Annotated in this window: 52 protein-coding genes, 3 tRNA genes and 1 pseudogene (1 of these 56 cut by a window edge); 33 read left to right on the top strand and 23 right to left on the bottom strand. The window is 51.6% G+C overall.

The window, feature by feature from the left end; genetic code table 11:
• The 3 genes from HUN04_26450 to HUN04_26440 form a co-directional block, all read right to left on the bottom strand.
• A protein-coding gene (locus HUN04_26450) for a TRAP transporter permease (GenBank protein ID WDP93065.1) crosses the window boundary here: on the bottom strand, positions 1 to 840 show its 5' end (the start). It extends 1,737 nt beyond the left edge of the window; only the first 840 of its 2,577 coding nucleotides appear in the window; it begins with the start codon at positions 838 to 840; its stop codon lies off the left edge, out of view.
• A gap of 104 nt (positions 841 to 944) precedes the next feature.
• A complete protein-coding gene (locus tag HUN04_26445; GenBank protein ID WDP93064.1) occupies positions 945 to 1,922 on the bottom strand; it encodes a TAXI family TRAP transporter solute-binding subunit in 978 nt (325 codons plus the stop codon).
• Between the two features lie 323 nt (positions 1,923 to 2,245).
• Positions 2,246 to 2,389, bottom strand: a complete 144-nt coding sequence (locus HUN04_26440) for a hypothetical protein (protein WDP93063.1) — start codon at positions 2,387 to 2,389, stop codon at positions 2,246 to 2,248.
• Positions 2,390 to 2,498: 109 nt separating this feature from the next.
• Between HUN04_26440 and HUN04_26435 the strand changes: the two genes are divergently transcribed.
• The 6 genes from HUN04_26435 to HUN04_26410 all read left to right on the top strand — a co-directional run bounded on the left by HUN04_26435 (position 2,499) and on the right by HUN04_26410 (position 10,771).
• Entirely contained in the window at positions 2,499 to 3,893 is a 1,395-nt protein-coding gene (locus HUN04_26435) for an ATP-grasp domain-containing protein (protein WDP93062.1), read from the top strand.
• 1 nt (position 3,894) lies between these two features.
• On the top strand, positions 3,895 to 5,460 hold the full coding sequence (locus HUN04_26430; protein WDP93061.1) for a KamA family radical SAM protein: 1,566 nt from the start codon (positions 3,895 to 3,897) through the stop codon (positions 5,458 to 5,460).
• An 87-nt stretch (positions 5,461 to 5,547) separates the two neighbouring features.
• A complete protein-coding gene (locus HUN04_26425; GenBank protein WDP93060.1) occupies positions 5,548 to 6,693 on the top strand; it encodes a M20 family metallopeptidase in 1,146 nt (381 codons plus the stop codon).
• Positions 6,656 to 7,573: a hypothetical protein gene (locus HUN04_26420; GenBank protein WDP93059.1), complete on the top strand. Its 918-nt coding sequence runs from the start codon at positions 6,656 to 6,658 to the stop codon at positions 7,571 to 7,573. Before HUN04_26425 ends, HUN04_26420 begins: the two co-directional genes overlap by 38 nt.
• Positions 7,570 to 9,420: a HAMP domain-containing protein gene (locus HUN04_26415; GenBank protein ID WDP93058.1), complete on the top strand. Its 1,851-nt coding sequence runs from the start codon at positions 7,570 to 7,572 to the stop codon at positions 9,418 to 9,420. The genes HUN04_26420 and HUN04_26415 overlap by 4 nt, the downstream gene beginning before the upstream one ends.
• Positions 9,395 to 10,771, top strand: coding sequence for a sigma-54-dependent Fis family transcriptional regulator (locus tag HUN04_26410; protein ID WDP93057.1), 1,377 nt, complete (start codon positions 9,395 to 9,397; stop codon positions 10,769 to 10,771). Before HUN04_26415 ends, HUN04_26410 begins: the two co-directional genes overlap by 26 nt.
• 14 nt (positions 10,772 to 10,785) lie before the next feature.
• Here HUN04_26410 and lepA read toward each other — a convergent pair whose 3' ends face one another.
• Positions 10,786 to 12,588, bottom strand: a complete 1,803-nt coding sequence (gene lepA, locus HUN04_26405; protein WDP93056.1) for an elongation factor 4 — start codon at positions 12,586 to 12,588, stop codon at positions 10,786 to 10,788.
• 126 nt (positions 12,589 to 12,714) lie between these two features.
• On the opposite strand from lepA, the gene HUN04_26400 reads away from it, so the two are divergent.
• Positions 12,715 to 13,614, top strand: coding sequence for a diguanylate cyclase (locus HUN04_26400; GenBank protein WDP93055.1), 900 nt, complete (start codon positions 12,715 to 12,717; stop codon positions 13,612 to 13,614).
• A 6-nt stretch (positions 13,615 to 13,620) separates the two neighbouring features.
• On the opposite strand, the gene nadC is transcribed toward HUN04_26400, so the two are convergent.
• The 5 genes from nadC to HUN04_26375 all read right to left on the bottom strand — a co-directional run bounded on the left by nadC (position 13,621) and on the right by HUN04_26375 (position 18,798).
• Positions 13,621 to 14,451, bottom strand: coding sequence for a carboxylating nicotinate-nucleotide diphosphorylase (gene nadC, locus HUN04_26395; protein WDP93054.1), 831 nt, complete (start codon positions 14,449 to 14,451; stop codon positions 13,621 to 13,623).
• 73 nt (positions 14,452 to 14,524) lie between these two features.
• A complete protein-coding gene (locus tag HUN04_26390; GenBank protein ID WDP93053.1) occupies positions 14,525 to 17,182 on the bottom strand; it encodes a valine--tRNA ligase in 2,658 nt (885 codons plus the stop codon).
• A gap of 92 nt (positions 17,183 to 17,274) precedes the next feature.
• A complete protein-coding gene (locus HUN04_26385; GenBank protein ID WDP93052.1) occupies positions 17,275 to 17,745 on the bottom strand; it encodes a hypothetical protein in 471 nt (156 codons plus the stop codon).
• A gap of 162 nt (positions 17,746 to 17,907) precedes the next feature.
• Positions 17,908 to 17,983: transfer RNA gene (locus tag HUN04_26380), tRNA-Phe, on the bottom strand.
• A gap of 68 nt (positions 17,984 to 18,051) precedes the next feature.
• Positions 18,052 to 18,798 carry a 16S rRNA (uracil(1498)-N(3))-methyltransferase gene (locus tag HUN04_26375; protein ID WDP93051.1) on the bottom strand — a complete coding sequence of 249 codons (747 nt, stop codon included), beginning with the start codon at positions 18,796 to 18,798 and terminating at the stop codon, positions 18,052 to 18,054.
• A 249-nt stretch (positions 18,799 to 19,047) separates the two neighbouring features.
• Between HUN04_26375 and maf the strand changes: the two genes are divergently transcribed.
• The 3 genes from maf to HUN04_26360 are packed head-to-tail and all read left to right on the top strand — an operon-like array spanning position 19,048 to position 20,882.
• A complete protein-coding gene (gene maf, locus HUN04_26370) occupies positions 19,048 to 19,641 on the top strand; it encodes a septum formation protein Maf (GenBank protein ID WDP93050.1) in 594 nt (197 codons plus the stop codon).
• 12 nt (positions 19,642 to 19,653) lie between these two features.
• Complete coding sequence (locus HUN04_26365) at positions 19,654 to 20,343, top strand: YggS family pyridoxal phosphate-dependent enzyme (protein ID WDP93049.1); 690 nt, start codon at positions 19,654 to 19,656, stop codon at positions 20,341 to 20,343.
• Complete coding sequence (locus HUN04_26360; protein WDP93048.1) at positions 20,340 to 20,882, top strand: epoxyqueuosine reductase QueH; 543 nt, start codon at positions 20,340 to 20,342, stop codon at positions 20,880 to 20,882. The genes HUN04_26365 and HUN04_26360 overlap by 4 nt, the downstream gene beginning before the upstream one ends.
• A gap of 58 nt (positions 20,883 to 20,940) precedes the next feature.
• Here HUN04_26360 and pilB read toward each other — a convergent pair whose 3' ends face one another.
• From pilB to HUN04_26345, 3 genes are read right to left on the bottom strand one after another with little or no spacing between them, the layout of a single operon-like run.
• On the bottom strand, positions 20,941 to 23,166 hold the full coding sequence (gene pilB, locus HUN04_26355) for a type IV-A pilus assembly ATPase PilB (protein ID WDP93047.1): 2,226 nt from the start codon (positions 23,164 to 23,166) through the stop codon (positions 20,941 to 20,943).
• Between the two features lie 39 nt (positions 23,167 to 23,205).
• Positions 23,206 to 23,433, bottom strand: coding sequence for a hypothetical protein (locus HUN04_26350; protein ID WDP93046.1), 228 nt, complete (start codon positions 23,431 to 23,433; stop codon positions 23,206 to 23,208).
• Between the two features lie 5 nt (positions 23,434 to 23,438).
• A complete protein-coding gene (locus HUN04_26345) occupies positions 23,439 to 25,280 on the bottom strand; it encodes an ABC-F family ATP-binding cassette domain-containing protein (GenBank protein ID WDP93045.1) in 1,842 nt (613 codons plus the stop codon).
• Between the two features lie 184 nt (positions 25,281 to 25,464).
• On the opposite strand from HUN04_26345, the gene HUN04_26340 reads away from it, so the two are divergent.
• Positions 25,465 to 28,176: a pyruvate, phosphate dikinase gene (locus tag HUN04_26340; protein ID WDP93044.1), complete on the top strand. Its 2,712-nt coding sequence runs from the start codon at positions 25,465 to 25,467 to the stop codon at positions 28,174 to 28,176.
• Positions 28,177 to 28,281: 105 nt separating this feature from the next.
• Here the strand turns inward: HUN04_26340 and HUN04_26335 are convergent, their stop codons facing one another.
• The 3 genes from HUN04_26335 to HUN04_26325 all read right to left on the bottom strand — a co-directional run bounded on the left by HUN04_26335 (position 28,282) and on the right by HUN04_26325 (position 29,989).
• Positions 28,282 to 28,671, bottom strand: a complete 390-nt coding sequence (locus HUN04_26335) for a hypothetical protein (protein WDP93416.1) — start codon at positions 28,669 to 28,671, stop codon at positions 28,282 to 28,284.
• Between the two features lie 40 nt (positions 28,672 to 28,711).
• A complete protein-coding gene (locus HUN04_26330) occupies positions 28,712 to 29,521 on the bottom strand; it encodes a response regulator (protein WDP93043.1) in 810 nt (269 codons plus the stop codon).
• Between the two features lie 78 nt (positions 29,522 to 29,599).
• On the bottom strand, positions 29,600 to 29,989 hold the full coding sequence (locus tag HUN04_26325) for a hypothetical protein (protein WDP93415.1): 390 nt from the start codon (positions 29,987 to 29,989) through the stop codon (positions 29,600 to 29,602).
• A gap of 46 nt (positions 29,990 to 30,035) precedes the next feature.
• Here HUN04_26325 and HUN04_26320 point away from each other — a divergent pair, with 46 nt between their 5' ends.
• Positions 30,036 to 30,833, top strand: coding sequence for a protein-glutamate O-methyltransferase CheR (locus tag HUN04_26320; protein WDP93042.1), 798 nt, complete (start codon positions 30,036 to 30,038; stop codon positions 30,831 to 30,833).
• 76 nt (positions 30,834 to 30,909) lie between these two features.
• Here HUN04_26320 and HUN04_26315 read toward each other — a convergent pair whose 3' ends face one another.
• Complete coding sequence (locus HUN04_26315) at positions 30,910 to 31,761, bottom strand: kinase/pyrophosphorylase (GenBank protein ID WDP93041.1); 852 nt, start codon at positions 31,759 to 31,761, stop codon at positions 30,910 to 30,912.
• An 89-nt stretch (positions 31,762 to 31,850) separates the two neighbouring features.
• Between HUN04_26315 and HUN04_26310 the strand changes: the two genes are divergently transcribed.
• A complete protein-coding gene (locus tag HUN04_26310) occupies positions 31,851 to 32,282 on the top strand; it encodes a hypothetical protein (GenBank protein ID WDP93040.1) in 432 nt (143 codons plus the stop codon).
• Between the two features lie 15 nt (positions 32,283 to 32,297).
• Positions 32,298 to 32,585 carry a DUF503 domain-containing protein gene (locus HUN04_26305; protein WDP93039.1) on the top strand — a complete coding sequence of 96 codons (288 nt, stop codon included), beginning with the start codon at positions 32,298 to 32,300 and terminating at the stop codon, positions 32,583 to 32,585.
• On the opposite strand, the gene HUN04_26300 is transcribed toward HUN04_26305, so the two are convergent.
• Complete coding sequence (locus HUN04_26300) at positions 32,582 to 33,013, bottom strand: peptide chain release factor-like protein (GenBank protein WDP93038.1); 432 nt, start codon at positions 33,011 to 33,013, stop codon at positions 32,582 to 32,584. The two genes, HUN04_26305 and HUN04_26300, sit on opposite strands and share 4 nt — an antisense overlap.
• A gap of 133 nt (positions 33,014 to 33,146) precedes the next feature.
• Between HUN04_26300 and HUN04_26295 the strand changes: the two genes are divergently transcribed.
• The gene (locus tag HUN04_26295) at positions 33,147 to 35,387 is read left to right on the top strand and encodes a vitamin B12-dependent ribonucleotide reductase (protein WDP93037.1); all 2,241 of its coding nucleotides are present in this window, start codon (positions 33,147 to 33,149) and stop codon (positions 35,385 to 35,387) included.
• 71 nt (positions 35,388 to 35,458) lie between these two features.
• Entirely contained in the window at positions 35,459 to 35,782 is a 324-nt protein-coding gene (locus HUN04_26290) for a GIY-YIG nuclease family protein (protein ID WDP93036.1), read from the top strand.
• A gap of 119 nt (positions 35,783 to 35,901) precedes the next feature.
• On the opposite strand, the gene HUN04_26285 is transcribed toward HUN04_26290, so the two are convergent.
• A complete protein-coding gene (locus HUN04_26285) occupies positions 35,902 to 36,132 on the bottom strand; it encodes a KH domain-containing protein (protein ID WDP93035.1) in 231 nt (76 codons plus the stop codon).
• 403 nt (positions 36,133 to 36,535) lie between these two features.
• On the opposite strand from HUN04_26285, the gene HUN04_26280 reads away from it, so the two are divergent.
• Together HUN04_26280 and HUN04_26275 are read left to right on the top strand one after the other, a co-directional pair.
• Positions 36,536 to 36,961, top strand: a complete 426-nt coding sequence (locus tag HUN04_26280) for an iron-sulfur cluster assembly scaffold protein (GenBank protein WDP93034.1) — start codon at positions 36,536 to 36,538, stop codon at positions 36,959 to 36,961.
• A 118-nt stretch (positions 36,962 to 37,079) separates the two neighbouring features.
• Positions 37,080 to 37,646 carry a hypothetical protein gene (locus HUN04_26275; protein WDP93414.1) on the top strand — a complete coding sequence of 189 codons (567 nt, stop codon included), beginning with the start codon at positions 37,080 to 37,082 and terminating at the stop codon, positions 37,644 to 37,646.
• On the opposite strand, the pseudogene HUN04_26270 reads toward HUN04_26275, so the two are convergent.
• The 3 genes and pseudogenes from HUN04_26270 to HUN04_26260 form a co-directional block, all read right to left on the bottom strand.
• A pseudogene (locus HUN04_26270) lies at positions 37,636 to 39,485 on the bottom strand (M48 family metalloprotease). The gene HUN04_26275 and the pseudogene HUN04_26270 sit on opposite strands and share 11 nt — an antisense overlap.
• A 22-nt stretch (positions 39,486 to 39,507) precedes the next feature.
• On the bottom strand, positions 39,508 to 40,062 hold the full coding sequence (locus HUN04_26265) for an NUDIX hydrolase (protein WDP93033.1): 555 nt from the start codon (positions 40,060 to 40,062) through the stop codon (positions 39,508 to 39,510).
• Positions 40,063 to 40,205: 143 nt separating this feature from the next.
• Complete coding sequence (locus HUN04_26260) at positions 40,206 to 40,865, bottom strand: hemolysin III family protein (protein WDP93413.1); 660 nt, start codon at positions 40,863 to 40,865, stop codon at positions 40,206 to 40,208.
• Between the two features lie 212 nt (positions 40,866 to 41,077).
• Between HUN04_26260 and HUN04_26255 the strand changes: the two genes are divergently transcribed.
• From HUN04_26255 to HUN04_26195, 13 genes are all read left to right on the top strand, one after another.
• Entirely contained in the window at positions 41,078 to 42,091 is a 1,014-nt protein-coding gene (locus HUN04_26255) for an amino acid ABC transporter substrate-binding protein (GenBank protein ID WDP93032.1), read from the top strand.
• A gap of 144 nt (positions 42,092 to 42,235) precedes the next feature.
• The gene (locus HUN04_26250; protein WDP93031.1) at positions 42,236 to 43,411 is read left to right on the top strand and encodes an amino acid ABC transporter permease; all 1,176 of its coding nucleotides are present in this window, start codon (positions 42,236 to 42,238) and stop codon (positions 43,409 to 43,411) included.
• Between the two features lies 1 nt (position 43,412).
• A complete protein-coding gene (locus HUN04_26245; protein WDP93030.1) occupies positions 43,413 to 44,513 on the top strand; it encodes an amino acid ABC transporter permease in 1,101 nt (366 codons plus the stop codon).
• A 59-nt stretch (positions 44,514 to 44,572) separates the two neighbouring features.
• Positions 44,573 to 45,319 (top strand): amino acid ABC transporter ATP-binding protein, encoded by a 747-nt coding sequence (locus HUN04_26240; protein WDP93029.1) that lies wholly within the window; start codon positions 44,573 to 44,575, stop codon positions 45,317 to 45,319.
• A 283-nt stretch (positions 45,320 to 45,602) separates the two neighbouring features.
• Positions 45,603 to 46,061: a phosphatase gene (locus tag HUN04_26235; GenBank protein WDP93028.1), complete on the top strand. Its 459-nt coding sequence runs from the start codon at positions 45,603 to 45,605 to the stop codon at positions 46,059 to 46,061.
• A gap of 125 nt (positions 46,062 to 46,186) precedes the next feature.
• Positions 46,187 to 47,113: a M23 family metallopeptidase gene (locus tag HUN04_26230; GenBank protein ID WDP93027.1), complete on the top strand. Its 927-nt coding sequence runs from the start codon at positions 46,187 to 46,189 to the stop codon at positions 47,111 to 47,113.
• Between the two features lie 178 nt (positions 47,114 to 47,291).
• Entirely contained in the window at positions 47,292 to 49,814 is a 2,523-nt protein-coding gene (gene secA, locus HUN04_26225; GenBank protein ID WDP93026.1) for a preprotein translocase subunit SecA, read from the top strand.
• 34 nt (positions 49,815 to 49,848) lie between these two features.
• Positions 49,849 to 50,157, top strand: a complete 309-nt coding sequence (gene clpS, locus HUN04_26220) for an ATP-dependent Clp protease adapter ClpS (GenBank protein WDP93025.1) — start codon at positions 49,849 to 49,851, stop codon at positions 50,155 to 50,157.
• 6 nt (positions 50,158 to 50,163) lie between these two features.
• Positions 50,164 to 52,425: an ATP-dependent Clp protease ATP-binding subunit ClpA gene (clpA, locus tag HUN04_26215; GenBank protein WDP93024.1), complete on the top strand. Its 2,262-nt coding sequence runs from the start codon at positions 50,164 to 50,166 to the stop codon at positions 52,423 to 52,425.
• Positions 52,425 to 53,138 (top strand): leucyl/phenylalanyl-tRNA--protein transferase, encoded by a 714-nt coding sequence (locus HUN04_26210; GenBank protein WDP93023.1) that lies wholly within the window; start codon positions 52,425 to 52,427, stop codon positions 53,136 to 53,138. Before clpA ends, HUN04_26210 begins: the two co-directional genes overlap by 1 nt.
• Positions 53,139 to 53,253: 115 nt before the next feature.
• Positions 53,254 to 53,649, top strand: a complete 396-nt coding sequence (locus tag HUN04_26205; protein WDP93022.1) for an FxsA family protein — start codon at positions 53,254 to 53,256, stop codon at positions 53,647 to 53,649.
• Positions 53,650 to 53,670: 21 nt separating this feature from the next.
• Positions 53,671 to 54,234, top strand: a complete 564-nt coding sequence (locus HUN04_26200) for a nitroreductase family protein (GenBank protein ID WDP93021.1) — start codon at positions 53,671 to 53,673, stop codon at positions 54,232 to 54,234.
• Positions 54,235 to 55,098 carry an HDOD domain-containing protein gene (locus HUN04_26195; protein ID WDP93020.1) on the top strand — a complete coding sequence of 288 codons (864 nt, stop codon included), beginning with the start codon at positions 54,235 to 54,237 and terminating at the stop codon, positions 55,096 to 55,098.
• A gap of 2 nt (positions 55,099 to 55,100) precedes the next feature.
• Here the strand turns inward: HUN04_26195 and HUN04_26190 are convergent, their stop codons facing one another.
• Both HUN04_26190 and HUN04_26185 read right to left on the bottom strand, forming a co-directional pair.
• Positions 55,101 to 56,366 carry a YihY/virulence factor BrkB family protein gene (locus HUN04_26190; GenBank protein ID WDP93019.1) on the bottom strand — a complete coding sequence of 422 codons (1,266 nt, stop codon included), beginning with the start codon at positions 56,364 to 56,366 and terminating at the stop codon, positions 55,101 to 55,103.
• Between the two features lies 1 nt (position 56,367).
• Positions 56,368 to 57,363: an NAD-dependent epimerase/dehydratase family protein gene (locus tag HUN04_26185; GenBank protein ID WDP93018.1), complete on the bottom strand. Its 996-nt coding sequence runs from the start codon at positions 57,361 to 57,363 to the stop codon at positions 56,368 to 56,370.
• Positions 57,364 to 57,466: 103 nt separating this feature from the next.
• On the opposite strand from HUN04_26185, the gene HUN04_26180 reads away from it, so the two are divergent.
• Positions 57,467 to 57,541 (top strand) — tRNA-Gly (locus HUN04_26180).
• A gap of 31 nt (positions 57,542 to 57,572) precedes the next feature.
• Positions 57,573 to 57,647, top strand: a tRNA-Gly gene (locus HUN04_26175).
• Positions 57,648 to 57,671: the final 24 nt, after the last annotated feature.

Raw genomic sequence — 57,671 nt, 5'->3', positions numbered from 1 at the left:
CCCGACTTTTCTCATCAAGGGAATGGTAAAGGTGCCGGTGGTGACCACGTTGGCGATGGAGGAACCGGAGACCAGGCCGGTCAAGCCCGAGGAAACAACCGCGGCCTTGGCGGGACCGCCGCGCATATGGCCCAGCCCGGCAAAGGCCGTCCGGATAAAATAATTCCCCGCCCCTGCAGATTCGAGCAGGGAACCGAACAAAACGAACATAAAGACCATGCCCGTTGACACCCCAAGGGCCACGCCGTAGACCCCCTCGGTGGAAAGCCAGTAGTGGGACATTCCCTTGGACAGGCTGGCCCCTTTATGGGCAATGACATCCGGCATGTAGGGGCCGGCAAAGGTATAAATAAGAAAGACCGTTGCCACCACCATCAAAGGCGGCCCCAGCGCCCGCCGGGTGGCTTCCAGCAGCATAATCATGCCAATGACCGACACCACCAAGTCCATGGTGACCGGAGCGCCGGGCCGTTCCGACAATTCGGCGTAGAATAAAAATAAATACGCCGCACAAAAGGCAGCGATAAACGCCACAATCCAGTCCTGGAGCGGTATATAATCTCTTGGCGAGGATTTGAATGTGGGATAGGCGGTAAAGGCTAAAAACATGGCAAAGGCCAGATGAATTGCCCGGGCCTCCGATGAATTAAATACCAGGATATTAAAAATAAACGGCAGGGGTGACGCGTACCATAACTGGAAAAGGGTCCATGCCAAGGGTATAAAAAATAAAACATTCTTAGGAATCGCGCCAACGGGATTACGGGCACCCGTATCTGTCTCGGCGATCATCTCCTGCAATTCATCCCGGGATGATGCATTTTCATTAACTTCGGTCATTATGACGATTCCTCCATGGGAAAAAGGTATTGCTCAAAGGTAAAACTAAAGTGCACGGTCCGCTTGCGGGACCGTGCACTTTCAATGTTCAACCGTTCCCTGGATTACATCAGGCCGGCTTCTTTGTAGTACTTAACGGCGCCGTCATGGAGGGGAGCCGAGAGACCGGCTTTAACCATTTCTTCCTTTTTGAGATTGGCAAAAGCAGGATGGAGTTTTTTGAACTGGTCAAAATTCTCGAAAACGGATTTTACGACATGATAAATCACATTCGCAGGCACCTTGGCTGAGGAAACAAAGGTTGCGCCCACACCAAAGGTGTTGATGTCGGCATCTGTGCCGCGGTACATGCCGCCGGGGATGGTGGCTTTACGATAGTAGCTGTACTGATTTACCAATTTGTCAACCACGGGACCGTCCACATTGACAAGCACGGAGTCGCAGGAGGTGGTGGCTTCTTTGATGGCGCCGGAGGGATGCCCCACCGTGTAAACATAGGCGTCAATCTTGTTGTCGCACAAGGCTTTGGACATTTCGGCAGGCTTCAGTTCAGAGGCCAGTTTAAAGTCGGCTTTGGTCCATCCCAAAGCACCCATGAGAACTTCCATTGTCCCGCGCTGTCCGGAACCAGGGTTTCCGATGTTCACCCGTTTGCCCTTAAGGTCCATGAAATTTTTAATGCCAGAATCGGCCCTTGCGACAACAGTGAAGGGTTCGGGATGAACGCTGAATATGGCTCTGAGGTCCTTGTTGGGGCCCTTGTCTGCGAATTTGCTGGTGCCGTTGTACGCATGGTACTGCCAGTCTGACTGGGCGACGCCCATGTCCAGTTCGCCGGCTGCGATGGTATTCAAATTGTAAACGGAACCGCCGGTACTTTCAACGGAGCAGCGAATGCCGTGTTCTTTTCTTCCCTTATTGACCAGGCGGGCAATGGCGCCGCCGGTGGGGTAGTATACGCCTGTGACGCCGCCTGTGCCGATGGTGACAAAGGTCTGATCAGCGGCCTGTACAGGGGCGGACCCCAGAAAAAGAACCATACCGAAAAATGCTGCAATACCAAGAACTAATAGTTTTTTCATCCTAACCTCCAAATAATGTTTAAAATTAATGTTTTTTAATAAATGCTAATTAAAAATCTATAGCAAGTTACCCTTTTCCCTCCTTTCTTTGTTTACGTAACGCTATTTTTTATGCTGGCTAAATTACAATAGTAATTTTGTATCTTGTGCATGCCTGTGATTCTTTACAACAGATCAAACCGACGACTACAGCAATCAGCAATTCCCGTGCCAGTCGTTTTTCCAATAATTTTTTAAAGTTTTATGGTTAAGAATTGATGAAATCATCAATCTTTATCAGCGGTCGGGACCGGATTTTCCCCGGGACGGGCATTAGAAACCGATCAAGAAGCAAAATTGAGCATTTCATCAATTTGGTGGTTTTCATCATTTTCCATAGCTGCCGGATGCCCCGCCACCAGGTGAAATCTATCTTTTTGGCCGGGATTTGTAAATGAAAAATTTCCCCTTTCTTTTTGTCTTGACATTCCATTTTTTTTAGCTTATCTGCACCAAACAGAGACCTAAAAAACCTTTAACGGAAAGGCAAACACCTGCCAGGCAACCTAAAACCCATGAATAATCAGGATGTGAAAAATGTCTGTCATACATTTTTCCAATTTCCGGCTGGACGAGGATAAAGATTATTTCCTCTACATCGGGGAATTGAAAAACTACGGGCTGAATCACTTTTTAAACAAAGCCCTGACCCGCTATTTTAACCGTCCCTTCCAATTTATCGCCATTGTTCCCGACGTTCTGGAACAATACAACTATGACAACCTCATCGTCATCAACCCCCTTGTGGAAAAAACCAAAGGAGAGTGCGTCCTGAAAAAAAGCTGCCGGATCAACGCCAGGCAGTTCGTGACGGCCGTATCACAAACCCCCAAGGTGATTTCCCTGATCAAACAGATTCTAAGGCGCCAGTCCGGCCTGTTTATCAACATGTACGAAAGCATTCCGGAGATGACCCTTGATGAGATCCAGGGGGTCACTATTCTGGGGCCGGATAAGGAAATCGCCGCCAGGGCCAATAATAAAACCCTGCAGATGTCCGAACTCGGACAGATGGTGCCGGTGGTTGACTTTGAACTCTGCAGTTCCTACGGCGCCCTCATCTCGGCCACCGACCGGCTCTGGGACCAGTGGACCGACGGCATATTTGTGACCAAGGAATACTCCGCTGCCGGCATCAACTCCACCGTGGCCGCCTGCCGGAAGGACATTGAGGACAAATTCAACGGGGAGGAGACCTCCTACATCATTTCCCGGTTCATGCCCCACACCCTGGACCCAACGGTCCTGGCCGTTGTTGCCGGCGAGGAGGATGTTTTCATCGCCGGAGTGGCGGACCAGCGCATTGAAGACGGCAACCGCTTTACCGGGTCCACCTTTCCCTCCACCGCCACCCCGGACCAGACCCGTGAAATGATGGAGTATACCCGCACCGTGGGACACTGGCTTGCCGGTCAGGGATACCGCGGCATATTTGGCTGCGATTATATCATCACCGGGGAAGGAGAAATCCGGTTCCTGGAAATCAACGCAAGAAAACAGGGCACCACCCTTGAATTTTGCTGCACCCTGGACCAGGCCCTGCCCCCGGATGCCCCCAACCTGCCTGAACTGGAACTATGGGCGGTGATCGAAGGCCACTTTCCGGCCAACGCCGTGGAAATGAATCCACTGGCCCCGCCGGTACACTGGGGCACCTATAACTATAAAATCCACCAGCCCGTGTGTACAGAGACCTACATTCCCCAGCAGACCCGGGAACAGGAAACATTTGAAAACGTGGCCAAGGGCCGGTTGAAAAAAGACTATTTGATCCTTGAGCATATCGGCACCAATTTCGTGCTGGCAGAAGGTGCGTTTCTTGCACGGGTTGTCGCCGTGGGCCAGGATCATGGGAGCGTGGACCAGGGAATTACCCAGGCCCGCAAAATGATTGAGCTGACCTTTACCACACAAATAGAAACGGAGAATTAAAATGTCTGCCACATGCAAGGATAAATCCCTTGACACCTTTACCTTAAATTTCTTTGACCACCTTTTTGACGGGGACACCGGCACCGGTGATCCCGGCCTCAAAGCAGAAATCGACGACCTGGTCCGGGCGGCAGCCTCCCAGGAACTGACCGCCCCCATTGTCGCCCTATTCTCTAAACTGAACCAGCTCAAAAACCAAAACAATATCTCACCGGCAGCCTTCGGGCTGACCCGGGAAGACCTGGCCCCCATCGCCAGAAAGCATGAAGCCATTGACGAACATTCCGTTTCAGTGGGCGGCCGGGTATATAGGGCCCTGCCCATCGTTGAAGAGGCCATTGCACGGGTGGACCAGTATCTGAACGCAAAAACCGAGGAAGCCCCCTCTGGCTTTGAACTCTGGGACAAGATCCAGGAAAACCAGGCCCGGATCAAAAAATACCTGAAGATGAGCGATGCGGACTGGAACTCCTATTCCGGCCAGATTAAAAACTGCATTGATACGGTAGAGGACCTGTCCAAAATCATTGACCTGCCCGAGAAGGTGATCCAGGAAGTCACCCGGGTGACAAAAGACTACCGCATGCGGCTGACCCCCTATTACGCAAGCCTGATCCAGACGGTGACCGCCAACGATCCGGTGCTGCTCCAGTCCGTTCCCACCGGTGAAATGGTGGACAATGTGGGTGTGGAAATCCCCCCGGTTGCCGCTGACCACTCCCCTGCCCGCCTCATTGACCAGTTTTACCCCAGGGTGGTGACCATCAAGGCCACCAATATGTGCGCCATGTACTGCACCCACTGCCTGCGCCTGGCCCATATCGGCAAAAAAGACCGGATCTATACGGACCAGGCCTATGAAGAGGCCCTGGACTACATCCGGAAGAACGAACGGATCAGGGACGTTCTGGTCACCGGCGGGGATTCCTTTGTCCTGCCCAACAAAATCCTGAACAAAATCCTTACGGCCCTGGACGAGATTGACCACGTCAAGCTAAAGCGCCTGGGCACCCGGATCCCCGTCACCGCCCCCCAGCGGGTGGACAGCGAACTGCTGGATATCCTGGCCGCCTCCAACGAGAGAAAACCCGTCCGGGTGGTCACCCAGATCAACACGGCCCAGGAAATGACCCCGGCCTCGGGCCTGGCCTTTAAAAACATTTCAAAAAATGTTTTTGCCGTACTTAACCAGGCCGTACTCCTGCGGGGCATCAACGATACCCGCACCAAAATGTGGAAGCTGTGCGAAACCATCCAGGAAAACTATGTAAGGCCCTACTACATCTTCAACTGCTCCTACAGAAACCCCCAGTTCATTCATTTCAGGGTACCGGTGGAAAGGGGAAGGGAGATTGTGGAAAGCATGTACGGCAATATCTCCGGCGATGCCGTGCCCAGATACATTGCCACGGCCGGGGGCAAAATCCCCCTGCACAAAAGCAATGTTCAGGGCCATGAGGCCGGAGACGTGATCATGAAAAAGCCCTGGAACGGTGAAGTGGTCAAGTATCCCGATGCAGATCCGGCCATTTACAACAACGAAAATTTTGCATTCAGCAAAAATTAAGTTCACCCCATCATTGCCCCCGGCGGTTGGATCAACCACCGGGGGCCCTTTATTTCAGAAGGCTTTATTAAATTTGTAGGCAGATAAATGATTTCAGATATTTCAAGCTACATCGACAGGCACAGGCCCGAACTCTTTAAACTCATGGAAGAGCTGGTTCTTATCCAGAGCTACTCCAGAAACAAGGCCGGGGTGGACCGGGTGGGCCGCCACATTTCCAGGGTGATGACGGATATGGGATTTTCCTGTGAATTCTGCGAGCAGGCAGAGCTTGGCAACCACCTCATTGCACGGTCGCCGGCCGCCGCCCGGACCCCCAAAGGCCAGATCCTCATCACCGGGCACATGGATACAGTTTTTCCTGAGGACTCCCCATTTAACTGGTACAGGGAAGATGAGACCAAGTGCTACGGCCCTGGGGTGGCCGACATGAAAGGCGGGCTTGTGGTGGGAATATTTGCATTGCGGGCACTGGTGGCTACGGGCCTGCTCAAAACCCTGCCCGTTACCTTTGTCTTTAACAGCGATGAAGAGATCGGTTCCCCCACCTCAAGGGGGCTTATTGCGGACGAAGCCCGCCACTCCCGCCTGGCCTATGTGCTGGAAGCAGGCGGGATGAACAATGAGATTGTCACCGGCCGCAAGGGAAACCTCTCCGCAGAACTGACCCTTACCGGCAAGGCCGGCCATGCCGCCTTTGCCGGCGCCGACAAGGCATCGGCCATCCTTGAATTCGCCCATAAAGCAATTGCCATCGAGGCCATGAACCGGCCGGAAAAAGGCATCTCCGCCAATGTGGGAACAATAAGCGGCGGCATCGGCCCCAACACCGTACCCGACCATGCCACAGCCAGGCTGGATTTCAGATTCCTGACCCCTGAAGATGCAGACAGCGTCAGACAGAGGCTTGATGAAATTGTGGCCACCTGCACCATCCCGGGCACCGCCGCAACAATGGCGGTAAGATCCGGCCGCCCCCCCATGCCCCAGACCCAGGGCAATCAGGAATTATTTGACAAAATCCAAAATCTGGCCCAAGAATTGGGAACCCCTGTGCAGCCGGAACTCCGGCAAGGGGTATCCGATGCCAATATTATTGCCGAACAGGGCATTCCCGTCATTGACGGTTTAGGGCCTGCAGGGGAAAAAGACCATAGCGAAGACGAATACATACAAAAGGCAAGCCTCTGGGAACGTGCCATCCTTTTCGGGAACATCCTGGCTGAAATCTGATTTCCCGGCAGGAAAAGGCTTCTTTCCGCCGGCAGTTTTATGCCTGCTTGCCCTGCTCCTGTCTTTAGGGCTCCAGGGCTGTACCCAGGAGAAGAGGCACTCTTCCGCCGGAAATGAAATCCCCGAAATCATTCAGGACGGCATTAAAATTCCCAGATTCTCAACGGCAGCCGGACAGCTGAATTACGCCGCATCGGTATTTGAGGATAAAAAAAGAAAAAGCGCCGCCTTAAGGGCCGTGGCCGCACTCTTTCCTGAAAACCGGTTGGAATGCGGCCATGCCGCCCTGGGGTTGGCTTATCTCCACCTGGAACCCGACTACCGCTTTGCAAAACCCATTGATATCCTCAAGGCGGCAAATGACTTCAAAGCAGTGCTCAAGGCCTATCCGGATATGGATGATGTCGTTGCCAAAACCCATTGGTACCTGGGCTGGATCCATACCACCCTCTGCCATCCTGCTCTGGACGGGCAGACCGGAAGTACTGAAACCGGACGCCGCCATTTCAGGGCCATTGTCCGGGATTTTTCCTCCGTGCCCATGAACCTTTCCCCTCCGGAACCCTGGGTGAACCTGGCCAGGCCCGAGGAATTTCCCACAATCAAACAATCTGCCCCCGTAAAATACTGGGCCCAGGTCGCCCTGCTGGAACTGGTGCGCCATCCGGGATCGGAAGAGGAGGCCCTTAAGGCCGTTGATATGCTCTATGACCGATTCTTTTCCAGCATGGAAACCGGATTTGCCCTGAAACATATGTTGACACGGCCCGGCCCTGGGGTCTCCCTAGTTGAAAAGGCATCTGCCTGGGCGGCCCGGAACACTGCCAACCCTTACCTCTCCAGGGAGATATCAGCCCTGGCCCTGGAAGCCGTTCAATGAACCTGCTGCCGTACAGGCTGATGCATTCCTTCCGCCTCAGGATTTTTTCAGCCCTGATTCTGATCATCATCCTGGTCATCCCGGGCACCGGGTATTTTTGTTTTATCCAGGCGACCCGGATCATTGAGCACCAGATGCAGGCGTTCGCCATCGGATCTGCAGACCAGATATCCAAACGGGTGGAAGCCTTTCTATCCCACCATACCTATAATGTTCAGCTGATCAAATCCCTGTTTGAACAGGGACTCATTGACATGACCGATGACAATGAGATTTTAAGGTATTTTCAATTGTTCCGGCGGGAACATCCAGAATTTTTCAATATCAATTTCGGGGATGAGACCGGAAGGTTTCTCATGTCTCCCGCCCAGATACCCGAGGTCCACGCCACCTTTGATCCCAGAATCCGGCCCTGGTACCAGGGGGCACTGACCAGCCTGGGGGTCCACTGGACAAAGGTCTACCTGTTTGCCTCCACCCAAAAACCCGGAATCACCGTGTCCGTGCCCATTTACGATGCAGACCGGAAACTGCAGGCCGTCTGCGGGATTGACATTGATATTTCATCTTTTTCAAAATTCCTGGGAACCATAAAAATCGGCAGCCGGGGGGTGGCCTATATGTTTGACCGGGAGACCGGGCGGGTCATTGCTCATCCCGCCCTGGTACGCTCCCCCCGCAACCCCTTCCGGGCCGATCTGCTCCGGCAGGTCTACCAGGACATGGCCCCGCCCCAGGCCCTGTCAGATGAGTCCCCTGGAAAAAAATTCGCCATGACAAGCTACCAGGACCGCCAGTATTTCACGGCTTACGCAGATTATCCGGACAGCCGCTGGGTGGTCGGCGTCACCCTGCCCGTTTCCGACCTTTTCGAAAATGTATCCGAAGTGCGGCGGAACATGATCGGCCTTGTCTTCGGCGGTATCTTTCTGGCGTCCCTGCTTTCCTATCTCATTGCCCTGAATATTGTCCGCCCCATGGCCCGGCTCAAACAGGGGATCGAACGGATTTCCAGCGGAGACCTGGATCATAAAGTCGATATCCGGGACCCCGATATTGCTGCGGCCCTGGCCTCGGCCTTCAACCGTATGGCCGCCTCACTGAAAACCAGTTCAACGGAACTTGAACGGACCTATAAGGAGCTTGCCCGCAGCGAAAAGCTTGCTGCGGTCGGGCAGATGACCGCCGGCATCGCCCATGAAATTAAAAATCCTTTGGGCATCATCCAGGGGGCGGCCCAGGTGGTGGCCAACCCGGACCGCCCACTGGAAATGCGGGAAAAAGCGGCCTTGTTCATCATGGATGAGGTGGAACGGCTGAACAACACCCTTACCGCTTTTCTTGATTTTGCCAAACCCCCGTCCCCAAGGTTCCGGCCCATGGACCTTACCCTGCTGATGGGTGAGATCCTTGACGGCTTCAAGGTCCAATACGGCCCCAAAGGGTATACATTCAACACAGATATGGAACAGGCAGAAATCAGCGGGGACGCCGATCAGCTTCGACAAGTCTTTTACAACTTGCTGCTCAACGCGGTTCAGGCCATGCCCAAAGGCGGTTCCGTATCCGTTAACTTGACCCGGGGCGCTGAAGATACTACCATTGTCGCGGTTGAGGACCGCGGCTGCGGCATCGGCCAGACAGAAATTGAAAAAATATTCGACCCCTTTGTCAGTTTCAGGGACAAGGGGATCGGCCTGGGGCTTTCTGTGGTGAACCAGATCACGGAAAGCCATTCGGCAGAGATATCATGTACCAGCACACCGGGAAAAGGGACCTGTTTCACCCTGGTTTTCCCGAGCTTGAAAGAGGACAGCCCCAATGGCGGCACAGATATTATTGATTGAAGACGAACCCCGGATGCGGCAGGTCATTGCCATGCAGCTTTCGGACCTGGACCTGACCATCCACGAAGCGGATAACGGGGAAGATGCCCTGGATATATTTGACAGCCAGACCATCCATCTGGTGATCACGGACTTGAAACTGCCCCGGGGCGGCGGGATGGCGGTACTCTCCCATGTAAAAGACAAGGACCCGGAGATTCCGGTCATTGTCATCACCGCCTACGGATCCATCGAAAATGCCGTAAAAGCCATTCGGAAAGGGGCCTTTGACTATGTGACCAAACCCTTTAAGGAAGAGACCCTGAGGGAGTCGGTGAAAAAGGCCTTAAAAATCAGCCGGCTTACCCGGGAGGTGCGGCTCCTGAGACAGGAAATCGAAGACCAGTATACCTTTAAAAACATTGTGGGCACCTCCAAAAAAATCTGCGACGTACTGGAACTTGCCGGCTCCGTATCCCATACGGACACCTCGGTGCTCATCACCGGAGAAAGCGGCACGGGCAAGGAACTGCTAAGCCGGGCCACCCATATGAATTCCCCCCGCTCATCCGGACCTTTTTCCACGGTCAATTGTGCCGCCATTCCCTCCAACCTGCTTGAAGCCGAATTATTCGGTTACGAAAAAGGGGCGTTCACCGGGGCGCACAAACAGCAGAAGGGGAAATTCGAACTGGCCTCCGGAGGGACCCTGTTTCTGGATGAAATCGGAGATATGGCCCTGGAGATCCAGGCCAAGTTCCTGCGCATCCTGGAAACCCAGGAATTCGAACGGCTGGGGGGCAACAAGACCATCACCGCCGATGTTCGGATCATTGCCGCCACCAATAAGGATCTGTGGAGAATGGTGGGGAAAAAGAAATTCAGACAGGACCTGTATTACCGGATCAATGTATTTCCCATCCATATTCCGCCTTTGAGGGAACGCAAGGAAGATATTCCTGACCTCTGCGCCCATTTTATCCGTGAATTCTCAAAGGCCTTCGGCAAAAGACCCCCCTCCCTTTCGGAGAGGGGAGTGGAAAAACTGCTGGCCTATGGCTGGCAGGGCAATATCCGTGAACTGAAAAATGTTCTGGAGCGGGCCATGATCCTGTGCAACGGTGAACAAATACTGGAACAGCATCTCATTCTCAACCGCTCCCAGGCGCTGCCCATGGAAGACATCACCCTGGAGCGGATCATTCCTTTGATGATTTCGGAACACGGGATGACCCTTGAATCCGTTGAGAATCGCTGCATCCGGTATGCCATGGAACAGACGGGGGACAATGTTTCCAAGGCGGCCCGGCTCCTTGGATTGTCCCGGGCCACCTTAAGATACCGCCTTGAAAAAATAGAAAAAGCCGATTAAAGGCGTCCTCAAAACTAATCGGTCTTAAGAACGGAAAGAAAGGCGGACTGTGGAATTTCAACCGATCCCACCATTTTCATCCGTTTTTTTCCTTTTTTCTGCTTTTCCAGGAGCTTGCGCTTTCTTGAAATATCTCCGCCGTAACACTTGGCGGTCACATCTTTTCTAAAGGCCGAAATGGTCTCCCTGGAAATAATCTTTCCGCCGATGGCCCCCTGGATGGGAATTTTAAACTGCTGGCGGGGAATCTCCTCCCTCAGTTTTTTACAGGCCGCCCGGGCCTTGGCTTCGGCCTTGTCCCGGTGGATGAGCATGGACAGGGCATCCACCCGCTCTGCGTTGATGAGGAAGTCCAGCTTGACCAGGTCGGTCTCCTGGTATCCGGCAATCTCATAATCAAAGGACCCGTACCCCTGGGTAACGCTTTTAAGCCGGTCATAGAACTCATAGACCACCTCGGCCAGGGGAAGGGTGAATTTCATCTCCATGCGGTTGGAGGTAAGATATTGGTAGTTGGTGCTCACCCCCCTGAATTCATGGCAGACCTGCATCACATTGCCCATGTATTTGTCCGGCACGATGATGGAGGCGTTGATAAAGGGTTCCCTTACACGGGTGATCTCCATGGGATCCGGGTATTCGGTGGGGTTGTCAATGATTTTGACATCGCCGTTGGTATAGGTGATTTCATACTGCACCGAGGGGGAAGTAAGGATCAGGGAGATATTATACTCCCGTTCCAGCCGCTCCTGCACCACTTCCAGGTGCAGCAGCCCAAGAAACCCGCATCGGTAGCCGAATCCCAGGGCAACGGAGGCGTCTTTTTCATAGATCAGGGAGGCATCGTTAAGTTTGAGTTTTTCCAGAGCTTCGGAGAGTTCCTCATAATCGTCCGATGCCACGGGGTACATGGATGAAAAAACCACGGGGGTGGGCTCCCGGAATCCGCCCAGGGGGGTTTCACACTTTTTATCGGGCATGGTCACGGTGTCACCGATTTTCACATCGGATATGGTTTTGATCCCGGCAATGAAATAGCCCACCTGGCCGGCCGTCAACCGGTCCTGGGGATTGCGTTTGATCTGGAACAGCCCCACCTCTTCGATCTTATACTCGGCATTGTTGGACATGAACTGGATCTTGTCACCCTTTTTAATATCCCCTTCGAAAATCCGAAAATGGACGATGGTGCCCCTGAAAGCATCGTAATGGGAATCAAAAATCAAAGCCTTGAACTTTCCGGTATCCTGTACATCGGGTGCGGGTATCCCCTCAACGATGGCCTGGAATACTTTGTCAACTCCCAGTCCAGTCTTCGCTGAAACCAGCAGGGCCGTATCCGAGTCCAATCCCAGGTCTTCTTCGATCTGATCCTTGACCCAGTCGATTTCAGCCGACGGCAAATCAATCTTATTTATCACGGGCAGGATTTCAAGGTCGTGCTCCATGGCCAGGTAGAGGTTGGCCAGGGTCTGGGCTTCAACCCCCTGGCTGGCGTCGGCCAGGATAAGCGCCCCTTCGCAAGAGGCGAGGGCCCTGGAGACTTCGTAGGAGAAATCCACATGCCCCGGGGTGTCAATGAGGTTGAGCAGGTACTCGGTTCCGTCCTCGGCCGTATAGGGCAGGGAAACGGTCTGGGATTTGATGGTAATGCCCCGCTCCCGCTCAATATCCATGGAGTCCAGGATCTGGTCTTTCATATCCCGGTCTTCGATAATCCCGGACAATTGGATAAGCCTGTCGGACAGGGTGGATTTTCCATGGTCAATATGGGCAATGATGGAAAAATTTCTAATATTGTTATGGTTGACTTTCAATTGGGCTCCAAACTAAGAGTTGACAAATATCTTGTATCTGGCTAATTTTGAATCTGTATAAATATCAATTGTACCCGGGAGTGTCAAGATCGGGTGCATCCATCAACCCGTTATCCGGAGAATAATATGGCCCACGCCATTCTGATCGTCGATGATGACCTCGCCATTAAAGAATCAGTGGAAGAATACCTAAAACTGCTTTCCTATAATGTCAGGAGTGCAGAAAATGCACAGGAGGCCATTGAAATCCTCAAGACCTTCGAGGCCGACGTGGTGCTCACCGACATCATGATGCAGGGCATGGACGGGCTGGAACTGACCCGGGTGATTAAAACCGATTACGATATCGATGTCATGGTCATGACCGGGTATTCCGCAGATTATTCTTATGAAGAAGCCATCAAAGCAGGGGCCAGTGATTTTATTTTCAAGCCTTTCAGATTTGAAGAACTGGATCTGAGGATCAAACGGGTGCTCCGGGAGACGGCTTTCAAACGGGAACGGGCCAAACTGCTGGCAGAGATGGAACAGCTGGCCATCACCGACGCCCTCACCGGCCTGTACAATTCCCGGCAGTTCTTCCACCAGATTAAACAGGAAATCAAACGGTATGACCGGTATTCCAGGGCCCTTTCCCTGCTGATTCTGGATATTGATTTTTTTAAAAATTACAATGACACCTGGGGCCATCTTGAAGGGGACAAGGTGCTCATGGGGATTGGAAGAATCATATCCTCCTGCCTGCGGTCCATGGATACGGCCTATCGGTACGGCGGGGAGGAGTTTGCCGTGATCCTTCCTGAAACCGGCCTGAAAAAGGCCTGCGTGGTGGGTGCCAGGATAAAAGACAACATTGCCAAAGAGGTATTTACGCCGGATAATGGCCAGACCCGTTCGGTCACCGTGAGTATCGGCGCCGCAGAACTCAAAGAAGGGGAAGACTTTACCGATTTCATCAAACGGACGGATAAAGCCCTGTATAAATCCAAGCAGACAGGGCGTAACAAACTCACCTACTCTGATTAATTCGTTTTACTCCGTATTGATGCGCATGCTCAGGTCGACGGATCTGGCCTGATGGGTGAGCGCACCGCACGAAATAACATCAACCCCTGTGGCTGCGATGGATTTAAGGGTAGCCAGTGACACATTGCCCGAGGCTTCAACAACGGCGCGGCCCTTTATCCTTTCAACGGCGGCTGTCATGGACTCAAGGTCCATATTGTCCAGCATGATCACATCCACATCTGCGGCCAGAGCCTGGTCCACCTCTTCCATATTTGAGACCTCCACCTCGATTTTCATGAGATGGGAGGTTCTGGCCCGCACAAGAGCCACCGCCACCTCTATGGAACCGGCCACGGCAATGTGGTTATCCTTAATCAGAATCCCGTCGTAAAGGGCAAACCGGTGGTTGAAGCCCCCTCCGGCCCGGACCGCATCCTTTTCAAGGGCCCGCCAGCCCGGGGTGGTTTTGCGGGTGTCAACGAGGCGTACATTTGGATTATCCAGGGTATCCACAAACCTGCGGGTATGGGTGGCAATACCGGAGAGGCGCTGTAGGAAATTAAGCGCAGTCCGTTCCCCTTTCAGCTGGGACGCCAGATCTCCCCGGACCTCAAGGACCACCTCTCCGCTGGCGACAGATTGTCCGTCCTTGTACCTCGGGATGCATTCAAGGCCCGCATCCACTTCCCTGAAGGTTCGGCAGGCCACATCGACACCGGCCAGAATAAAATCCTCTTTGGCCACAATAATCCCGCGGCCCTTACGGGATTCGGGCAGAATGCTTTCTGTGGTGATGTCGCCAAGGCCTGTATCTTCAAACAGGGCAAGCCGGACAATCTGGTCGACCATGTCCATGATATTTTCCTTATGCTAGTGTCCTGCCGGAAATTGCTTCCGGCAGGACAAGTCAATTGGATCGGAAATCGTGTTAGCTCATCTCCCTGATCCGGTCCAGGTTGGCGGAAATTTTATCCTGTTTTTCCTGGAGTTCAGCGTGCTGGGCCTTGACCTTGTCGATGACGGCTTCGGGCGCTTTCTCCAGAAAAGAATCATTGTTCAGCCGCTTCTGGATCCCCATCAGTTCTTTGGTATTCTTTTCCAGCTCTTTTTCCAGGCGTTTGATTTCTTTCTCAAAATCAATCACCCCTTCCAGGGAAACAAAACAGGTGGTATTCCCTGTGACCGAGGTGGCCGCACTGGAGGGCAGGTTGTCTGCGTCGCAGAAGTACAGGCTTTCAAGGGTGGCCAGGTTGGCAATCACAGATTTGTTTTCGGCAATGAGCAATTTTTCCTGTTCATCCTCTGTATTGGCCAGCACTTTGATTTTCATGGAGGGCTGGATATTCATCTCGCTTCTGATATTCCGGATACCGGAGATCAGGCCGAAAATGAACTCCATCTGTTTTTCAGCATCCGCATCCCGGTCAGTCTTGTATCTTTCCTCGCTGTATGGGTAGGAGGCTTTCATAACCGAACCTTGGGTGGCCGGAAGAATATTGTAGATTTCCTCGGTCACAAAGGGCATGAAAGGATGGAGAATGACCAGAATGTCTTCAAGCACACCGGCAAGAACCGCCCGGGTGGATTCCCTGCGTACCGTGCCTTCTTTCTCGTAAAGGGCAGGTTTGGCTGTTTCCAGGAACCAGTCGCAGAATTCATGCCATACAAACTGGTATGCGGCCGAGGCGGCTTCATTGAATTTGTAGTTTTCAATGCCTTCTTTCACCGCCTTTGCAGTGGCCGCAGACCTGGACAGGATCCAGCGTTCCGACAGGGAGAGTTTTTCCCGGTCAATAACGGTATCCGCTTCAGTGATGTGCATGAGGGCGAACCGGGCAGCGTTCCAGAGTTTGTTCACAAAATGGCGGTAGCCTTCCACCCTTGACTCGGACATTTTCACATCCCTGCCCTGGGCGGCAAAGGCAGCCAGGGTGAACCGGAATGCATCTGCCCCGTATTCGTCGATGACCTTCAGGGGGTCGATGACATTGCCCTTGGACTTGGACATTTTCTTGCCGTGTTCATCACGGACCAGGGCATGGATATAAACGTCGTCAAAGGGGACCTCATCCATGAAATGGATACCCATCATCATCATCCGGGCCACCCAGAAAAAGAGGATGTCAAACCCGGTAACCAGCACATTGGTGGGGTAAAAGGTTTTGAGCAAATCTGTATTTTCTGGCCAGCCCATGGTGGAAAAGGGCCAGAGCGCCGAGGAGAACCAGGTGTCCAGCACGTCGGTTTCCTGGACGATATCTTTGCTGCCGCAGGTGGGGCAGGCAGTGGGGTCGGTTTCTTCTACGATCACCGCCTTGCACTCGGGGCATTTCCATACCGGAATCCGGTGTCCCCACCAGATCTGCCGGGAAATGCACCAGTCACGGATATTGTCCATCCATTCGAAATAGGTTTTTGTCCAGTTATCGGGAACGATCTTGGTCCTGCCGGACCGCACCGCTTCAGAGGCTTTCTCAGCCAGGGGACCGACTTTGACAAACCATTGTTTGGAAATGGAAGGCTCCACGTCGGTGTGGCAGCGGTAGCAATTGCCCACGCTGTGCTTTAAGGGTTCTTTCTTCTCCAGCAGCCCCTGTTCGGCCAATGCCTCAACGGCTTTTTTCCGGCATTCGAACCGGTCCATCCCCTGGAATTGTCCGGCCGCGTCCATCATGATGCCGCCGTCGTCAATGACCTTAAGCTTTTTCAGCCCGTGTTTTTCCCCCAGGTGGAAATCGTTGGGGTCATGGGCCGGGGTTACCTTAAGGGCGCCGGTGCCGAATTCCGTATCCACATAATCGTCTCTGATGATGGGAATGGTCCGGTCGGTGAGGGGGAGAACCACCTCGGTTTCCACCATATCCTTGAACCGCTCGTCATTGGGATTGACAGCCACAGCCGTATCCCCGAACATGGTTTCGGGCCGGGTGGTGGCCACGGTGAGCCCTTTCTTCTGCCCCTTGAAAGGATAGCGGATATAGTAAAGGTAGGCGTCTTTTTCCTGGTATTCCACCTCAAGGTCGGCCAGGGCTGTACGGCACCTGGGGCACCAGTTGATAATATACTGGTCTTCGTAGATCAGTCCTTCCTTATACAGGCGGACGAAGACTTTCCGGACGGCCTCGGACAACCCTTCATCCATGGTGAACCGTTCTCTGTCCCAGTCGCAGGAGGCGCCCAGCCGCTTGAGCTGGTTAATGATGGCTCCGCCGGATTTTTCCCGCCACCTCCAGACCTCTTCGATAAATTCTTCGCGGCCCAGCTGGTCCCGGGTCTTTCCTTCGGCGGCCAGTTTGCGCTCCACCACATTCTGGGTGGCGATGCCGGCATGGTCGGTTCCCGGCATCCAGAGTACATTCTGCCCCAGCAGTCTGCGGTACCGGCACATGATATCCTGGATGACGTTATTCAGGGCATGGCCCATGTGAAGCACACCCGTGACATTGGGCGGGGGTATTACAATGGAAAAAGCCTCCTTATCGCTTTTGTCTTCAGCTTTAAAGTAGCCGTTTTCCATCCAGTATGAATACCATTTTTCTTCTATCCCTTTTGGCTCATATCCTTTATCCAGAGAATCCGAACCCATAATCCAACTCCTATACCGTATTAATGAAAAAGGGGATTGCATCAATCCCCATAATTTAAATCTGCTTAAATTATTCCTTATAATGGCCTGACTTATGACCTGCCGATGTCGTCAAGATCCTTTTGCAGTCCAGCCTTGATATCGACAATTTCCTTTTGAATCACCTTTTCCATGACCTCAAAGAGAATGGTCTCAATGGTCTGGGAAAATTTCTTTTCTATCACCCGCTCCAGGGCAGCCTCAATATCTTCCCGTTTCAGGGCAGACAGATCCTCACCGGAAATCTGCTCATCAGGTGCCGGGGCGGGAACCGGGGTCTCCGATGTCTCATCGGTGCCGGCGTCTCCGTCCAGGCTTAATTCTTCCTCCGGGCCGATTTCCACGTCTTCCCCTCCGCCCTCAATCTCCAAAGCCTCGAAATCAGGTTGGTCCGCCTCGCCTTGCTCGGTTTCATCCAAGGGGGCCATGTCCGTGAGTTCAATTATTTCCTGGTCTTCCTCCGGCGATGACGCGTCTGTAACCAAATCGGTCAGTTCGATAATATCATCATTGTTTTGAACCATAATTCCCTCACTTTACTCTTCAATAGCTGTAAACGCTGTTTTTATGAGATTCGAAAATCTATCAAAGCCGGATAAAAGTGTCAACAGAATATAGGGGTTGGACCGGGGCACCCCTAAAATAAAAAAAGCTTCCGGCAATGGACCGGAAGCTTGATTTATCGATGGTGCCCAGGAACAGAATTGAACTGCTGACACGGGGATTTTCAGTCCCCTGCTCTACCGACTGAGCTACCTGGGCTTTTTAAAAACAACGCAAAATTTATATGCCTTTTAAAGAACGAAGTCAAGCAAAAAATTAGCAAATTATTACCCTCTTTCAGCCCCTCCCATATCCCCCAAAAGATATTGGACAATCCCGGCTGCGCAGACGGCCGCAGTTTCAGCCCGGAGGATTCTCGGCCCCAGAGAATAAGCGGCAAAGCCGTTGCCGTTGGCCACTTCAATCTCCTGTACATCAAATCCGCCTTCAGGGCCGATGAGCACGGCAGCACTGTGCGATTCAGCGTAATGGATCCGGCTCAGCGGCAGCCCCCCTTCCTCCCAAAATGCGATTTTATGGGAATGGCCTTTGACGAGATCCAGCATTTCGTCAAAGGGCACAGGGGCCAGAATTTCCACCAGGCGGCTTCTGCGGCATTGTTTCAAGGATTCCACTGCAATTGACTGCCACCGTTCCATCTGCCTTTTTTCCTTTTTGGGATTAGCGCGGGGGACCGAGCGGGCTGAATAAAAAGGAATCCACCGGGTGATACCAAGCTGGGTGGCCTGTTTAATAATTTCATCCATTTTTTTATGCTTCAGCATGGCCGTACACAGGGTCAGTTCCAAGGCAGATTCGGATTGCGAGGGCCCTTCTTCCTCCACTTCGACCTCGATACGGTCCGGACTGACAGAGTCAATTTTGCCGGTAAAATCCCGGCCCCGGCCATCGGTCATTGACAGGGGATCACCGATTTTTAACCGGAGCACCCTGCAGATATGGCGGGCATCCTGTCCGGAAATACGAACCTGCTGCCCGGATTCAGTGGCGTCGGAGACAATAAATTTTTGCATACTCATCTTCCTTCCATGATCAAAAAGATTCGACACTATAATATATCACCCCGCAACCCACAAGGTCAGTTCCGTTTCAAACCAGTGCGCCCCCTTCCATGGCAGATAACGTCCAGCCGGTATAAGCGGCCATAAATCCCCCACCGGGCACCCCGGAAAGGCAGATCGTCCATATATCCTAGGATTTTATCAGCTTCCTGGTATTGCTGCATCTGTTCTTAGCAGTTAAATTATGGTAAATAGGGGGCCATGGAAATTATCAATACAGAAAAAATCATATTGGCATCCGGCTCCCCCAGGAGAAAAGAACTGATGCAGACTGCAGGCCTGGTATTCGATATCATTCCTGCGGATATTGACGAATCATCAATCCCCTTTAACGGGGATCCCGGTGCCTATGTGCAGAACCTGTCCGCCAGAAAGGCGGAAGCAATCGCAATGAACCACCCCAATGCCTGGACCGTTGGTGCGGACACCATTGTGGTGGCAGACAACACCATTCTGGGCAAACCCCGTGACAAAAACGACGCGGTGGCCATGCTGACGGCACTTTCCGGCAGAAACCATTCGGTTTTCACCGGGTTCAGCGTTATCCGCCCCGCCGGAGACATCTCCTTCACCCAGTCCGTAGAAACCATTGTGACATTCAAACCCCTGTCCCGGGAAGAAATCCTCTGGTACGCCGGCACACAAGAGCCCTATGACAAGGCCGGCGGCTACGGCATCCAAGGCATCGGGTCCTTTATGGTACAGGAGATCGCAGGTTCCTATTCCAATGTTGTGGGCCTGCCCGTTTGCGAACTGATTCAGACCCTGGCCCAGCTCAGGGTAATTCAATTTTAAGGACCGGTATCCATGCAGATTCAGAACAATATCAAAGCCATTGAGGCGAAAATCCGGCAGCACGCCCAAGACTGCGGCAGAAACCCGGATGCAATAACCCTTATCGGGGTCAGCAAACGAAAGCCTGCCGCATTGATCCGCAAGGCAATAGAGGCCGGCCATGGGAACTTCGGTGAAAATTATATTCAGGAAGCCATGGAAAAAATAGATGAAATCGGCCGGAATGCGGCCACCTGGCATTTTATTGGCCACCTTCAGTCCAACAAAGCCAAATTCGCTGTTAAATACTTTGACCTCATCCACACCGTGGACAAGGTGAAACGGGCCAGGGAAATCAATAAACAGGCGGCCAAGATCGGCAAGGTTCAGGAGATCCTGATCCAGATCAATATTGCCGAGGAAGAAACCAAGTCCGGGGCCGGTGCCGAAGAGGCACTTGAACTGGCCCGGCAAATCAGCAGTTTTGATAATCTATCCGTCAAAGGACTGATGTGCATGCCTCCTTTTTTTACAGACCCGGAAGAGGCAAGGCCCTATTTCAGAGCCGTAAAGCAGATCAGCCTGGATATAAAAAATGAAAACCTGTCCAATGTGACCATGGATCACCTCTCCATGGGGATGAGCAACGATTTTGGCGTAGCCATTGAAGAAGGGGCCACCCTGGTACGGGTGGGCACCGCAATTTTCGGGAGCCGGGATTGAAAGTATTATTGCACACCTGCTGCGGCCCATGCACCATTTATCCGCTCCAGGTGCTAAGGGAGAAGGGTATGGATGTCATGGGATATTTCTACCGCCACAACATTCATCCATTTACGGAATGCCTGCGCCGGGAAGAAACCCTGAGGGAATATGCCGAAGATGTTGGGCTGAAAATGGTATGGCAAAAGGGGTATGAGCTGGAGGAGTTCTTGCGTTCCGTGGCTTTCAGGGAAAAGAACCGGTGCAGGTACTGCTACCATGCCCGCCTCAAAGCGGCAGCCCTGGTGGCCAAAAAAGGAAAATTCAAAGGATTCACCACCACCCTGCTCTATTCAAAATTCCAGAATCACCGGGCCATTATTGAAACCGGGGAAGCCCTGGGCAGGCAATACGGTCTGGAATTCATATACCACGATTTCAGGGAAGGCTGGAAACAGGGAATTGAGACATCCAAAGCCAGGGGCATGTACCGCCAACAATACTGCGGATGTATTTACAGCGAAAAAGACCGGTACTACAACGAAAAACAGAACCATTAGGCCGTCGAATGACAATTGCCTGATGGTTCTGTTCTTTTGACTGTTCTATTCCACCGGCCTAGTTGGCGGCTTTGCGTTTACGGATCTGGTTGTAAATGGTGACAATCTTTTTATCTGCGGCGTGGAGACGGTCTGCCAGCACAGAGAATAGATGTTGTGCCACTTCCGGATATTTTTCAATGATCTCTCCCAGCTTGTCCCCGGGGAACCGTTTTACCTTGGCCCGCCCCTTGGAGATAATGGAGGCCGACCTGGGATCGCCGGTGATGGCTGACATTTCCCCGAAATAATCCCCGGGTTGTGAAATTTCGGCGATCATCTTCCCGCCCTTTACGACATATACCGATCCCTGGACCAATTTGAAAAAATCAATATCCGTGTTGCCTTCCCGGATGATGACATCCTTGTCCTCGTACTGTTCGACATCGGGGTTCACCAGGTAGGCCGGCAGTGCTTCTTTGGTGATGGTGGTTTTCTTGAGCACCTCGTCCAGGGAGGTTTCAGAGGATTTGATTTTCACCAGCCCCGCATCCCTCAGGGTGATCATGCCTTCGGAAACGGCGACCTTTCGAAGCTGGTCTTCGGGGACCTCCGCCGAAATGGCCTTGCCGACCTCATCTGTCACCTCCATCAACTCGTAAAGCCCCACCCTGCCCTTGTAGCCGGTACCATTGCAATGGGCACAGCCCTTGGGGCCGTAAATGGTGAGATCATCAATCTCATCCTTGTTGAATCCGTACATCTCCAGGTCCTGCGGATTGTGGCCGGTGACCACCTGTTTGCACTCAGGACAAAGGCGGCGGGCCAGGCGCTGGGAGAGGACCATGGTAACCGAAGATGCCAGCATGTAGGAAGGGATACCAATGTCAGCCAGACGGCCGATGGTCGAGGGGCAGTCGTTGGTATGAAGGGTGGCAAAGACCAGATGGCCGGTCATAGCCGCTTTGATGGCGATTTCTGCGGTATCAATATCCCGGATCTCGCCCACCATGATGATATCCGGATCCTGGCGGAGAAAGGCTTTGAGGGCGGCGGCAAAGGTCATGCCCACCTCCTCTTTCACAGGCACCTGGTTGATCCCTTTAAAGTTGAACTCCACCGGATCTTCGGCGGTAAGAATCTTTATATCATCCTTGTTGAGCCGGTTCAAAATGGAGTACAGGGTTGTTGTTTTACCCGAACCTGTGGGCCCTGTAACCAGAAGCAGTCCGTAGGGCCTGTTGATACAGCGTTTGAGCATCTCAAAGGTGCCGTGCTCAAACCCCAGCCGGGTCAGATCAATGCTCAGGGCGCTCTGGTCAAGAATACGCATAACAATACTCTCGCCGAAGAGCGTGGGCAGGGTGGACACCCGGAAATCCACAGATTTTTTCTTACCGAATTTGAGCTTTATCCGCCCGTCCTGGGGGACTCTTCGTTCAGCAATATCCAGGGAAGCCAGGATTTTAATCCTGGAGATGACTGCGTTTTTAATGGACAGGGGCAGGTTCATGGCCTTGTACATCCCGCCGTCCAAACGATATCGTACCTGGAAGGACTTTTCAAAGGGTTCGATGTGGATATCCGACACCCCGTCGTTAATGGCCTTGGTCAGAATGCCGTTAACCAGCTTGATGATGGGCGCATCCGAGGCCATGAACTCGTCCTTGCCGTCATCCATGTCCGCAGCACTGACCTCGACTTCCTCAGCCGCCTCAGACACGAGTGATCCAAAGTCGTCCACCGAGGTAACAGGCTCTTCATCTTCCACATCATCTTCAAAATGCAGAAAACTCTTATATTCATCGTCGGATATCTTATAGAAATCCCTGTAGGACTGTATGATGTCGTTTTCAGTGGCAACCTTAACCTGGATATTCTTTCCGGTTGCCTTACCCAGGGCTTCCACCGCTTCGGTATCCGTTGGTTCGGCCATGGCGACCACAAGGTCATCGCCGGATACTTTTAAGGGAAATACCAGATCTGTTTTGGCGGTCTCGTAGGGCAGAGCCTCCATTGCCGCCTTATCGCCCTTGATTTGGGAGAACCTTACAACACTGTAATTGTAGAGCCGGCCCAGCACATTGACAATGGTATCCGGATCAATATATCCTTTGCTCAGCAGGATACTGGAGAGGCGTTCCTGGGTCTTTTTATGGGTCGCCAGGGCTTCATTAAGCTGGATACTGGTAATCTGCCCCTCTTTGGACAGAATTTCACCTATTCGGGTCTTTCCGGCACCGGACTGGTCCTTAATTGTGGATTTAAGGCTGGAACCGGTTTTTGTCTTTACACCATTAGCCATAGTCAATCTCGACGTAATTCCCGGCGATGGGGCACGGGATTAGCGATCCTGGTCCTTTTTTTTGTAATTTTTAACAATCCTGATGCCGCCGGCAAGTACCAGAAGGAAACCCAGGAAATAAAAACAGAAGGTGACCGCACCGATTTTATTCTTAAAAAAATCAATGGTCTCCACCTGGCTGACGACCTCGGGAATCCTGAAAAACACACCAATACCAACAGCAATCAAAATAATCCCATAATAAAATGTAAATGTACGTTTGTCCATCCTAATTAGCACCTTTCTAATTCCGACATTTGCCGGTTAAAATCCTGTTCCACAGATTCTGCAAGTTCACTTTTCTCTTCAAGACGCTCAAAGAACGCCTCGATCTCAGACTCCAGCCCTGCAAGGGCCTTGGACAATTCCTGAATTTTGTTTCCGTCCTGGCGTTCCGAGGCCGCCATCAAGTCCCTATTCACGGCAGCCACCCGCTCCTCCCTGGCTTCAATTTGATCTTCCAGTCTTGAAATCTCCTTTTTTAAAGGAGACAATTTTTTGGACTTGGCCGCCACCAGTTCGGATTTCTTCTTTTTCAGTTCTTTTCTGGACAGCTTGGGCTCCCTGGACTTTTTTGCAGGCAATGCGCCTTCATCCTCCCATCCTTCCTTATCAAGGAATTCCTGGTAGGTTCCCTCAAACACATCAATGCCGTCTTCCTTAAACACCACAAGCCGGTTGGCCAATGCATGGAGAAACATTTCGTTATGGGTGACCAGCACCACAGCCCCTTCAAAGTGGTTCAATGCGGCCACAAAGGCATCACAGGCTTCAATATCCAGATGGTTTGACGGCTCGTCCAGCAGCAGAAGGTTTAACGGGCGGATCAACAGCTTGCCCAGCATCACCCTTGCCTTTTCCCCCCCTGACAGAACAGATATTTTTTTTAGCGCCGCATCCTGCTCGAACATCATAGCGCCGCAGATATTCCTGGCCGCCTGGCGTTCCGTGTCTGGATTGGAATGGAGCAGTTCCTCTTCTATGGTGAATGAAGGGTTCAAGGACTGGACATTGGTCTGCTCAAAATAGCCGTGTTCTACCCCCGGATTGTTTTTTATCCATCCGGCATCCGGTGCCATGGTCTGGTTGAGCAATTTAAGCAGGGTGGTTTTACCCTTACCGTTCTTTCCGATCACGGCCAGTCGGTCACCTGGATAGACCGTCAGGGAAAAGTCCCGGATCAGCGGGGCCGTTTTTTCATACCCAAAGGTCAGATCCTTGGCCGTAATTACCTGCTTTCCCGAAAAGGGCAGGCTGTTAAAACTGAAATCCAAATTTTTCAACTCGGCCAGCTTGTCCTTGGTTTCCAGTTTGGACAGGGTTTTTATCCGGGACTGGACCATGTTGGCCAGCCGGGCCTTGGCACGGAACCGTGTAATGAACTGCTCAATTTCCTTCTTGCGCTTGGCCTCATTCTGGCGGGTTTTTTCATAGATCTCCTCATCCTGGGCAACCTGGAGGTAGTATTTCTCGGTGTTGCCCTGGATCTTACGCATTTTCTTTCGGTGGACGCCCACCACATGGGTGACCACATTGTCCATGAACCCCCTGTCATGGGTCACCAGGAGCACTTCCCTGGGCCAGGAAATCAAAAACCTGGAAATCCATCTTATGGAGGTAATGTCCAAATAGTTGGTGGGTTCGTCCAAAATGAGCAGATCCGGCTCGGAAACCAAAACCTTAGCCAGGTTCAGGCGGACCTGATAACCGCCTGAAAATGCCATGGGATCCTTTTGCATGGCTGTATTGGAAAATCCCAGACCGGCCAGAATCTTTTCAGCCTTCCAGAAGTGGTCCCGCTCATGCTCGGGAAGCCCCATCATGGCTTCTTCCAATACCGTGTTTTTTTCAAACTTTATATGCTGGGACAACACCCCCATGCGGTACCCGCTTGGAACCGAAATTCGTCCTTCGTCGGGATGGTCCAGCCCAGCGATCATATTGAGCAGGGTGGTTTTTCCGTGTCCGTTGCGGCCCACAAGCCCCACACGTTCTCCGGGATTGATCTGCATCCCCGTATCATCGAACAGGATCTGGTCCCCAAAGCCTTTGGATATGGATTCTATATTCAGCATCTGCCTATACGCTTTATGGTTATTTGCCCGGTACGCTCAACACACCGGCAATAAGTAAAAACGGAATCATACCACCGGACGGATGAATTATAAATACAAGATTTTGCTTGACTTGATTTTTCCTGGGCTTTAATAAACTGTTTTTAACCCTTTCCTTTTAATTACTATCGATATAGAGGATAAAATGACCCAATATATTTTTGAGTTCGGTCCCGAAAAGACTGATGGGGACGCCTCCCAGAAAGATCTCCTGGGCGGCAAAGGCGCCAATCTTGCCGAAATGGCCAGACTCGGCCTTCCGGTTCCACCCGGCTTTACCATTTCAACTGAGTGCTGCAACCATTACTTTGATCTCAACGGTCATTTTCCCGACACCCTTGAAGCCGAAACCATGACCGCCATGGTAAATATTGAAAAACAAACCGGTATGGGGTTCGGCGATCCTGCCAACCCCCTGCTCATCTCCTGCCGGTCCGGGGCCAGAAGCTCCATGCCCGGCATGATGGAAACCATCCTCAATGTAGGCCTGTGCTCAACCACCATCCCGGGGTTGATCCAGAAAACCGGCAATGAATGGTTTGTATACGACGCCTACCGCCGGCTAATCATGATGTATTCCGATGTGGTCATGGAAAAAGCCGAACAAATAAAACCGGAAGACGGCATGGGCATCCGGCTCAACCTTGAGATGATGATGAACAATCTCAAGAATGACAAAGGCTATGACAATGACACGGATATTACCACAGAGGACATGAAAGCCCTGTGCGACCGGTTTAAAAAAAGGATCCGGGAATATCTGAATGTGGATTTCCCCGACGATCCCAGGGAACAGCTCATGGGCGCCATCGGTGCCGTATTTAAAAGCTGGAACGGCAAAAGGGCCGTTTCCTACCGCCGCATCGAACATATCCCGGACAACTGGGGCACGGCCGTCAATGTCCAGGCCATGGTTTTCGGCAATATGGGGGACACCTCTGCCACAGGCGTGGCCTTTACCCGCGATCCGGCAACTGGGGATAATAAATTTTACGGGGAATGGCTGGTCAACGCCCAGGGCGAAGATGTGGTGGCCGGCATCCGGACTCCCAACCCCCTGAACAACGACACTAAAAACGCCCAGAACAAGCACCTGCCTTCGCTGGAAGAGGCCATGCCTGAATTATACAATCAGCTTTTTGATATCCGCAACATGCTGGAAGCCCATTACAGTGACATGCAGGATATTGAATTCACCATCCAGGAGGGGCGCCTCTACATGCTTCAATGCCGGGTCGGGAAACGCACGGCTACAGCGGCCCTGAACATGGCCATGGACATGCTGGAAGAAGGGACCATTGACGAAAAAACCATGGTCTGCCGCCTTGATCCCAAAATCCTGGACGATCTGCTCCACCCCATTGTGGACCCTGCAGAAGAGAACTCTGCCGTTCAGATCGCCGAAGGACTGCCTGCAGGTCCCGGAGGGGCCTGGGGACAGATAGTGTTCACGGCTGAAGATGCGGTACGATGGGCCAAGGCCGATAAAAAAGTGATTCTGGTCCGGGAGGAAACCAACCCGGAGGACATTGAAGGCATGCGGGCCGCAGCCGCCATTCTCACCGCCCGGGGAGGCATGACCTCCCATGCAGCCCTTGTGGCACGGGGCTGGGGCAAATGCTGCATCGTGGGGGCCGGCGCCCTGAAAATCGATTTTGAAACCAAGGAACTCCGGGTGGGTACCCGGGTGTTTAAAGAAGGGGATTACTTCACCCTCAACGGCACCAAAGGGGTGGTTTACGATGGGCGGCTTAAAATGAAGGACGCGTCTGAAAACCCCAAATTCCAGAAATTCATGGCCATCGCGGACAAATACAGGACCATGGGGGTCAGAACCAATGCCGACACCCCGGACGATGCCAGAACCGCGGTTGAATTCGGTGCCGAAGGCATCGGACTATTCCGTACCGAGCATATGTTCTACGGGTCCGACTCCGACCGGCCCCTCTTTTTGCTGCGGAAGATGATTCTGAGCAAAACCCTGGAAGAACGCCGGGAAGCCCTGGACGAACTGTTTCCCTTCGTGAAAAAGGAAATCGGCGCCACCCTATCGGTCATGGACAATATGCCTGTAACCATGCGGCTGCTGGACCCCCCGCTCCATGAATTTGTGCCCCAGGCCGAAGAAAACCAGCGGGAAATCGCAGAGGCCCTGAGAATCGATATTGAAGAAGTGGAAAACAGAAGCGAACACCTCATGGAGTCCAACCCCATGATCGGGCACCGGGGGGTGCGGCTCGGCATTACCTATCCTGAAATCACCCATATGCAGGTCAAGGCCATTTTCGAGGCCTGTGCAGAACTGATCCAGGAAGGCAAAAATCCCCAACCGGAAATCATGGTGCCGGTAACCTGCAATGAAAAAGAACTGGCATTCACAAAAAAAATCGTCACCCAATGCCATGATGACGCCCTGGCCAAGTACGGAATGGAAGCCATCCCCCATATGTTCGGCACCATGATTGAAATTCCCAGGGCAGCCCTCATTGCTGACAAGATGGCCGATTACGCTGAATTTTTCTCCTTTGGCACCAACGATTTGACCCAGATGACATTCGGTTTTTCCAGGGACGACATCGGCTCCTTCATGAACGATTACATCGATAACGCCATCCTCAACTCCGACCCCTTTGAAACCCTGGATCAGGAAGCCGTGGGCAGCCTCATCACAACTGCCGTAGAACGGGGCAGAATCACCCGGCCCGGAATCAAACTGGGCATCTGCGGCGAACATGGCGGAGATCCCGAATCTGTGGCATTCTGCCACAAGGCCGGACTCACCTATGTCTCCTGTTCTCCCTATCGGGTGCCCATTGCCCGGCTGGCAGCGGCCCAGGCCGCAATTCTCACCCCTTAGATTTCAGGGGCGACAGAGGCCGTAAATAAAAAAAAGAGGCGGTTCCGGCATATATTCCGGAACCGCCCCTTATTCTTGTTCTATTTTTTTTGTCCTATACTCTAATTAATCCAGATCAATCCAGTACCGGGTCCAGGGACACCGCTCCATATACGGGAACCGGAATAATTCAGACGCAAGGATGGAAAACGTCTTTTTCCTTATGGTGTAATAACTGACCTTCTCCCGGCCCGCCACCGGCTCGACCCCCACAGCCACATACAGGGTCCGGTAGCCGCCGTCCACAAAACACTGGACCGCTCCGCATAGAATTTTCATACCGGATTCCGGACGGATGTCATGGAGACTGACCATGGTAATGGTGAATGGTTTTCCTTTGAAATGATCAGCAGCATCGGTGCGGGTCAGCTCGCAGGTGATGAAATTTTTAAAGCCGGCCGCATATTTGTCATACTCATTATCTTCCGCCTTGACCGGGCCGGTACAGGCCAGCATCAGAAGTATCCCAATGGAAATCAATTTCAGGGGCTGCATATTATCCGTTTACCTTCACAGGCTTGACCAATTGATTGATGGTTTTTTGCAGATCGTCCAGAACCACCGGCTTGATTGTCACGCTGCCGGCACCTGAAAACTTGGACAGGAATCGCTCCTTGAGCGGATCATTATTGTACCCGGTTTCAACCAGGATGGGGATCTGATAGTCAATTTTAAGCAGATTGTCGATGAACTGATCTGCTGCCATGCCCTGGATGTCATGATTGGTGATGATCATCTTAAATTTTTCCGGCTGAACCTTGAACACCTCCAGGGCCTGTCCGCCGTCCCTTGATACCATGGCGTTATACCCCATGCGTGTAATCACCGAGGCAATCAAACCGCTCCGCTTCATGTTCCTGTCAATGACCATGACATTCTGGTTACCGAAAATGGTACGTATCTGCTTGGGTTTTTCCTTTGTTTTAGTTCCTTTTTGCTCCCCTGTGCCCGGCGTCCACTTTTTCCCGTTAAAAGGATGGACCCGGGTAACCTCTATCTTAAATACACGGGACCCCACAAAATCGTCGTTTTTTTCATCCGGCACCTGGACCATGAAACGTTTGTCCCTGGAAATATACTGTCTCAACCACTTGCGGTATTCCTGGGAGTCGCCGGAAAGTATCAGCAGCTTGGGGCCGGCATCGGATCGGACTTGAAGGGTATGATAAATCTTTGGACGGTGTGAAAAAGGGACCTCGGTCTCTTTATAGTTTTCCTCCACAAAGGTCACCATGAAGTCCCTGGCCGGACATGGAGATGTACTCATTAGAAAAAATACAGTCAAAAGCAGATAAATCAGTCTCATGGGTTTTCCCGGTAAAAATTTGCGTCTATCAGATTATCGGCAGCTATTGCCTCTTTCTTAACGGCCCGGGCGCAAATTTTAAAGCAGCAGCCATGAAAGGATAATGAGTATCAAATAAAGAACACCCAAAATAACAATGGGTTTCCTATGGTCTGTATGCCGGCGCGCCCTGAAAAGAGATAGACCTAAACCGGCCGTGGTGGCAGCCAGTCCGGCCCCGGCAATGTAAACCAGGTACCGAATAAAGGTTTTGTCCCAGTAGGTACGCAGATTCAGCTGGTAAAACTTGTCGAAAAAGGTTTCGAATTCGGGCTGTGCCCTGTGAAATACCAGTAAAAACACCATGAGGCCGGCCCAGGCCAGATAATTCACCCAGATAAAAAGCCTGGCCCAGAAATCCGCCGACTCTCTCCGATCAACCCTGTTGGGCCCGTCTTGAGCGCCTCCTGCCCTGCCCTGCTTTCCCATTGTTTTTCTATTTACATCCATTGGCGCTTTATATTATGATTTCTCCATGAATTCCATACTTCTCTCAAAGAAAGAGTTCAGTGAATTACAGCAGATGGTATATGCCATATCCGGAATCAACCTGCACGAAGGCAAACTTGAGTTATTAAAATCCAAAATTGCCAAACGGATGAGGGTGACTAAAAAATCCTTTGGGGAATACCTTGCCTACCTGCGTAACAGTGAACATGAGGTGATCGAGTTCATTGACACGGTCACCACCAACCACTCTTTTTTTTTCAGGGAAAACAAGAGCATATCCCATATTGTCAGCCAGCTGGCGGCGGAACCCGATGCACGGAGGCGGGAATTCAAAATCTGGTGCGCCGCCTGCTCCACCGGTGATGAACCCTATTCCATAGCGGTTCAGATGGCTGCCCTTGGCCTTGACTTTTCCATCAAGGCCACGGACATTTCCCACTCGGTCCTGGCCACGGCAAACCGGGGAATTTACAGGAATGACAAACTCAAAAACGTCCCCCTGCCCCTGCTCCACCGGTATTTCCAAAAGGGCTCGGGCAAATACAAGGGCTTTGTCCGGGTCAAAAAAGAAATTGCCTCCAGGGTTGTTTTTGAGCGGTTCAACCTTGTCACCGACCCGCCGTCTTCAGACCTGTTTGATGCGATTTCATGCAGAAACGTAATGATCTATTTTGATCTGCCCACCAGCGAAAAAGTGGTAAACAAGCTCTACGGGTGCGTCCGCCCCAGGGGATTCTTTGCCATCGGAAATGCCGAAAGCCTGATGAATCTGAATCACAGGTTTAAATCCATATCCAAGATCCCCAGCCTCTACGTCAAATAATATCCCAGCGCTGATCCCCCTCATTTTTCGGTGGTCAAGCGGGCACCGCTCTGCCAGGCGCCGCCCCTCTTTTTTCTTAACTCGGGAAATGGGCGTCCGCCTTAAACCGCCGGGTGATCATCTCAGCAATCTCTTCCGCACTGGTCTCAATGGGCTTGTTGCTGACGTTGATCATGGAAAAACCCTTGGTAATATAGTACCGCTGTGCATTGCGGATTTCTTCTTCGATTTCCTCCCGGCCGGAATAGGCGTAGATATCATTTGCACCAAGGCTTTCCTGGCGCATTTTCCTGTGGGCCAAAAGCTGCTCGCAGTTGATATTCAGCGCAATCACACGACGCCGGTCCACATGGTCCAGGGTCATGGGCATGGGCACTCCCGGCACATAGGGGATATTGGCCACTTTCCACCCCATGACCCCCATGTACATGGACAATGGGGTTTTTCCTGCCCTGGACAGCCCGACCAAAACAATTTCCGAATCGGTGAGGGAGTCGGGATTGAGGCCGTCGTCATGGGCCAGGGCAAAATCGATGGCAGAAACTTGCTGGAGATCCACCTGGTGGATTTCCCGGTAGAGGCCCGGGGTTTCAAGGGGGGGCTGGTCGAGAAAGGTTTCTATTTTTGAAATAATGGGCCCCATAAGATCGATGGTCACAATGTGGTTCTCAAGCCCCTTGCGGGTAAGGTACTTGCGAAGCTGGGCATTCACAATGGTATGAACAATGAGGCTTTCAATATCTTTTACCTTGTCGATAAGTTCGTCCACCTGGCTTTCTGTTCTGATATGGGGCATTTTTACCACGGTGATATCCGAATCCGGAAATTGAACCAGGGTGGATTCCACCAGGTGGAAGGCATTGATGCCTTCCCCGCAGGAGGCAATGTAAATCATCTGAAACTTATTGGGTATAAGCTGGTCTATCATTAAATAAGGCCTTTATCACGTCAATGTTTTAAGTTATAAAATTAAGGTCATACATAAAGTGTAAACAGGAGTCAAATAGAGGATATATTATGGCACATGAAGACAGAGGGCATTACGCACAAAAACACCCCGACGCCAAACAGAATCCGGAAATTGCGGATAAAATCACTGCGGCGGCCAAAGACGGCACCTTAGACTGCGCCTCCGCCCACAGAATCGCCAAATCCCTGGGGATAGACCCGGCCCAGGTGGGGATACAGGCGGACCTGCTGGAACTGCGCATTGCCAGGTGCCAGATGGGACTGTTCGGCTACGGCCCCGGCAAAAAGAACCTGGATCCGGATGTCAGCGTAGACGGCCCATTGAAAGACGATATCATCAACACCCAGAAAGAGGGCAGTCTCTCCTGCCGCCATGGCTGGGAACTGGCCAAAGCCCATAAAATATCCAAAACCGAAATGGGGTCGGCCTGCGAAAAACTGGAAATAAAAATAAAGCCCTGCCAGTTGGGGGCTTTTTAAAAAGGGCGGATCACTATGGTTGTGGGGGTGGGAACCATAAAGATCAAGCTGTTTGGCATTGATTCTCTCAAGGCAAAGCGGAAAATCATGAAATCCATGATTGCCCGCATTGCCAACCGATTTAATGTTTCAGTGGCCGAAACCGGCTGCAACGACAGCCTGGAATGGGGGGAAATCGGATTTTCCGTCGTGGGTAACGATGGCAGGAGGATCAACGCCAAAATAGATAAAATTTTCAATACGGCATATGGCATGGGAACCGCCTATATTGCCGACACAACAATGGAGATCATCCATATTTAGCCGCCGTTGACGGTTACCCGTATTTCATCTGCTGCACGCTTCTTTTTCAGGGATTTTCGCTTCCGCCGCTGTTTCTGCTTTTTCAGTTTGGCAATTTTACGGTCTTCAGGAGACATCCCCCCGCTTTTCTGAGCTTCGATCTTTTCAACCAGGCCGCGCAGCGCCAGAAACCGGTTCAGGTGCTGTGACCGGGTTTTGCCCACTTTCACCGATATCCCGGTGGGGGTATGGACAAGAAAAACTGCAGAGGAGGATTTATTTAGTTTCTGCCCCCCCCTCCCCGAGGCTTTAATGAATTTTTCCCGGATATCCTGCTTCCGAATCCCCAGGGCCGCCATTTTTTTTTCAAGGGCATCGATTTTTTGCTGACCCGGTCCCAAACCTAAAACCTTTCTTCTTATGGGTAAGTATCCAGTCCGGGATATCATACAGCCAAACAGAATTAAGAACAATAGGAAGCCCCAGCAAACCACATATAGGGCTTGAAAAAAAACAACACACAATATATAGTATACTATTCCTTTTGTAAAATATTCCAATAATCCAGATAGGAGCCTGTTTATGCCCTCTTCCCAGAACAATGCAATTGATTTTATAACTGAAAATGCACGGGTTGTACTTGAACGCAGATACCTTAAAAAAAACGATGCCGGTGACCCCATGGAAACCCCTGAGGAGATGTTCAGACGGGTGGCCGGCCATATCGCCCTGGCCGAAAATAATTACAGTGATAAAACCGATGACCGGGAAATGGTTCAAAAAATGGAAACACGGTTCCACGAAATGATGACCGAATTCAGGTTTCTGCCCAATTCCCCCACCCTGATGAATGCCGGACGCTCCCTGGGCCAGTTGGCCGCCTGCTTTGTCCTGCCTGTGGAAGACAGTATTGACGGGATTTTCGAGGCGGTCAAAAATGCCGCCACCATCCATAAATCCGGAGGAGGAACCGGTTTTTCCTTTTCACGGCTCCGGCCGGAAAACAGCCGGGTGGGCTCCACCGGCGGAGTGGCTTCGGGGCCTGTTTCTTTTATGAAAATTTTTAATTCCGCCACGGAACAGATCAAACAGGGAGGAACCCGGCGGGGGGCCAATATGGCCATTCTCAGGGTGGACCATCCGGATATCATGTCCTTTATCCGCTGCAAAACCCTTAAGAACGAACTGAATAATTTCAATATTTCAGTTGGCGTCACCGATATTTTTATGGAAGCGGTGTCCAAAAATGAAGACTACGATCTCATCGATCCCAGAACCCAGAAGCCCTCGGGCCGGCTCAATGCTGCGGCCGTTTACGAGGAGCTCGTCCTCCAGGCCTGGACCACCGGAGATCCCGGCATTATTTTTCTTGATGAAATCAATCGCTGGAATACCACACCGGAACTGGGAGAGATTGAATCCACAAACCCCTGCGGGGAACAGCCCCTGCTCCCCATGGAAGCCTGCAACCTGGGGTCCATCAACCTGACCCGGTTTCTTACCCGGGCGGACGATCACCCTGAAGTGGACTACCGCGGGTTGAAAGAAACCGTTCACCTCGCAGTTCGTTTTCTGGACAACACCATTGACATGTCCCTTTATCCCATCAAGGAAATAGCGGATATGGTCCGGGGAAACCGAAAAATCGGCCTGGGCATAATGGGGTTTGCCGACCTGCTATTTGCGCTTAATATTCCCTATGATTCCCCCGAAGCCATAGATAAGGCAGAAGAGATCATGTCTTTTATCAAGAAGGAAGCCCATGCCGCCTCATCGGCACTGGCAGCCGTACGGGGCGTATTCCCCAATTACGAAAAAAGCGTCTTCAAACATAGGGGCATCCCGATGCGAAACGCCACCTGCACCACCATTGCCCCCACCGGCACCTTGAGCATTATTGCCGGTTGTTCCAGCGGCATTGAACCGGTTTTTGCCCTAAGTTTCATACGAAATGTAATGGACAACGACCGGCTTGCCGAAGTCAACCCGGTATTTGAGCAGACGGCAAAAGATAAAGGGTTCTACAGCGACACGCTGATGGAAGAAATCGCCCGTACCGGCAGCATTAAGGGGAATCCTGACATTTCGCTGGATTTAAGAAAAATCTTTATTACCGCCCATGAGGTGGCCCCTGAAGTCCACATCAGTATGCAGGCGGCTTTCCAGCGCCATACGGACAATGCGGTTTCCAAGACCGTGAATCTGCCTAATGAAGCGCAGCCCGAGGATGTGCGGTTCATTTACGACCTGGCCTACAAACTAAAATGCAAGGGGGTAACAGTTTACCGGGACGGCAGCAAGGCCGATCAGGTTCTGTCCGTTAACAAGGATGCCGACCGGGAGACGGAAACGGATTTTCTCACGGCCGGAAAAGAGCGGCCCGGTATCCTTGAGGGATTTACAGAAAAAATAAAAACCGGCATGGGCTATCTCTATGTGACGGTGTCCGAATACAAAGGCCGGCCCTTTGAATTGTTTGCCACCATTGGGAAATCAGGTAAATCCACCCAGGCCAAAACCGAGGCCATCGGACGCCTCATCTCCCTGGCACTGAGGTCGGGAATCCAGGTGGAAGAGATTGTTCAGCAAATCGAAGGCATCCGGGGGGAGCATGCTGTGTTCCAGGACGGCGGACTGGTCCATTCCATTCCCGATGCCATTGCCAAGGTTCTGTCCAAGCGGTACTTAACCGGAAAGACAGGAAATGGGAAAAAAATATACAACAGCCTAAAATCCGATCTTTGCCCGGAATGCGGACAGCCCATTGCCTACGAAGAGGGCTGCAAGACCTGCCATTTCTGCGGGTATACGAAATGCGGATAACACTGCCAGACAAAGATAAGGCATTTAATTCTTGTTGAAAGCATACCGGCGAAATGATATCAAGACGGCCCATGGCATTGACAATATCCCATAAAGAATGGCTGGTGTACCTGCTCCAATGTTCAGATAACAGCCTGTACTGCGGTGTCACCAAGGATCTGGATGCCCGCATTCGCATGCATAATGCCGGGCGGGCCTCCAAATACACCCGGGCGAGACTGCCGGTTAACTGCGTGGCCCAAAGCCCGCCCATGACAAAATCCAGGGCCTTTAAGCTTGAGTATCATATCAAACGCCTGCCTGCAGACAAAAAAATTGCCCATGTACGCATGGGCAAGATCCCCGGGCCTAAAAAGGCGAAGCAAATAAAAAAGCCGACACTGAGCCGGCCTTAATCGGTAAGTTTTTGATTGGCGATATTTCTTGGGGTATCAGGCAGACATGGGCGGCGGTCAGGCTCAGCACCGACCCGTGCCTGCATAACTGAACACATAATCTGACCGGATACCGGTTCCTATTCGACGATCTCCAGGATAACCCGTTTCTGTTCCTTGGCTGAAGCGCAGGACAGGATGGTTCTCATGGCCTGGGCGGTCCGCCCTTTTTTTCCGATTACCTTTCCCAGGTCTTCTTTGGCAACCCTGAGTTCAAGAACCAGAGTCTGCTGGGCTTTAATCTCTTGTACATCCACTTGTTCGGGGTCATCAACCAGTGCCTGTGCGATAAACTTAATCAACTCTTTCATAACCTGATCTCCTTTAGCCAAGGTGACAATGAAAATGGTATAATTAAAGCTACAACTTTTAACTGTTAAGGGCTGACTAATCAGATGGTAAAAACCAGCATACCATAACAAACTATAATCACAAGTACTATTTGCACCATTCCGGGGATTGGACTCCGAAAATCTCAATTTTAACGGCGAACAACGTTTTTAAACATTCAATTCGCAGCTGCCGCCATCGTCAACCACCCTTTACCGGTATCTTTTTGCCCTTCTTTTGCTTCCTGGTTTCATTTCCCTTGACATAAAAAAGAAATACCTTATTTTAGGAAGGTTATTAAACATAAGAACCGTAAAATATTTTATTCCATGCCCGGTAAGATATTTTTGTTTTGGTTAGGGCTGTATAATGAGGGATTTTTAAGTGGTCACTGAAATTACAACAATGGATGCAGAACGTAAAATGCTGTCAGATGCCGGCTATGCAAACCCGGCCATTGATTATTATCTTGAAAAAAAATATATGGGCTGTATTGAAAATGCAGACCAGGTGTCAACCAAAATTGGCTCCTGCGGGGACACCATGAAGATTTATATAAAGGTTAATGAAAACGATACGATTGAAGACGTTCGCTATGAAATCACAGGATGCGCAGGCGCCATCTCTGCGGCAATGGCCTCGGTGGATCTGGTTAAAGGCAAAACCCTGGACCAGGCCCTGAGCGTTAATGACGGAGATGTATTCAATGCCCTCCAAAATATCCCGGAAAAAAAGCACCACTGTATTCAGCTGGCCGTTAAAACCATGCACCAGGGAATCGAAGAGCTGAAATCTGCAAAAGCGTCTTAGACATACAGCATATATTGTTCTTATCTGTTTATCTTTCGCAGCGGCCGGGTGTGTCTCAAAGGACTTTAATGTCGGCACCCTGGCCAAAAGCGACGTCAACCAGATATCTGATATCCACATCCGGCAGACCCTGACACTCCTAAAAGCCCTTACCCGCAAGCTGTATAAAATGAATTCAGCGGAGCTTGCCAAAACCCAGGGTGCCACCATTGATTCCAGGGTCGCCAGGATTTTTCAATGCCCGCCCCTGCCCCCGGACACCGAAATCGACCAGAAACAGGGCACCGATGCCATCCTGCTCGGCTTTGAACCGGAATACACCGGCGACCGCGTCTATGCGGTGATGTACGGGCTATACACCATGATTAATACCGCATACAACGGCAAATGCGACCTGTATATGCTGGATTTTCTGGATGCCCAGAACCTGTACAACGCCGCCCGGAACATTGAGATCCTTGTATGGCGGCTCAAGACCCGGCACCGCCTCGACGGCAGCCTCTACCTGACCACGAACACCTGTGACGGCCCGGTTCAGAACCTTAGTTTCGAACGCCTTTTCGGTAAACTGATTTCCCTTCAGGATACCATGGCGCTGATTGCAGAAAGCCGGGGGGACAGGATCATCAAGGAAGTGGTTAAAATGACCGGCATGGCATTTCTGCCTGTGGGCATTAGTCTTTAAAATTCTGCACACCCTCCCTTTGGAGGGCGTCCTCAAACCGGCGAACCTGGTCCCGGTAATAGGCCTGCTTTTCTTTGGCACCCGCCACAGCCCGACGGGCGGCCTCCAGGGCCTCTGCTCTCCGTCCATTCAAAAACAGGGCTTCGGCATAGGTATCCAGGATAAAGGCTTCCTCTTCTTGTTCCAAGGCACGCTCCGCCAGCGCCAAAGCACGAACCGGTTCCCTCAGGGAAGTTTCAGGGCAGGTGGCCAACAGCCAGGCCAGATTATTGAGGGCATGGACATTGTGGGGATCAATCCTGAGGACATTCTCATAGGCATCCAGGGCTTTATCATAGAGGTTGTCGTTATAGTAGTAGTCCCCACCAATACATACAGATCTGAATTTTCAGGATCAAGCGCCAGCTCCCTGGACAGGACCTTTCCGGCAATATACCGCCCGAAGGGCTGTTTCAGGCTTCCGTAGCTGATGCTGTACCCTGTGGAAAACAACGCTGCCGCAATCAACAGGTAGGCCAGTATCATTCTCCTGACCCGGGCGTGGTGCCGCACCACCAGGCCCGGATTATTCCTGCATTGCTCAAGGAACCGGATACGCTCCCCAATGCTGAAATGGTGCCAATTGGGCTTATCAATGGACTGGCGACTCAGGGAGGCGATTTTATAAAAAGTGGAAATCAATGCAGAGGGTCCGGGCTGAAAATTGAACACATGGAGATCGGCCTGGCGTTCAAAATTACGCATAAACAACCCGAAAATCAGCCTGAAATATAAAAGGAACACCCCTATCATTCCGGCGCAAACGGTGGCAGCATGACCGGTTTCCTTGGGTATACCGATAAATTCAAAAACCAGGTAAACGGGCTGGGCCACATAGAGCATGAGAAAAAGGGGTTCAAAAAAAACAAAATTGCAGGCAATGAATCCGGCAAAAAACATCAGATAAAAAAGCATGTGATGGTACCGGACATGGCCGATCTCATGGAGGATCACCCCTTCTATTTCATCGTCATCCAGAGAATTGAGCAGCGCCGGGGTGACCAGGATGTACCTGAACCGCCCCACAATCCCCATGACCCCGGCTGTAATCATGGCCCCACCGAACAACTCCCATTTCAAAATATTATTGTACTTCAGCTTCGCCCGGCGGCAGGTTTCCTCAATCCGCGCCCTGGCCTCCCCGGGCGGTAAAGGCCTGCAGCGCCAGAGCCGCTGGATCAGCACGGGGCCGAAAACAGACACAGCCGTTAAAAACACAATGATATAAATAAGCTCGCCGGTGGTGGTGTTTAAGAAATTTCGGACTGACTCAAAGGGGAGTGCCACCAGAAGATCCGCCAGCAGAGAGATGCCGCACCAGGGTAGCAGTGCGGGCAGGGAAAAGGCGATATTGGAAAAAATAAAGGCCTTTTTAGTAAGGTTACCCGGAAAATACCGCCTTTGAATTTTATAGGCCGCATTCCAGATCAAAATCAGATACCCCATAAAAAGCCCTAAAAAAATTAGGGCCTCCAATGTCGGAATCCATTGAAACAGGAAAAATTCCCCTACGAGATGATTGAGGCGATAAATATAAATATTCGCCCCAAAAAGGATGAGGGCCGCAACCGAAAGCCGGGTGATGGTCCTGTTCACCTGCCGGTCAATACCGGCCATGGAAACAGCCCCCCTGCTTCTGGCCAGCCGTCTGAAAGAAAAGTTGCAGACCAGGGCAAAGGCCAGTCCCAGGGCCAAGCTTGCATAGAGCCCGGTGAGTCCAACCGTCTCTGGTTTTTCAAGCAGGTCAGCGGTGGTGTATATCACCAGGGCGATCAGCACATATATAAAATTGGAAAACATATCAATCCCTATGCCATCCCCATCAGAGGACACAGCCGGTGGCGGCAAACCGGTCCAGTACAATCCAGGATTTCACATCAAATAAGTAATCCTGCTGCTGCAGAAGCGCTTTCGCCTCTTGGGGGGAAAGCATCACGACGTCTATCTCTTCCGATGCCTCATTGTGATGGGTGTCCGGGCGGCCGTCACATTCCACATATAAAAGACAGATGCTTTCATCGGTCATGCCCGAGGACGAAAATATAGGCGGGCTTTGGCGAAGTACCTTGGTGACCTTTAGCCCTGTTTCCTCGTATAATTCCCTGCGTCCCGCCGTATCCACACCTTCCCCGGCATCCACCAGGCCGGCAGGGAATCCGTATTGATAACCGCCCAGGGGAACTCTGAATTCCCGGATAAGCACAAGTTTATCCTCCGCTTTATGAAAGGGAACCACAACAACGGCATCGGGCCGGGACTCTTTTCCCCTGGAGGCGTAAATCCATTTTTTTCCGGTTCCGTTCCGGTCCAAATAATCCACTGAAACCAGATTCAGGTGACTGTGGTCCGTTATATTCCTTGAGCTGCATATCTTCATGGTCATCTCCCAATGGTATCGCCGGATCATCTCCAGGGTCTCGCATAAGGGTAACGTAATCACGAAAAAGCTAAAACACCACCCTAGGCCCGGAAGTTTTGCAAAGAATCAATCAAAAGACAAGAAAAGAAAAAACACAGGGTTCAGATATACATCAAATACCTGAAAGACAGCCAGAAATGGCAGGCGGATCCCAGAATCACGAAGCAGTGCCAAATCTCATGGAACCCGAACACACCCGGAAGGGGATTGGGCCGCTTTAAAGCGTAGACCACAGCGCCCACACTGTAAAAAAGTCCCCCCAGGGCCAGCCAGAACAAGGCCATGGGGACCAACGTCTTGACCAGGGGATACACCGCCACCATACACAGCCACCCCATCATCAGGTAAATGAAAGTGGACACCCATCTTGGAGCGGTGATGAAAAAAATCTTGAGGAAGATGCCGGCGACGGCGATTCCCCACACCGTTCCGAAAAGGCTCCACCCCCAGGGCCCCCTCAGCGGCACCAGGCAAAGCGGGGTATAGGACCCGGCAATCACCATGAAAATCATGATGTGGTCGATGCGGCGGAAAACCAGCAGCGCCTTTTCAGAAATTTTCAGGGCGTGGTAAAGGAAGCTGGACGTATACATGAGAATCATGGTGGCACCGAAGACTGAAAAGGAAACCACATGCCAGACATCGGCCCGCAAAGCAGCAAACACCACCATCAGGGTCAGGGCGACCACAGCACCCACGGCGCCGGCACCGTGGGAAATGGCATTCACCGGTTCCCGGAATATTTTTCCATAGATACACATGGACTCTGTCTTACCGGGCGGCGGAATCATATTCAACCACCGGTACTCTATTTACATTTTTTTTACCATTTCATTTCCCATGTGGGCTTTGGGCAAATTTTTTCTTTGAACTGTAAATTTCCTTGAATTATTACTGCGTTGTGCTAATACTGACGAAGGTTTTCGTAATCTACATCACGTGTTTAACTTTTTACTGCAGGAGGGGAGTATCTATGAAATTGTTCAAAATTTTAATCAGTTGCATCACCATTCTGGCTATGACATCCTTGGCTTGGGCCAACACCCTGGATGAAGTAAAAAAACGCGGATATATAAAAGCCGGCGTCAACGGCAATGTATTCGGATTCAGCATGCCCGATGACAAGGGCGAGTGGAAGGGAATTGATGTGGACACTGCGAAAGCAGTAGCCGCAGCCGTATTCGGCGATGCCTCCAAGGTTAAATTCGCATCTCTGACAGCGGTTCAGCGTCTGCCCGCCCTCCAGTCCAAGGAAATCGACGTGTTGTGCAGAAATACCACCCAGACCCTGTCCAGGGAGACCAAATCAGGGTTGAATTTCGTCCAGCCGAACTATTACGACGGCCAGGGCTTTCTCATCCCTAAAAAGCTTGGGGTAAAAAGCGCCAAAGAACTGGACGGGGCAACTGTCTGTGTCCTTCCCGGCACCACAACGGAAATGAATGCCGCCGATTACTTTAGAACCAACGGCATGAAATGGTCCCCGGTTGTCATTGAAAATACAGCAGAACTGAACAAGGCCTTTTTTGCAGGCCGCTGCGATGTGCTGACCTCAGACGTTTCCCAGCTCGCCGCACAGAGATCCGTAGCCCCCAACCCGGCCGATTATGAGCTGCTGCCCGAAGTTATTTCCAAAGAACCCCTCTGCCCTGTTGTCCGTCATGGCGACGATCAGTGGTACGATATTGTCAACTGGACCGTGATGGCCATGATCCAAGCCGAGGAATTCGGCATCACCTCCAAAAACATCGACCAGATGCTCAAATCAACAAATCCCGGAATTAAACGCTTCCTGGGCGTGACCCCGGGTATGGGCGCCCAGATGGGCATTGATGACAAATGGGCCTACAACATCATCAAACAGGTGGGCAACTACGGCGAAATCTTTGAACGGAATATCGGCCCCAAAACAGCCCTTGCCCTTGAACGCGGCCTCAACGACCTGTGGACCAAAGGCGGGCTTATGTATGCGTCTCCCATCAGATAGTTTGCTGCCCGGCATAACTGCCTGGTATAAAAACCCGGCATAGATGCCTGATCTGAACTTATCGGCGGCGCCTGCCCCAGGCAGGTGCCGCCCTTCATCCGGACAACTTCAAACCGAACACCTGAAACCGGAAAACAAAGAAATATGAAAAAGAGCATTTCAGAAGAAAAAGTGCCGTTCTGGCTGGACCCTGATAAGCGGGCCATCGGCTACCAGGTGCTCACCTTCTTAATGGTGGGGCTACTGGCCTGGTATCTGGTGAGCAACACCCTGGTCAACCTGGAAAAGCAGAACATTGCATCGGGATTCGGATTCCTTGATAAGGAAGCCGCCTTTGAAATCGGTGAAAGCGTAATCCAATATTCCGCAGCCGACTCCTATGGCAGGGCACTGGTGGTAGGTGCGCTCAACACCCTGAAGGTGAGCTTTATCGGCATTGTCCTCTGCCTGGTCATCGGTGTATTTGTAGGTGTGGCCCGCCTCTCCACCAACTGGCTGGTCCAGAAAATGGCCACCATCTATATTGAAGTCATGCAGAATATACCGGTGCTGCTTCAACTTTTCTTCTGGTATGCCCTTTTTTATGAATCATTTCCCTCCCCCCGTGGCGCATTGAATCCCCTGCCAGGGCTGTTTATCTGCAACCGGGGGATGGCCATGGGCATTCCTGCGGCCCACCCCGCCCACAAGTACATGCTCATGGCACTCATTGCCGGCCTTGTCCTGGCCTGGCTCATCGGCAGATGGGCAAGAATCAGAAAGGAAAATACGGGAAAAGATTTCCCCGTACTCTGGGCATCTGCGGGGACCGCCCTTGGGCTGCCGCTTTTGGTCTGGCTCTTTTTCGGTGCCCCCACCCAGATGGATGTCCCTGTGCTCAAGGGATTTAATTTCAGGGGAGGACTCATGCTCTCACCTGAGTTCATCGCCCTGCTGCTGGGACTTGTCATCTATACCTCCGCCTTTGTGGCCGAAGCGGTCCGGGCCGGAATTCAAGCCGTCAGCCGGGGGCAGACCGAGGCAGCCATGTCCATCGGGCTTAAAAAAGGACATATCCTCAATCTGGTGATCCTGCCCCAGGCGCTGCGGGTCATCATTCCGCCCCTGACCAGCCAGATGCTTAACCTGACAAAGAACTCCTCTCTGGCCATTGCCATCGGATACCCCGATTTCGTCTCTGTGGCCAACACCACCATTAATATCACCGGGCAGTCCATTGAGGGGGTGGCCCTGATCATGGGATGCTATCTCATCTTCAGCCTATCCACCTCCCTGTTCATGAACTGGTATAATAAAAAATCAAAATTAGTGGAAAGATAATATGGCTGTCATCCCCATAGACCATGAATATATTAAACGCCTGCGTCCCCCTGCCAACCGGAGGGGCCTCGTGGGATGGCTAAAGGAAAACCTGTTTAACGGCGTATTTAACTCCATTCTAACCATTGTGGTACTGGGATTTTTAATCAAATTCCTGCCGCCTTTTCTCAAATGGGCAGTGATAGACGCCTCCTGGTTCGGCACTTCTGCAGCCTGTAAATCCGGAGATGGCGCCTGCTGGGCTGTGGTCGCCAAAAACCTGCGCTTCGTTATTTTCGGTTTTTACCCCCATGACCTGCATTGGCGCCCCTTTACCGCCATGATGATGCTTTTTGTCCTTCTCTTTTTCTCCAACAACCGGAAATACTGGGGAAAAGCCCTGGCCTACGGATGGGTCGGCGGGCTGATTGCCATGGGTATCCTCATGAAAGGCGGCATACTTGGGCTCACAGCGGTGGACAGCATGAAATGGGGGGGGCTTCCCCTGACCCTGCTGCTGTCGGTATTCGGGCTGACGGCAGCCTATCCCCTGGGTGTCATCCTGGCACTGGGGAGGACATCACACATGCCCATGATCCGGTATCTTTCCATCACCTATATCGAAATGATACGGGGTGTGCCACTGATTTCGCTGCTGTTCATGTCATCCATCATATTTCCACTGTTCCTGCCCGAAGGGGTTACCATCAATACCATCCTCAGGGCGCAGATGGCCATCATTCTATTTACTGCGGCCTATGTGGCAGAGGTGGTGAGGGGCGGGTTACAGGGCATGTCCTCAGGCCAGTATGAGGCGGCCGACTCGCTGGGGCTCAACTACGTGCAGACCATGCGCCTGATTATTCTTCCCCAGGCCCTGAAAATAGTGATTCCGCCGACGGTCAGCGTACTGGTCTCGGCGTTCAAGGACACCTCTCTGGTGGTCATAATTGCACTATACGATTTTTTGCTTACCTCCAAAACAGTGATTCAGAATCCTGAATGGATGGGATTTTCAACGGAAATGTATCTCTTTGTGGCTTTGATGTATTTTCTGGGATGCTTTTCAATGTCAAATTTCTCACGTAAACTCGAACGCGAACTGGATACCGACCAGAGATAGGCAAGGGCCTGCTAACCACTTGAGGTTCAAATTTCAACTAAAGGAAATTATAAACAAAAATGACTGAAGACAACGATAATATTATCCAAATCAGCGGCCTGAATAAATGGTACGGTGATTTTCATGTATTAAAGAACATCAACCTGGCAGTAAAACGGCAGGAAAAAATTGTCATCTGCGGCCCCTCCGGTTCTGGCAAATCCACATTGATCCGTTGCATCAACCGGCTTGAGGAACACCAGAAAGGGCAAATCATCGTGGACGGCGTTGAGTTGACCAACAACCTGAAAAATATCGAAAAAATCAGAACAGAAGTGGGCATGGTTTTCCAGCACTTTAACCTTTTCCCCCACCTCACCATTCTCCAGAATCTGACCCTTGGACCGGTGTGGGTCAGAAAGACCCCGAAAAAAGAGGCCGAGGACACCGCCATGTTCTACCTTGAAAAGGTGAAGATCGCCGAGCAGGCTAAAAAATTTCCAGGCCAGCTCTCCGGCGGCCAGCAGCAACGGGTGGCCATTGCCAGAAGCCTGTGCATGAAACCCAAGGTCATGCTCTTTGACGAGCCCACCTCCGCGCTGGATCCAGAAATGGTCAAAGAGGTCCTTGACGTGATGGTACAGCTCAGTGACGAAGGGATGACCATGATCGTTGTCACCCATGAGATGGGTTTTGCCAAAACCGTTGCCCAGCGGGTGCTGCTCATGGATGAGGGAATGATCCTGGAAGAAAACAATCCTGTGGACTTTTTTGAAAATCCAGAGCATGAACGGACAAAATTTTTCCTCAGCCAGATCCTCCACTGATGGAAAGGATAATGATTAAGGGGCTGCGCGTTTTCAACTGCAGCCCTGATGTTATTTCGTCACACATATTAAATAACACCATATCCCACCAATTGCCTTGATGCGTCATAACACCAACGGGCCATGTCAATTTTTTTTCATTCCTTTCATAATTTTCTTTCCCTGGTATCGCCATACTGGCGCTTACCGCACCGTCAATGCCAGAAATTCTAACGGAACGCTTTTTGCAACAACTTCCACCAATGAAAATTAATTTATAAACCACCCATAAAAAACGACAATTATGAAACGCATTAAGGGAGACCTAATTAAGCTGGCCCAGGCAGGGGAATTTGATGTCATCATTCATGGCTGCAACTGTTTCTGCGCAATGGATGCAGGTATTGCCCGCCAGATTCGGGGAACCTTCCCAAAGGCCTGGCAGGCTGACAGGGAAACACCGGCCGGAGACCGCCAAAAACTGGGGCATTACTCTTGGGCACTGATCAACAACCGGGCCTGCCCCCTGGTAGTGGTCAACGGGTATACCCAGTTTCACTATGAAGGGGATGGCGTACTGGCCGATTATCAAGCCATCGAATTGTTGTTCACCCAGCTGAAAGGAGACTTTTCCGGCAAACGTTTCGGATACCCGAAAATCGGGGCAGGCCTGGCCGGAGGGGACTGGGCGATCATCGGACAGATCATTGAACAAGCCCTGGCGGGAGAGGATCACACCCTGGTAGAACATTTAACAGAGTGAGCATTTGGGGATTCCGGGTTTCACCGACTACTCCAACGGCGAATCTCCGAGAAATCCTGCCCAAAACCCTATTAAAAGGTGAAATCACTTGACATGCGCTGGATTTCATTTATAAGAGAGTGGAGATGAAAAATAGAATTAAAATATGGTTTCACGCCGGTGACAGTTCCGACATCAAAGAATTTTCCCTGCGCAAACCCGTGGCGGCCGCCATGGCATTGCTTTTCCTGGGATTTGGCGCAGCACTTTCCTATATAGGACACGATTACTACCTTTTAAAAAAGAAATCCTTTGACAATGCCAGCCTGGGCAGAACCATCGCCCTCCAGAAAGAGGAGCTGAGAAACCAGCGCCGTCAGGTTCAGACCTTTGCCAAAGATATCGAAACGCTCAAGGGCCAGGTCCGCAGCCTGGTACGCCTTGAAGACCAGGTCAGACTCATCGCCGACATTGAAAAAACCGGCAACTCCTCCGGCCTCATCGGCATCGGCGGCATCCCTGAAAATGACCTGCTCCATGATATTTCCCTTGAAACCCGCCACAACACCCTGATCCGGGAAATGCATCAGCAGGTGGCACAGGTACAAAATGCGGCCGACAAAAAGAAACTGGACTTCAACGATCTGATTGACAAACTCGAAAAGAAAAAGAATATCTTGGCCGCCACCCCATCCATTAAACCGGTGAACGGCTGGATTACGTCCAGATTCGGATACCGGAAATCTCCGTTTACTGGGAAAAAGGACTTCCACTCCGGCCTTGATATTTCCAACCGCAAGGGCACTAAAATAATTGCCACGGCCAATGGTAAAGTCACCTATGCAGACAGAAAAATGTACTACGGCAATTTGGTCACCATTGACCACGGTTACGGCAAGGCCACCCGGTATGCCCACCTCAAAGAGATTCTTGTCAAAAGAGGACAGAAAGTAAAACGCGGGGACGTCATTGCAACGTTGGGAAATACAGGCCAGAGTACCGGGCCCCATCTCCACTATGAAGTGCGCATCAACGGTGCGCCGGTGAACCCCCTGAAATATATCCTTAATTAATCCCCACCCCCACAGTGTATTCCAATCCTGCCCCAGTTCCCGATTCCGGGCGGCAAGAATAAAATTAATTTTTTTATTTTATTTCTTGGAATAATGCTTATATGTTGTACAGACAAAATTTTTGGTACACGAATTAACCCGGATAACGACTAAAATACTGACTAATAGGTAAGGCTCAATGGTATTCAAGCTATTCACTAAGATATTCGGCTCCAGCAATGACCGGATCCTGAAAAAAATTCAACCGATTATTGACCAGATCAACGCACTTGAACCCGACATGCAGGCCTTGTCCGACCAGGACATGGCTGCAAAAACAGAAGAATTCAAAGAAAGAGTCTCCAAGGGTGAAACCTTAAATGACATCCTTCCAGAAGCCTTTGCCCTGGTCCGGGAAGCGTCGGTGCGAATCCTGGGCATGCGCCATTTTGATGTCCAGCTCATCGGCGGCATAGCCCTGCATAACGGCACCATCGCCGAAATGAAAACCGGTGAGGGCAAGACCCTGATGTCCACCCTGCCCGCCTATCTGAACGCCTTGGCCGGCAAAGGGGTGCACATCGTTACGGTAAACGATTACCTGGCCAAAAGGGACGCGGACTGGATGGCCAAAATCTATAACTTTTTGGGACTCTCTGTGGGCGTTATCCTCCATGATATGGATGACCAGGAACGGAAAGTGGCCTATGCGTCAGATATCACCTACGGTACAAACAATGAATTCGGGTTCGACTATCTCCGGGACAACATGAAATTCGAACGGGAAAACCTTGCCCAGGGCAACCTGAACTTTGCCATCGTGGACGAGGTTGACTCCATTCTCATTGACGAGGCACGGACACCGTTGATTATCTCAGGGCCGGCGGAGAAATCCACCCATTTTTACACCCAGGTGAATACCATTATCCCCGGGTTCAAAAAAGATATCGACTATACCCTTGACGAAGAATCCAAAAGTGTTTCACTCACTGAAGATGGAATTGCCAAAGGCGAGGACCTGCTCAAAGTCGACAACCTTTACGATCCTGCCAATATTGAAATTCTCCACCACCTGAACCAGGCCCTCAAGGCCCACACCCTGTTCAAGCGGGACACCGACTATATTGTCAAAAACAATCAGGTGGTGATTGTAGACGAATTCACCGGGCGGCTGATGAGCGGCAGACGCTATTCCGAAGGCCTCCACCAGGCCCTGGAAGCCAAGGAAGGGGTAAAAATCGAAAATGAAAACCAGACCCTGGCGTCCATCACCTTCCAGAACTATTTCAGGATGTACGACAAGCTCTCCGGCATGACAGGCACGGCGGAAACGGAAGCCCCGGAATTTAAAAAAATATACAACCTGGACGTACTGGTCATCCCCACCCACAGGCCCATGGTCAGGGAAGACCGGGCCGACCTGATCTATAAAACCCAGAAGGAAAAATACGACGCCGCCATAAAAGAAATCATCCAGCTGCACAGAAAAGGACAGCCGGTTCTGGTGGGTACAATTTCCATTGATGTTTCCGAAGACTTGAGCAAAAAGCTCAAGAAAAAAGGGGTTCCCCACAACGTACTCAACGCCAAGCACCATAAGGCAGAAGCGGAAATCGTAGCCAATGCGGGGCAGAAAGGGGCGGTCACCATCTCAACCAACATGGCCGGCCGGGGTACGGATATTAAACTCGGCGAAGGCGTCAAGGAACTTGGCGGCCTGCATATTCTGGGCACCTCCCGCCACGAATCCCGCCGCATTGATAACCAGCTGAGGGGCCGGTCCGGCCGCCAGGGGGACCCGGGCAGTTCCAGGTTCTATCTTTCCCTTGAAGATGACCTTCTCCGGATTTTCGGCGGGGACCGCATCCACTCCGTCATGGACCGCTTAGGGATAGAAGAAGGCGAGCACATCGAACACCGGTTTATCTCCAAGGCCATTGAAAATGCCCAGACCAAGGTGGAAGGCCACAACTTTGAAATCAGAAAGCACCTGCTGGAATATGATGATGTCATGAACCAGCAGCGGGAGGTGATTTACCGCCAGCGCCGCCAGGCCCTTGAAGCCGAAGACCTCAAGGATGTGACCCTGGAAATGATGGAAGACCTGGCCTACGACCTGGTTGACGGGTTTGCCCCGGAAAAGACATCCATCAAGGAGTGGGACCTCGAAGGGCTGGACAATGGAATTAAACAATTATTTAATATGGCGGTGCCATTGGACAAGGCCGCAGAAGAAAACTACTCAGCCGAACAGGTCTCTGAGTTTATATTCAATGCGGCAAAGGAACATTACCAGGTCAAGGAAACCATCATCGGCTCTGAACAGATGAGGCAGCTTGAACGATTCATCATCCTACAGACCGTGGACTTACGCTGGAAGGAACACCTGCTTTCCATGGACCACCTGAAGGAGGGCATCGGGCTTCGGGGCTATGCCCAGCAGGATCCGCTGAGGATTTACCGGAAAGAAGGATTTGAAATGTTCCAGGCACTGATGAACCGGATTAAAGAAGAGGTGGTGGACATCCTTTTCAAGATCCAGATTGCATCACCTGACCAGGTGGATCAGATGAAACAGGAAGAAGAGCAGGAACTGACCTTCTCCCATTCCGACGACCCCAGTGCCAAACAGCCGGTGAAGCGGGCCAACGACAAGGTGGGGCGCAACGATCCCTGCCCCTGCGGCAGCGGCAAAAAATACAAAAAGTGCTGTATGAACTAATCCTGGAAGGCCAATTAATACTCAGGTATCAGCCATGACATCAACGGATTCCAAAACCAGACCGGACATATCTTCAAAATCCAAGGAAGGCCAGCCCCCCATGTACAAGGTGCTGCTTCACAACGATGACTATACCACCATGGAATTTGTGGTGGATATTCTGGTCACTGTATTCGGAAAATCCCTTGAAAAAGCCACTCAAATAATGCTTAATGTACATAATAGGGGAAAGGCGGTTTGTGGCATTTACCCCCGGGAAATTGCGGAAACCAAAGTCGAAACCGTCCATAGTCTGGCCGCAGGAAAAGGGTTCCCTCTGAAAAGTACAATGGAAAAGGAGTAACGAGGTATGATAAGCAAAGAACTCAGTACAGCTCTCGGGTTTGCCGTTCGGGAAGCCAAGAAAAGAAGGCATGAGTATGTATGTGTTGAGCATGTTCTTTACGCTATCCTCAACCATGAAAGCGGACTTGAAACCATTGAAAAATGCGGCGGAAGCCCTGACCAGATCAAAGAGGAACTGGAAAAATTCTTTGATGAAAAACTGACAAAAATAGACAGCAAAGAAGAATATGTGCTCCAGCAGACCATTGGATTCCAGCGCATGATCCAGCGGGCGATCAACCATGCCCGCTCTGCTGAAAAATCAGAGGTAAATCTTGGGGATATCCTGGCCTCCATCTTCCAGGAAAAAGATTCCCATGCAGCTTATTATCTTGAGGCTGAAGGCATTACCCGCCTGGATGTTCTCAAGCACATCTCCCATAATGAAGAAACCGGAAACAAAGAATTGCCCAGGGACGATCAGGGCAGAAAAATGTTTCCCCAGGCAGATCCAAAGCCCAAACGCCAGAAGAAGAAAGACCCCCTTGAGGCCTTTACGGCCAATTTGCTGAAACGGGCCGAGGATAAAAAAATCGACCCCCTCATCGGCAGGGAAAACGAAACTGACCGGGTGATGCAGGTCCTCTGCCGCCGAAGGAAAAACAATCCCATTCTGGTGGGAGATCCAGGTGTAGGAAAGACCGCAATTGCAGAAGGGCTCGCCCTGAAAATCCATGGGAAAGAGGTCCCCGACCTCTTGGAGGCCTGCGAACTCTACTCTCTGGATATGGGGGCCCTGCTGGCCGGCACCAAATACCGGGGGGATTTTGAACAACGTCTCAAAGATGTTATCAATGCCCTGGAAAAAAAGGCAAACGCCCTGCTGGTCATCGATGAAATTCACACCGTTGTCGGCGCCGGGGCCACGACATCCGGCTCAATGGATGCCTCCAATATCCTAAAGCCTGCCCTGTCTTCAGGAGACATCAAGTGCATCGGCACCACCACCTACGAGGAGTATAAAAACCATTTTGAAAAAGACCGGGCTTTTTCCCGGCGGTTTGAAAAAATAGAAGTGGCCGAACCCAGCGTAGAGGAAACCACTGAGATTCTCAAAGGGTTGCGTCCCTATTACGAGGACCACCACGGGCTGAAATATCCGGACAAGACCATTGAGGCGGCCGCCTACCTCTCTGACAAGTATATCAATGACAGATTCTTGCCGGATAAGGCCATTGACGTACTGGACGAAACCGGTGCCTTTCTCAGGCTCAAAGGTGACGGGAGACGCAAAAACGTCAGCACCAAAGACATTGAAAACATCGTGGCAAAAATCGCCAAGGTTCCTGTCACCAGCGTCACGTCGGCGGATAAGGCCAACCTTGAATCCCTGCCGGACAGGTTGTTCAACGTGATTTACGGCCAGGACGACGCCATCCACACCCTGGCGACGGCCATCAAGCGTTCCCGGGCCGGCCTTGCGGCACCGGACAGGCCCATCGGTTCCTTTCTGTTCATGGGCCCCACCGGCGTGGGCAAAACCGAGGTGGCCAAACAGCTGGCTGCCAACATGGGCATCGAATTCCTGCGGTTTGACATGAGCGAATATATGGAAAAACATGCCGTATCCAGACTCATCGGCGCCCCTCCCGGGTATGTCGGCTTCGACCAGGGCGGCATCCTCACGGACAGTATCCGGAAATACCCCCATTCTGTGCTCCTGCTTGATGAAATAGAAAAGGCCCATATGGACCTGTATAATATCCTGCTGCAGGTCATGGACTATGCCACGCTAACCGACAACAACGGCAAGTCCGCCGATTTCAGAAACGTCATCATCATCATGACCTCCAATGCCGGTGCTAGGGAAATGAGTGCCAACGCCATCGGCTTCGGCTCCCAAACCGCCAACGCCGACACCAAAGGATTCAAGGCCGTGGAAAAAACCTTCAGCCCGGAATTCAGAAACAGGCTGGACGGCATCGTTCAGTTCAACCACCTGTCCGAACAGGTCATGGAACTCATCGTCGACAAGAATATGAGGGAACTTAAGACCATGCTCAAGGCCAAGGATATTACCCTTACCTATTCTGCCAAAGCACGGACCCATCTGGCCCGGAAGGGGTACGACCCCAAATTCGGTGCCCGCCCCCTGAGCCGCCTGATCCAGACCACCATCAAGGACAAACTCACGGATGAAATCCTTTTCGGCAAGCTGGAAAAAGGCGGTAAACTGTCCATCGGCCTAAAGAACGACGAACTGACCTTTAATTTCAAATCGGCATAATGCCCCTGTTCAGGTTATCGGAACGAATTGAATTTCCGCCGGCCTGGCTGGCAAGATCAGACGGTCTCCTCTGTATCGGAGGAGACCTTACCCCCCAGCGCCTGATTCTTGCCTACCAAAACGGTATTTTCCCCTGGTTTTCCCATAACGAGCCCATCCTCTGGTGGTCCCCCGATCCCAGGCTGGTACTGGCACCTACCGGTGTCAGGATTTCACGCAGCCTGAAAAAGAAAATCAAAAAACACCCGTTTGACATCAGAGTAAACACCGACTTTGAGCAGACCATTGCTGCCTGCTCCCAACCCCGGAGCAAAGAAGAAGAAGGCACCTGGCTGGTGGACGAAATGATAGAAGCCTATATCACGCTCCACCACATGGGCTATGCCCACTCCATAGAGGCCTGGCAGGGTGATTCTCTTGTGGGAGGGCTTTACGGAGTCAGTCTTGGCCGCTCCTTTTTTGGAGAATCCATGTTCAGCCGCCGGACCGATGCCTCCAAAATCGCCCTGGTGGCCCTGGCCGACCACCTGGCACAATACAAATTTGACATGATTGACTGCCAGGTCACCACAGACCACCTCCTAAGCATGGGGGCCAGGGAAATGTCCAGGGACAATTTTCTGAATATACTCAACCGTTCAGTGGCCGCCTCCGTCCCGGAGGCAGTCTGGCTTTCGGGGCGCAGCCTCACTCCTGCAGCAGTTCCCAATTAAGCCCGGCGCATGAGTTTTCCATCTCCATTCAGATCCCGGTTTACCGGGCAGAACCTTGACAAAACCGCTTTCATCGCCATTATGCTTTAAGACATTAACCTTATTGGAGTCATCCATGTTACTAAAACTTTTTTTGTGTTTCACCCTTATCCCGGTCATAGAACTCTATCTCTTAATTAACCTGGGAACGGTCATCGGTGGATTCAATACCGTACTGCTGGTGATTTTAACCGGTTTTGCAGGCGCCTGGCTCGCCCGTATGGAAGGCCTGAACACCATGTTCAAGGTGCGCCAGAACCTTAACCAGGGTATCATGCCGGCAGAAGAACTTATTGATGCTTTGATTATCCTCATTGCCGGCCTTGTGCTCATCACCCCTGGCCTGCTCACGGACTGCATGGGGCTGCTGCTGCTCTGGCCCTATACCAGGAACATGTTCAAACGGTTTTTACGCAGAAAATTCGATGAAATGAATGCCCGGGGCAATATCAACATCACCCGGTTCCATTAAACGGTACAACCAGGAGGCTAAATGTCATCTGATTCTAGTTTTTTCAACCTTATCAGAAAACGGCGAAGCGTTCGAAAATTCACCACCCGTCCCATTGAAGAAGAAAAACGGAAGCTGCTGATAGAAGCCGCCCTGCGCTCCCCCTCATCCAGGAGCTTCAATCCCTGGCGGTTTATCCTAATAGACACCCCCGAAATGCTGGAGAAACTATCCCGGTCCAAACCCCATGGCGCGGCTTTCCTGAGAAATGCGCCCATGGGCATTGTGGTCTGCGGAGATGCATCTGCATCCGACGTCTGGGTGGAAGACTGCTCAATTGCATCGGCCTTTATCCACCTGGCAGCATCTTCCCTGGATTTGGGGTCCTGCTGGATACAGATTCGAAACAGGGAGCATGCCATATCCGACGAGGCCCCCACAATAAGTGCTGATACCTATATTAAAGAATTACTGGGCATTCCCGATAATTTAATGATTGAATCCATTATTGCCATCGGGTATCCTGATGAGACCAAAAAAGGACATCCGGCTGACACGCTGAACCGAGACAAGGTATTTTTGAACACGTACGACCCCAAGGAATAGATGGACGTAAAAAATAAAATTCTCAGGATGATCCAGAAACGGGAGAGCGACCTGCCCACCCTCCCTGTGGTCGTTGACCGGATTATCAGTATCGCCTCCGATGAAAACACCACCACAGAAACACTGGCAGAGGTCATTGCCTACGACCAGGGCATGACCAACAAGCTGCTCAAACTGGCCAATTCCGTTTATTATGCCCAGAAAACCAAGGTGGAAACCATTAAACGGGCCATTTCCGTCATTGGATTTGATGAAATCATCGGCATTGCACTGGGCATGGGGATATTATCCAGCGTCAGTTCAAAATCTGGGCTCACCCTGGACATGAAGGCCCTGTGGATCCACGGCATCGGAGTGGCAACCGTTTCAAAGGAACTGGCTAAACGGACCAACCCCGGCATTGCCGGAAAAATTTTCATCCCCGCCCTGCTCCACGACATGGGCAAGGTTATCTTTTCGGTATATTTCAAGCAGGACTACCTGAAGGCCAGGCAATTTGCCATTGAAAACAAAAAGCCCTTATATTTCAGTGAAAATGCCGTATTAAAACTGGACCATGCCGTGCTTTCGGCCCTTCTCATGAAACGGTGGAATTTCCCTGCCTCCATCATGATCCCCTGCAGGTTCCACCATAACCCGGAATCCTCGCCGGTTCAGTATAAACACCAGGCCCTGATCATCAATCTGGCCGATTATCTCACCCAGAAAGCTGGGGTGGGCCATTCAGGCAACCCGGTTCCGGTCAGCATTAAAAATGCCCCAAAAAAAATCGGCGTGGGGGAATCCGTGCTCCGGCTGACCATAGACCAGCTAAAACGCAAGGAGCCTGAAATCAAGGAATTTTTCAAGATCACGACCTCCTGAAATCAGATATCTTTGATTTTCCTTTCCCCTGCAGACTTCCGGGCCGCGCCTTCAAAACGCTCAAGGCTCTCCTCAAGGGCTCTGGCCACAAACGCACCGTCCGGTACCGCCACATCATCCCCCTGTCTCTCCACAGCAGAGAGGACATCCATGATGCTCATACATTCCACATCCATGGCCGGTGTATAACCGGCAGGCGCATCTCCGGACGGATTTACTTCAAACAACACCTGGGAGGCCACCAGGATTTCCAGAAGATGGCGGACAACGGCAGGGGGGAGATCCAATTCCCGGGATAATTGTTTATGGGTCACAGGCGGACCGTTCCTGACAAACCGTCCCACACACAGGCGGACAATGCACAGCATGAAAAATTTGCGGGACCTGGGACTCAGGGTCTCCGGATTTATATCCCTGGAAAGGTGAAAATCCGTATTTTCCCACTCGAAAGCAATTTCAGCGCCGAAAAGCAATACGATCCAGGATGTCTGGAGCCAAATTAAAAACAGGGGGAGCGCGGCAAAACTGCCGTAAATCGCATTGTAGGAGGCCACCCCCACCTGAAACTTCAAGTAGGCCAGCTGAAGGAACTGGAACAAAGTACCGGCAATGACACCACCTGCTGCGGCCGCCCTCACATCTACACGTTTATTGGGCATGATCATGTAAAAAAGAATAAACAGAATCCAGGTAGACAAATAGGGAAAAAGATTAAATCCAAAGGAAACCATCCCTTCAAGGGGCAGGCCCAGGGCAGCAAGCAGTTTTTCAAGCCGGGTGGAAACAAAAATATTCACACCGCCGGAAAGAATGACCAGCAGCCCGGCAGCCAGGGAGATGGTAAGATAATCGGTGATCTTCCGGATCAGTGAGCGGCCGTCGGCCACCCACCAGATCCGGTTGAATGTCCCCTCAATGGTGGCCATGAGTTTAACCAGAGAGTAAAGCAAAAGGAGGATGCCCAGGACCGCCATCAATCCTCCCTGGGTTTTTTCCAGCAGATTATTGGAAAAAGTCAGCACCCGGGCAGCGATTTCCTCCTGGCCGGCAAACAGGGTCATCACTTCGTTTTCAAGGTATTCCCTGAACCCGAAACCTTTTGCGATACCAAAGGCCATGGCCATCACCGGCACAATGGCAAAAAGAGTGTTCAAGGATAGGGCCGATGCACTCAGGGCGCACTGGTCCCGTTGAAAATCCTTGGCCGCCTGCCATAATACCCGTCCTGTTTTCTTTACAATCTGCCGGAGCCCGGGATTGGCGTGCATATTATTCTCCTTTTGAAAGCCAGGCCCTCAACCGTCTCAGGCCCTCTTCCGTGGACACCGCCGGGGCATATCCCAGCTCCCGTTTGGCCCTTGAAATGTCAAACCAATGGGAAGTGGCCAGTTCCTTGGCCACAAAGCGGGTCATGGGGGGATCGCTTTGAATGCCCAGCAGCCCGTAGATCTTTTCAAATACCCACCCTGCCGCATAGGCAGTTTTCGCAGAAACACGGCCTGTTATCGGCGGTTTCCCGGCCGCGGCCAAAAATTCATTGGCCAGGGTCCATTTTGATATGGGGTCATCCTGGCTGATAAAATAAATATTCCCGGACAATTCAGGCTGCACCGCCAGCTTTTCCGCAGCCAGAATATGGGCATCCGCCGCATTGTCCACATAGATGGTATCCACCAGATCGTCCACACGGCCCACAATTTTTAACCGCTTTCCCCGGCTGACGATCCTGGGAAGCAAATGGTTGTCCTCCGGCCCCCAAATGAGGTGGGGCCTTAAAATGATCGCCGGCAGTCCCGCTTTGGCCGCCCGGACCACCTCTCTTTCCGCCAGCGCCTTGGTCTCCGGGTAAGGTCCCAGGTATCGGTCCGGATAGGGCGCAGACTCATCGACATTTTCCATATCCGCGTCGTCAAACACCACTGACGGAGAACTGGTATGGATCAAACGGGACACGTTGTTCTGCCTGCAGGCCTCAATCACATGTAGCGTTCCCCGGACATTGACATCATAATAGCTTTCCCATCTGCCCCACATACCGGGCCTGGCTGCCACATGAAATACCGTATCCACCCCCTTGACTGCCGGGAGCACCTCTTCTCTTTTGGTCAGGTCCCCCTGGATCTGGGTTACACCGAGTTCATCCAGATCTGGATAGCGTTGTCGTGAAAAAGAACAAACCTTTATTTTTTCCCTTACTAATTTTTTCACAATGGCCTTGCCCAGAAAACCACCGCCGCCGGTAACCAATACTTTTCTTATTTCCATTTCCCTCTTATATCAATGCGTTAAAAATTTAGTAAAAAATAATCCAACTCTTTGCTTGACATCCCATAAGGATTCCTGTAGATATGCTTCCGTCTTCAGCTGAGCGGGAATAACTCAGTGGTAGAGTGCGACCTTGCCAAGGTCGAAGTCGCGGGTTCAAATCCCGTTTCCCGCTCCATTTCTTTTTTTGCTGACAAGACATTTGCTGAGCGGGAATAACTCAGTGGTAGAGTGCGACCTTGCCAAGGTCGAAGTCGCGGGTTCAAATCCCGTTTCCCGCTCCACACACCCTTTCCAATATTTTCCCT

Source organism: Desulfobacter sp., from assembly GCA_028768525.1.
GTDB lineage: Bacteria > Desulfobacterota > Desulfobacteria > Desulfobacterales > Desulfobacteraceae > Desulfobacter.
Note: the sequence above shows the minus strand (reverse complement) of the source record. Positions and strands in the feature narration are given on the sequence as shown.

Excerpts from the sequence above, each read along its gene's own strand:
- HUN04_26375 (WDP93051.1), bottom strand. The coding sequence starts at position 18,798 with ATGCAAAAATTTATTGTCTCCGACGCCACTGAATCCGGGCAGCAGGTT.
- HUN04_26210 (WDP93023.1), top strand. The coding sequence starts at position 52,425 with ATGCCCCTGTTCAGGTTATCGGAACGAATTGAATTTCCGCCGGCCTGG.
- maf (WDP93050.1), top strand. The coding sequence starts at position 19,048 with ATGGAAATTATCAATACAGAAAAAATCATATTGGCATCCGGCTCCCCC.
- HUN04_26185 (WDP93018.1), bottom strand. The coding sequence starts at position 57,363 with ATGGAAATAAGAAAAGTATTGGTTACCGGCGGCGGTGGTTTTCTGGGC.
- HUN04_26335 (WDP93416.1), bottom strand. The coding sequence starts at position 28,671 with ATGCTGGCCTGTACCGGCCCGGTCAAGGCGGAAGATAATGAGTATGAC.
- HUN04_26255 (WDP93032.1), top strand. The coding sequence starts at position 41,078 with ATGAAATTGTTCAAAATTTTAATCAGTTGCATCACCATTCTGGCTATG.
- HUN04_26250 (WDP93031.1), top strand. The coding sequence starts at position 42,236 with ATGAAAAAGAGCATTTCAGAAGAAAAAGTGCCGTTCTGGCTGGACCCT.
- HUN04_26385 (WDP93052.1), bottom strand. The coding sequence starts at position 17,745 with ATGGTTCAAAACAATGATGATATTATCGAACTGACCGATTTGGTTACA.
- clpA (WDP93024.1), top strand. The coding sequence starts at position 50,164 with ATGATAAGCAAAGAACTCAGTACAGCTCTCGGGTTTGCCGTTCGGGAA.
- HUN04_26235 (WDP93028.1), top strand. The coding sequence starts at position 45,603 with ATGAAACGCATTAAGGGAGACCTAATTAAGCTGGCCCAGGCAGGGGAA.
- HUN04_26230 (WDP93027.1), top strand. The coding sequence starts at position 46,187 with ATGAAAAATAGAATTAAAATATGGTTTCACGCCGGTGACAGTTCCGAC.
- HUN04_26340 (WDP93044.1), top strand. The coding sequence starts at position 25,465 with ATGACCCAATATATTTTTGAGTTCGGTCCCGAAAAGACTGATGGGGAC.
- HUN04_26350 (WDP93046.1), bottom strand. The coding sequence starts at position 23,433 with ATGGACAAACGTACATTTACATTTTATTATGGGATTATTTTGATTGCT.
- HUN04_26310 (WDP93040.1), top strand. The coding sequence starts at position 31,851 with ATGGCACATGAAGACAGAGGGCATTACGCACAAAAACACCCCGACGCC.
- HUN04_26195 (WDP93020.1), top strand. The coding sequence starts at position 54,235 with ATGGACGTAAAAAATAAAATTCTCAGGATGATCCAGAAACGGGAGAGC.
- HUN04_26440 (WDP93063.1), bottom strand. The coding sequence starts at position 2,389 with ATGTCAAGACAAAAAGAAAGGGGAAATTTTTCATTTACAAATCCCGGC.
- HUN04_26245 (WDP93030.1), top strand. The coding sequence starts at position 43,413 with ATGGCTGTCATCCCCATAGACCATGAATATATTAAACGCCTGCGTCCC.
- HUN04_26285 (WDP93035.1), bottom strand. The coding sequence starts at position 36,132 with ATGAAAGAGTTGATTAAGTTTATCGCACAGGCACTGGTTGATGACCCC.
- HUN04_26445 (WDP93064.1), bottom strand. The coding sequence starts at position 1,922 with ATGAAAAAACTATTAGTTCTTGGTATTGCAGCATTTTTCGGTATGGTT.
- secA (WDP93026.1), top strand. The coding sequence starts at position 47,292 with ATGGTATTCAAGCTATTCACTAAGATATTCGGCTCCAGCAATGACCGG.
- HUN04_26305 (WDP93039.1), top strand. The coding sequence starts at position 32,298 with ATGGTTGTGGGGGTGGGAACCATAAAGATCAAGCTGTTTGGCATTGAT.
- HUN04_26415 (WDP93058.1), top strand. The coding sequence starts at position 7,570 with ATGAACCTGCTGCCGTACAGGCTGATGCATTCCTTCCGCCTCAGGATT.
- HUN04_26260 (WDP93413.1), bottom strand. The coding sequence starts at position 40,865 with ATGTGTATCTATGGAAAAATATTCCGGGAACCGGTGAATGCCATTTCC.
- HUN04_26190 (WDP93019.1), bottom strand. The coding sequence starts at position 56,366 with ATGCACGCCAATCCCGGGCTCCGGCAGATTGTAAAGAAAACAGGACGG.
- HUN04_26300 (WDP93038.1), bottom strand. The coding sequence starts at position 33,013 with ATGATATCCCGGACTGGATACTTACCCATAAGAAGAAAGGTTTTAGGT.
- pilB (WDP93047.1), bottom strand. The coding sequence starts at position 23,166 with ATGGCTAATGGTGTAAAGACAAAAACCGGTTCCAGCCTTAAATCCACA.
- HUN04_26400 (WDP93055.1), top strand. The coding sequence starts at position 12,715 with ATGGCCCACGCCATTCTGATCGTCGATGATGACCTCGCCATTAAAGAA.
- HUN04_26345 (WDP93045.1), bottom strand. The coding sequence starts at position 25,280 with ATGCTGAATATAGAATCCATATCCAAAGGCTTTGGGGACCAGATCCTG.
- HUN04_26365 (WDP93049.1), top strand. The coding sequence starts at position 19,654 with ATGCAGATTCAGAACAATATCAAAGCCATTGAGGCGAAAATCCGGCAG.
- HUN04_26265 (WDP93033.1), bottom strand. The coding sequence starts at position 40,062 with ATGAAGATATGCAGCTCAAGGAATATAACGGACCACAGTCACCTGAAT.
- HUN04_26390 (WDP93053.1), bottom strand. The coding sequence starts at position 17,182 with ATGGGTTCGGATTCTCTGGATAAAGGATATGAGCCAAAAGGGATAGAA.
- HUN04_26290 (WDP93036.1), top strand. The coding sequence starts at position 35,459 with ATGGCATTGACAATATCCCATAAAGAATGGCTGGTGTACCTGCTCCAA.
- HUN04_26330 (WDP93043.1), bottom strand. The coding sequence starts at position 29,521 with ATGAGACTGATTTATCTGCTTTTGACTGTATTTTTTCTAATGAGTACA.
- HUN04_26240 (WDP93029.1), top strand. The coding sequence starts at position 44,573 with ATGACTGAAGACAACGATAATATTATCCAAATCAGCGGCCTGAATAAA.
- clpS (WDP93025.1), top strand. The coding sequence starts at position 49,849 with ATGACATCAACGGATTCCAAAACCAGACCGGACATATCTTCAAAATCC.
- HUN04_26295 (WDP93037.1), top strand. The coding sequence starts at position 33,147 with ATGCCCTCTTCCCAGAACAATGCAATTGATTTTATAACTGAAAATGCA.
- HUN04_26430 (WDP93061.1), top strand. The coding sequence starts at position 3,895 with ATGTCTGCCACATGCAAGGATAAATCCCTTGACACCTTTACCTTAAAT.
- nadC (WDP93054.1), bottom strand. The coding sequence starts at position 14,451 with ATGGACATGGTCGACCAGATTGTCCGGCTTGCCCTGTTTGAAGATACA.
- HUN04_26425 (WDP93060.1), top strand. The coding sequence starts at position 5,548 with ATGATTTCAGATATTTCAAGCTACATCGACAGGCACAGGCCCGAACTC.
- HUN04_26410 (WDP93057.1), top strand. The coding sequence starts at position 9,395 with ATGGCGGCACAGATATTATTGATTGAAGACGAACCCCGGATGCGGCAG.
- HUN04_26200 (WDP93021.1), top strand. The coding sequence starts at position 53,671 with ATGTCATCTGATTCTAGTTTTTTCAACCTTATCAGAAAACGGCGAAGC.
- HUN04_26325 (WDP93415.1), bottom strand. The coding sequence starts at position 29,989 with ATGGGAAAGCAGGGCAGGGCAGGAGGCGCTCAAGACGGGCCCAACAGG.
- HUN04_26435 (WDP93062.1), top strand. The coding sequence starts at position 2,499 with ATGTCTGTCATACATTTTTCCAATTTCCGGCTGGACGAGGATAAAGAT.
- HUN04_26320 (WDP93042.1), top strand. The coding sequence starts at position 30,036 with ATGAATTCCATACTTCTCTCAAAGAAAGAGTTCAGTGAATTACAGCAG.
- HUN04_26315 (WDP93041.1), bottom strand. The coding sequence starts at position 31,761 with ATGATAGACCAGCTTATACCCAATAAGTTTCAGATGATTTACATTGCC.
- HUN04_26205 (WDP93022.1), top strand. The coding sequence starts at position 53,254 with ATGTTACTAAAACTTTTTTTGTGTTTCACCCTTATCCCGGTCATAGAA.